The organism is Synergistaceae bacterium (assembly GCA_031272035.1).
Classification (GTDB): Bacteria; Synergistota; Synergistia; order Synergistales; family Aminobacteriaceae; genus JAISSA01.
The window spans coordinates 1-52,103 of sequence record JAISUO010000077.1 but is presented as its reverse complement, the minus strand read 5'-3'; the positions used below and the strand labels follow the sequence as shown (position 1 = coordinate 52,103).

At 55.0% G+C, this 52,103-nt stretch carries 44 protein-coding genes; 28 read left to right on the top strand and 16 right to left on the bottom strand.

Going from position 1 to position 52,103, the window contains the following annotated elements; genetic code table 11:
- A partial coding sequence (locus LBR61_09435; GenBank protein ID MDR1732297.1) for a hypothetical protein occupies positions 1–1,010 on the bottom strand: 1,010 nt, incomplete at its 3' end.
- 381 nt (positions 1,011–1,391) lie between these two features.
- Between LBR61_09435 and rpsO the strand changes: the two genes are divergently transcribed.
- The 6 genes from rpsO (at position 1,392) to prmC (ending at position 5,796) form a co-directional block, all read left to right on the top strand.
- Positions 1,392–1,658, top strand: coding sequence for a 30S ribosomal protein S15 (gene rpsO / locus LBR61_09430; protein MDR1732296.1), 267 nt, complete (start codon positions 1,392–1,394; stop codon positions 1,656–1,658).
- Positions 1,659–1,741: 83 nt separating this feature from the next.
- Entirely contained in the window at positions 1,742–1,981 is a 240-nt protein-coding gene (gene rpmE, locus LBR61_09425; protein ID MDR1732295.1) for a 50S ribosomal protein L31, read from the top strand.
- A 32-nt stretch (positions 1,982–2,013) separates the two neighbouring features.
- A complete protein-coding gene (gene thyX, locus LBR61_09420; GenBank protein MDR1732294.1) occupies positions 2,014–2,730 on the top strand; it encodes an FAD-dependent thymidylate synthase in 717 nt (238 codons plus the stop codon).
- Positions 2,717–3,742, top strand: coding sequence for a DUF1385 domain-containing protein (locus LBR61_09415; GenBank protein MDR1732293.1), 1,026 nt, complete (start codon positions 2,717–2,719; stop codon positions 3,740–3,742). Before thyX ends, LBR61_09415 begins: the two co-directional genes overlap by 14 nt.
- A gap of 4 nt (positions 3,743–3,746) precedes the next feature.
- The gene (gene prfA, locus LBR61_09410) at positions 3,747–4,820 is read left to right on the top strand and encodes a peptide chain release factor 1 (GenBank protein ID MDR1732292.1); all 1,074 of its coding nucleotides are present in this window, start codon (positions 3,747–3,749) and stop codon (positions 4,818–4,820) included.
- Positions 4,821–4,830: 10 nt separating this feature from the next.
- Complete coding sequence (prmC, locus tag LBR61_09405; protein MDR1732291.1) at positions 4,831–5,796, top strand: peptide chain release factor N(5)-glutamine methyltransferase; 966 nt, start codon at positions 4,831–4,833, stop codon at positions 5,794–5,796.
- Here prmC and LBR61_09400 read toward each other — a convergent pair whose 3' ends face one another.
- From LBR61_09400 to LBR61_09370, 7 genes are all read right to left on the bottom strand, one after another.
- Positions 5,797–6,651, bottom strand: a complete 855-nt coding sequence (locus tag LBR61_09400; protein ID MDR1732290.1) for a methylenetetrahydrofolate reductase — start codon at positions 6,649–6,651, stop codon at positions 5,797–5,799.
- Between the two features lie 171 nt (positions 6,652–6,822).
- A complete protein-coding gene (locus LBR61_09395; GenBank protein ID MDR1732289.1) occupies positions 6,823–8,091 on the bottom strand; it encodes a lactate racemase domain-containing protein in 1,269 nt (422 codons plus the stop codon).
- 35 nt (positions 8,092–8,126) lie between these two features.
- On the bottom strand, positions 8,127–9,623 hold the full coding sequence (locus LBR61_09390; protein ID MDR1732288.1) for a tripartite tricarboxylate transporter permease: 1,497 nt from the start codon (positions 9,621–9,623) through the stop codon (positions 8,127–8,129).
- A 76-nt stretch (positions 9,624–9,699) separates the two neighbouring features.
- Positions 9,700–10,146 carry a tripartite tricarboxylate transporter TctB family protein gene (locus LBR61_09385; protein ID MDR1732287.1) on the bottom strand — a complete coding sequence of 149 codons (447 nt, stop codon included), beginning with the start codon at positions 10,144–10,146 and terminating at the stop codon, positions 9,700–9,702.
- A 210-nt stretch (positions 10,147–10,356) separates the two neighbouring features.
- Positions 10,357–11,334: a tripartite tricarboxylate transporter substrate binding protein gene (locus tag LBR61_09380; GenBank protein MDR1732286.1), complete on the bottom strand. Its 978-nt coding sequence runs from the start codon at positions 11,332–11,334 to the stop codon at positions 10,357–10,359.
- A 61-nt stretch (positions 11,335–11,395) separates the two neighbouring features.
- Positions 11,396–12,625 carry a UxaA family hydrolase gene (locus tag LBR61_09375; protein MDR1732285.1) on the bottom strand — a complete coding sequence of 410 codons (1,230 nt, stop codon included), beginning with the start codon at positions 12,623–12,625 and terminating at the stop codon, positions 11,396–11,398.
- 17 nt (positions 12,626–12,642) lie between these two features.
- The gene (locus LBR61_09370; protein MDR1732284.1) at positions 12,643–12,912 is read right to left on the bottom strand and encodes a UxaA family hydrolase; all 270 of its coding nucleotides are present in this window, start codon (positions 12,910–12,912) and stop codon (positions 12,643–12,645) included.
- Between the two features lie 290 nt (positions 12,913–13,202).
- Here LBR61_09370 and LBR61_09365 point away from each other — a divergent pair, with 290 nt between their 5' ends.
- Positions 13,203–15,044, top strand: coding sequence for a PrpR N-terminal domain-containing protein (locus LBR61_09365; protein ID MDR1732283.1), 1,842 nt, complete (start codon positions 13,203–13,205; stop codon positions 15,042–15,044).
- On the opposite strand, the gene LBR61_09360 is transcribed toward LBR61_09365, so the two are convergent.
- Positions 14,997–15,938 carry a 4Fe-4S binding protein gene (locus LBR61_09360; GenBank protein MDR1732282.1) on the bottom strand — a complete coding sequence of 314 codons (942 nt, stop codon included), beginning with the start codon at positions 15,936–15,938 and terminating at the stop codon, positions 14,997–14,999. The two genes, LBR61_09365 and LBR61_09360, sit on opposite strands and share 48 nt — an antisense overlap.
- 489 nt (positions 15,939–16,427) lie before the next feature.
- On the opposite strand from LBR61_09360, the gene LBR61_09355 reads away from it, so the two are divergent.
- Positions 16,428–17,339 (top strand): hypothetical protein, encoded by a 912-nt coding sequence (locus LBR61_09355; GenBank protein MDR1732281.1) that lies wholly within the window; start codon positions 16,428–16,430, stop codon positions 17,337–17,339.
- 97 nt (positions 17,340–17,436) lie between these two features.
- Here the strand turns inward: LBR61_09355 and larE are convergent, their stop codons facing one another.
- The 4 genes from larE to LBR61_09335 all read right to left on the bottom strand — a co-directional run bounded on the left by larE (position 17,437) and on the right by LBR61_09335 (position 21,175).
- A complete protein-coding gene (gene larE / locus LBR61_09350) occupies positions 17,437–18,258 on the bottom strand; it encodes an ATP-dependent sacrificial sulfur transferase LarE (protein MDR1732280.1) in 822 nt (273 codons plus the stop codon).
- Complete coding sequence (gene mnmA / locus LBR61_09345) at positions 18,258–19,367, bottom strand: tRNA 2-thiouridine(34) synthase MnmA (GenBank protein MDR1732279.1); 1,110 nt, start codon at positions 19,365–19,367, stop codon at positions 18,258–18,260. Before mnmA ends, larE begins: the two co-directional genes overlap by 1 nt.
- 123 nt (positions 19,368–19,490) lie before the next feature.
- The gene (gene cysK, locus LBR61_09340) at positions 19,491–20,420 is read right to left on the bottom strand and encodes a cysteine synthase A (GenBank protein MDR1732278.1); all 930 of its coding nucleotides are present in this window, start codon (positions 20,418–20,420) and stop codon (positions 19,491–19,493) included.
- Between the two features lie 314 nt (positions 20,421–20,734).
- Positions 20,735–21,175: an Rrf2 family transcriptional regulator gene (locus LBR61_09335; GenBank protein ID MDR1732277.1), complete on the bottom strand. Its 441-nt coding sequence runs from the start codon at positions 21,173–21,175 to the stop codon at positions 20,735–20,737.
- A gap of 326 nt (positions 21,176–21,501) precedes the next feature.
- Here LBR61_09335 and LBR61_09330 point away from each other — a divergent pair, with 326 nt between their 5' ends.
- The 19 genes from LBR61_09330 (at position 21,502) to LBR61_09240 (ending at position 41,320) form a co-directional block, all read left to right on the top strand.
- Positions 21,502–22,653, top strand: coding sequence for a hypothetical protein (locus LBR61_09330; GenBank protein MDR1732276.1), 1,152 nt, complete (start codon positions 21,502–21,504; stop codon positions 22,651–22,653).
- Positions 22,654–22,726: 73 nt separating this feature from the next.
- Positions 22,727–24,337: a D-aminoacylase gene (locus tag LBR61_09325; protein MDR1732275.1), complete on the top strand. Its 1,611-nt coding sequence runs from the start codon at positions 22,727–22,729 to the stop codon at positions 24,335–24,337.
- 67 nt (positions 24,338–24,404) lie between these two features.
- Entirely contained in the window at positions 24,405–25,955 is a 1,551-nt protein-coding gene (locus tag LBR61_09320) for an ABC transporter substrate-binding protein (GenBank protein ID MDR1732274.1), read from the top strand.
- A 105-nt stretch (positions 25,956–26,060) separates the two neighbouring features.
- Positions 26,061–27,005 (top strand): ABC transporter permease, encoded by a 945-nt coding sequence (locus LBR61_09315; GenBank protein MDR1732273.1) that lies wholly within the window; start codon positions 26,061–26,063, stop codon positions 27,003–27,005.
- Between the two features lie 30 nt (positions 27,006–27,035).
- Positions 27,036–27,875 (top strand): ABC transporter permease, encoded by an 840-nt coding sequence (locus LBR61_09310; GenBank protein MDR1732272.1) that lies wholly within the window; start codon positions 27,036–27,038, stop codon positions 27,873–27,875.
- A 4-nt stretch (positions 27,876–27,879) separates the two neighbouring features.
- On the top strand, positions 27,880–28,875 hold the full coding sequence (locus LBR61_09305; GenBank protein MDR1732271.1) for an ABC transporter ATP-binding protein: 996 nt from the start codon (positions 27,880–27,882) through the stop codon (positions 28,873–28,875).
- The gene (locus tag LBR61_09300; protein MDR1732270.1) at positions 28,872–29,843 is read left to right on the top strand and encodes an ATP-binding cassette domain-containing protein; all 972 of its coding nucleotides are present in this window, start codon (positions 28,872–28,874) and stop codon (positions 29,841–29,843) included. Before LBR61_09305 ends, LBR61_09300 begins: the two co-directional genes overlap by 4 nt.
- 223 nt (positions 29,844–30,066) lie before the next feature.
- Positions 30,067–30,951: a branched-chain amino acid ABC transporter permease gene (locus LBR61_09295; protein MDR1732269.1), complete on the top strand. Its 885-nt coding sequence runs from the start codon at positions 30,067–30,069 to the stop codon at positions 30,949–30,951.
- Positions 30,948–31,934, top strand: coding sequence for a branched-chain amino acid ABC transporter permease (locus LBR61_09290; protein ID MDR1732268.1), 987 nt, complete (start codon positions 30,948–30,950; stop codon positions 31,932–31,934). Before LBR61_09295 ends, LBR61_09290 begins: the two co-directional genes overlap by 4 nt.
- A 45-nt stretch (positions 31,935–31,979) precedes the next feature.
- A complete protein-coding gene (locus tag LBR61_09285) occupies positions 31,980–32,711 on the top strand; it encodes an ABC transporter ATP-binding protein (protein ID MDR1732267.1) in 732 nt (243 codons plus the stop codon).
- The gene (locus LBR61_09280) at positions 32,698–33,402 is read left to right on the top strand and encodes an ABC transporter ATP-binding protein (protein MDR1732266.1); all 705 of its coding nucleotides are present in this window, start codon (positions 32,698–32,700) and stop codon (positions 33,400–33,402) included. The genes LBR61_09285 and LBR61_09280 overlap by 14 nt, the downstream gene beginning before the upstream one ends.
- 134 nt (positions 33,403–33,536) lie before the next feature.
- Complete coding sequence (locus LBR61_09275; protein MDR1732265.1) at positions 33,537–34,562, top strand: TRAP transporter substrate-binding protein; 1,026 nt, start codon at positions 33,537–33,539, stop codon at positions 34,560–34,562.
- 137 nt (positions 34,563–34,699) lie between these two features.
- Entirely contained in the window at positions 34,700–35,104 is a 405-nt protein-coding gene (locus LBR61_09270) for a TRAP transporter small permease (protein ID MDR1732264.1), read from the top strand.
- Entirely contained in the window at positions 35,105–36,403 is a 1,299-nt protein-coding gene (locus LBR61_09265) for a TRAP transporter large permease (protein ID MDR1732263.1), read from the top strand.
- Between the two features lie 21 nt (positions 36,404–36,424).
- The gene (locus LBR61_09260; protein ID MDR1732262.1) at positions 36,425–37,201 is read left to right on the top strand and encodes an N-acyl homoserine lactonase family protein; all 777 of its coding nucleotides are present in this window, start codon (positions 36,425–36,427) and stop codon (positions 37,199–37,201) included.
- Between the two features lie 75 nt (positions 37,202–37,276).
- Entirely contained in the window at positions 37,277–38,524 is a 1,248-nt protein-coding gene (locus LBR61_09255; GenBank protein ID MDR1732261.1) for an ABC transporter substrate-binding protein, read from the top strand.
- Positions 38,525–38,687: 163 nt separating this feature from the next.
- Complete coding sequence (locus LBR61_09250; protein ID MDR1732260.1) at positions 38,688–39,464, top strand: hypothetical protein; 777 nt, start codon at positions 38,688–38,690, stop codon at positions 39,462–39,464.
- A gap of 72 nt (positions 39,465–39,536) precedes the next feature.
- On the top strand, positions 39,537–40,217 hold the full coding sequence (locus tag LBR61_09245) for an N-acyl homoserine lactonase family protein (protein MDR1732259.1): 681 nt from the start codon (positions 39,537–39,539) through the stop codon (positions 40,215–40,217).
- A gap of 83 nt (positions 40,218–40,300) precedes the next feature.
- A complete protein-coding gene (locus LBR61_09240) occupies positions 40,301–41,320 on the top strand; it encodes a hypothetical protein (protein MDR1732258.1) in 1,020 nt (339 codons plus the stop codon).
- Between the two features lie 222 nt (positions 41,321–41,542).
- On the opposite strand, the gene LBR61_09235 is transcribed toward LBR61_09240, so the two are convergent.
- From LBR61_09235 to LBR61_09225, 3 genes are all read right to left on the bottom strand, one after another.
- Positions 41,543–43,201 carry a dihydroxy-acid dehydratase gene (locus tag LBR61_09235; protein MDR1732257.1) on the bottom strand — a complete coding sequence of 553 codons (1,659 nt, stop codon included), beginning with the start codon at positions 43,199–43,201 and terminating at the stop codon, positions 41,543–41,545.
- On the bottom strand, positions 43,198–44,109 hold the full coding sequence (locus tag LBR61_09230; GenBank protein ID MDR1732256.1) for an NAD(P)-dependent oxidoreductase: 912 nt from the start codon (positions 44,107–44,109) through the stop codon (positions 43,198–43,200). Before LBR61_09230 ends, LBR61_09235 begins: the two co-directional genes overlap by 4 nt.
- 144 nt (positions 44,110–44,253) lie before the next feature.
- Positions 44,254–45,921, bottom strand: coding sequence for a hypothetical protein (locus LBR61_09225; GenBank protein MDR1732255.1), 1,668 nt, complete (start codon positions 45,919–45,921; stop codon positions 44,254–44,256).
- 312 nt (positions 45,922–46,233) lie between these two features.
- On the opposite strand from LBR61_09225, the gene LBR61_09220 reads away from it, so the two are divergent.
- The coding region (locus tag LBR61_09220) for a hypothetical protein (protein MDR1732254.1) at positions 46,234–52,103 on the top strand (5,870 nt) is incomplete at its 3' end.

Here is a 52,103-nt window from a genome sequence, read left to right as displayed (position 1 = left end):
TGGGTGTAGTCCCCGGGGTTCAGCGCTATCGACTGAACGGGGGCGGAAAAGTCCTTGTCCGTGTAGACCGTCACGGTCGCGCCCGCCGAGCAGATCACCTCGGACGCCGACAGGGAGCTTTTTCCCTTGTCCACGACGACGGCGGCGGTCTGGGGGCTGGAGATGGACGCGCCGGACCCGGCGGTGGACACGCCCATGCCCGCCACGGAGGTCAGGCCCGCGTCGGTTCCGGGCCGGGCCGCCGTCACGTCGTAATAAGATTCCGTGAGCCCGTCCTGGGCCAGGACCTTCACGTAGACGTGACTGGACTCGCCCGACGGCAGGATCACGGCCGAGTCCCGGTTCTGGGAGAACCCCGCGTCGCTGTAGATGTGGAACGAGGCGTCGGGCGCGGGGACGATGTCCGACGTGGTGATGGAAGGCTTCGAACTGGGAACCGAAATGGAGACGAGTTCCGGAGCGTTAAGGGTTCCCGTCGCCGCCGTCGTCACGGCGACGCCCGCCGCGGAGGTCAGCCGGGCGTCCGTGCTGGCGCGAATGACATGGATTCTGAAGTAGAGTACACTGTGGGCTTCTACACCGCCGGTTTCAAAAAGCATCAAAGAAGCGTTATCGCCAGTGGCCCCGGTTGTGGGCCAAAAAACTGCCGGCGAAGGGAGGTTATAATACCCGTGCAGACCCACGCGCGTCTTGGCGACGCCGTCGACCGAGACCTGGATGTCGGTCGGAACAATGCGCGCCGCCAGGCTCGGCGCAAGGACGACGCTGCCGAGAAGGGGATCCTTTATCGTTCCGCTGCTGTCGCCGGCTGTGTCGGAAAAGACTATCGGGACGCCGTGCACCGTGCCCTCCAGGGTGTAAGCGGCGCGCGCGGCGCGCGGCGTCAGGAGCGACGCGGACAGAAACAGGAGCAGGAAAGTGAAGCGGGTTAAAAGGAAATAATTAAGCCCGTGTGGCGTGTGGCCGGTGTAACCGGCCTCGTCTTTGGTCGTCAGGCGCGGAAAAAACATTATTGTACATACCCCCCTGTGATCGAGTGTGGAAAAGCCGAGCTGCAGGTTGTCGCTCAAACTTCGCGACGCAAAATCTCCGGTCCGGTTCCCCTCGCGTCAACATCCATGCAATATTGTAACTATTATATATTATTGCACAACGCAAAACGACAAAAAAGCCCCCGCGACTATACGAGGGCCTGAATTTTGCGTTTATGTTTATCGTTATTTTGAAGACATTATAACCCGGACCTCTATTTTTCGCCGCGACAGTTTGCCGGTCCGCTTGCGAATAACAATCGAGAGTGATAATATACCTGTCGGCCCGACACCGGGATCTGCGTCTCCGAGATCGACGCAAATCGCAGTTCGCGGCAATTTTTTTGAGAGGTGATCTCTGTGATCCGGAAAGAAAAAAAGCAGGAAATCATTGGGGAGTACAGGGTGCACGAGTCCGACACCGGTTCCCCGGAGGTGCAGGTTGCGGTTCTGACCGAAAGGGTGCGCGAATTGACGGAACACCTGAAGATCCACGCGAAAGACTTTCACTCGCGAAGAGGACTTCTGAAGATGGTCGGTCAGCGAAGGAAGCTGTTGCGATATCTGAGAGAGAAGGATTTCAACCGTTACCGCGGCCTTATCGAACGGTTGGGTCTGCGTCACTAGGCGCAGAGAGGCAATGAGGATGCAATGCTCGTTTCAGATCATTCGATTTTGAGGAAGACGTTTTACGTCGGAGGTGTTCATATATGAAAAAAGAGATTCATCCCGCCTATCAGGAGTGCAAGGTGAGCTGCGCCTGCGGGAATACCTTTGTAACGCAGTCCACGCAAAAAGAGATCCGGGTGGGGGTTTGTTCACAGTGCCATCCCTTCTACTCCGGAAAACGGGGAAGCCGGATCATGACGGACGGGCGGCTGGAGAAGTTCCAGAAGAAATACGCCGGAATCAACTACGGCCAGAAAGAAATCACCGAAAAGCAGGGTTAAGGGGCTTCGAGCCCCTTTTTAATTACATTCACATGTCTTTAAATTCTTTATGCAAAGTTTATCTTCTGAGGCACACTCCGGAACCGGATGAACTCGTGGCGGCGGCGGCCCGCATCTGTTACTGCGACACAACCGCGGCCAGTCTTCTGGAGCGCGAAACGCAGGAACTTTCAGAGCGTCTTCTGGACGAGCTCTGGCGCAGCGGACATCACTCCCCCTTCGAACACGCATCCTTCACCTTCGGGGTGGACGGAATCAGCCGTGTGGCCACGCATCAGCTCGTACGTCACCGGATGGCCAGCTTCAGTCAGCAGAGTCAGCGTTACGTCAAAATGAAAGCGGGAAGCCCCGTTATCCTGCCGCCCGCAGTGGCGAAAAATCCGGAGGCCCGAAGCCTCTTCGAAAAACAGTTTGCCGCGGCCCATGAAACCTACAGGACCCTGGTGGAAATGGGAATTCCGGCGGAAGATGCGCGGTTCATCCTTCCCCACGGCTGGGAAACCCGTATTGTCCTCACGATGAACGCCCGTGAACTTCACCATTTTTTCTCCCTGCGGCTTTGCCGGAGGGCCCAGTGGGAAATTCGGGAAATGGCGCGTCTGATGCTGGAAGAATGCCGCAAAGTGGCCCCTGTCATTTTTAAAAAGGCGGGACCTTCCTGCGTTCGGGAGGGAATCTGCCGGGAAGCCCGTCCCTGCGGCAAACCTTATAAAAACACGGAGGACCTTCTCCAAAGTGAAATGGAATAAAATGCAACCGCCCTTCGAATCCGGTAAAGGCGCTCGTTTCAGCTCTTTCGCTCTTTTGAACCTTTCCGCGGGGCTGTGGTTTTCGGAAGCGCGAAGGATTCCCGTCGGAGGGCAGGCCGTTATCGAAGGCGTGCTCATGAAGGGGATAAACTACTGGGGTCTTGCCGTACGGCAGCCGAACGGCGAAATTTTCCGCGAAAAGTGGGGCAACTCCTCCCGAACGAAGCGTTACCCCTGGAAGCTGCCCGTTCTGCGCGGTTTTATAACGATGATCGAGATGATGACGACGGGATTCAAAGCCCTCAGCCACTCAGCGGAAATCGCCCTCAGCGACAGCGGAGAAAAAATGACGACCCGCGACCTGATTCTGGCGGTGGCCGTTGGAATTTTCGCCGTTGTGGGCCTTTTTATCGCTTTTCCTCTGTGGGCCTCGGAGAAACTGGGGACCTTTTTCCCGCTCTCTCCCCTTGCCCTCAACGTTCTGGAGGGCGTGCTGCGAGCGGCGGTCTTCATCGTTTACGTGGCGGCCATCGGCATGATGAAGGATATTCAGGAGGTGTTTCGTTATCACGGGGCGGAGCACAAAACCATCAACGCCTTCGAGCGCGAGCTGGAGCTGACGCCGGAATCGGTGGCGACCCAGTCCCGGATTCATCCCCGCTGCGGAACGTCCTTTCTGCTGATCGCGATTCTCATCAGCATCGCGGTATTTTCCGCCATCGGCAAGGGCGGGGTCGTATGGCGCGTGGGCTCCAGGGTGGTCCTTCTGCCCCTGGTGATCGGAATATCCTACGAAATTATCCGGCTCACCTCCCGGTCGGGAATCCTGGGGAAAATTTTCATGTATCCCGTTCTTTCCCTCCAATATCTGACGACGCGGGAGCCCGGCTCCGGACAGATCGAGGTCGCGCTGGCGTCGCTGGACGAAGCCCTGGACCTAGAATTAAATCAAAGTTCAAAATTGAGTTCGAATTCACAGGACGTCCCCGTACAGGGACGAACAGCGGAGTGACGACATGGATCTGGTAAGCAAACTGAAAGCACTGGAACAGGACTATATCGACATCGAGAAAAAACTGGCCGATCCGGTCAACGCGTCGGATCCCAAAGAGCTTCAGTCTCTTGGCAAAAAACACGCCCAGCTGGAGCCGGTAGTAGAAAAATTTCGCAATTATTGCGCCATTCAGCAGAGTATCGCGGAGGCCAGAGAACTGCTCAAAAGCGGAGAACCGGACATGGAGGCTCTGGCCGCCGAGGAAATCGAGCGTCTGTCCCCTCAAATCGACGGCTTCGAAAACGAGCTGAAGCTGCTGCTCCTGCCGAAGGATCCCAACGACGAAAAACGCGTCATCGTTGAAATTCGGGCCGGCACCGGAGGAGAAGAGGCGGCGCTTTTCGCCTCGGACCTCTATCGCATGTACAACCGGTTCTGCGAGCGTCAGCGCTGGCGCATCGAAGTTCTGGATTCCAACGAAACGGGAATCGGCGGCTACAGGGAGATCATCTTTCGGGTGGACAGCGAGGGGGCCTACAGCCGGCTCAAATTTGAAAGCGGCGTGCACCGCGTTCAGAGGGTTCCCGTGACGGAGGCCGGCGGCCGTATTCATACCTCCGCGGCCACGGTGGCCGTGCTGCCGGAGGTGGAAGACGTGGAGGTGGACATCCGTCAGGAGGACCTGAAGATCGACACCTACCGATCCAGCGGGGCCGGAGGACAGCACGTGAACATGACGGACTCCGCCGTGCGCATCACCCACATTCCCACGGGGATCGTCGTCACCTGCCAGGATGAACGCTCACAGATCAAGAACCGCGCCAGGGCCATGACGTACCTCAAAACGAAGCTCTACGACATGGAGCTGCAGAAGCAGACGTCGAATCTGGCGTCCGAGCGCCGCGGACAGATCGGATCGGGAGATCGCTCCGAGCGCATTCGCACTTACAACTACCCTCAGAACCGCATCACGGACCACCGGATCAACCTCACCCTCTACAAGCTGGACTATTATCTGGACGGCGACCTCTACGAAATGATGGACGCCATGATGCTGGCGGAGCAGACGGAGCGGCTGCACCACCTGGAAATATGAGCGCGTCGCCATGAGCGTCCCCATGAGCGTCCCCCTGGCCGAGGCGCGACGTTACCTGATCTCGGAACTGAGGAACGCGCAAATCGAAAATCCTTTTCAGGAGGCGGATCTGATTCTGGCCCGTCTCCTGAATTTTTCCCGAGCCGCGATTTTGGGCCATCCGGAGACGATTTTGACCTGTCCTCAAATGCTTTCCATCAAAAAAGCGGTCAAACGACGCGTGAAAAGAGAACCTCTTCAGTACATTCTGGGAGAAACCTGCTTTTACGGCAGATCCTTCGAAACGCGAAAAGGCGCTTTGATTCCCCGTCCGGAGACGGAGCTCCTGGTGGAGCTGGCTCTGGAATTTTTTCCCGCCGACGCCGCCTTCGATTTTCTCGACTGGGGGACGGGCAGCGGCTGCATCGGGATCACTCTGCTTCTGGAACGGTTTCGCGCAAAAGGGATCCTGGCCGAAAAAAATCCGGAGTCTCTGATTTTGGCGTGGAACAATCTGTCGCGGCATCGCCTTTTCGAACGGAGTCTTTTATGGCATTCCCGAAATCCCGATGACATTCCCGTCCCCAGGGGCGCTCTGGATCTGGTCCTCAGCAATCCTCCCTACATCCCCAGGCCGGTCATTCCAGGGCTCATGCGCGACGTCCGCGATTACGAACCCCGCATGGCTCTCGACGGAGGCCCGGACGGTCTGGATTATTACCGTCTGCTTTTTCATTACGCGCCTCTCCGGCTGAAGCCGGGGGGATATTTGCTCTTCGAAATCGGAAACGCGGAACAGTCCGACAGCCTCAAAAAAATGACCCCTCCCTCACTGGAATTTGTGAAAGAGGTGAGAGACTACGCCCATATCCCCCGCTGTCTGGCCTGGAAAAGAAATTTTCAGGACTCTCAATACTCAGGGGGTCGGAGCTCGTTCGGCCGCTTTGCGGTCCTCACTGGCCCCCCCGAGGCCCCCTGCAGATTACCGGGCAGGTAATCACTTCCTCAAACGGTTTATGGCAAGGGCGGCAACGTGGGGCTTGTTCATGGTGTAGATGTGAACGCCCTCCGCGCCGCCGCGAACCAGATCTTCCATCTGGGCGATGGCGTACTCCACTCCCGCCTTTTCCAAGTCCGCCGGGCTGTGTTCGTAGCGGTGCAGCAGACGAATGATTTTCGACGGCAGCGACGCCCCGCAGAGGAAGATCATGCGTTCAATCTGGCTGCGGCTCATGATCGGCATCACCCCGGCGGAAATGGGCAGCGTGATTCCCTTCAGCCTGGCTTTTTCCAGAAAATTCCAGAACAGATCGTTCTCAAAAAAAAGCTGGCTGATCAGAAAATTGGCCCCCGCATCCTGCTTGAGGCGAAGATGATCCAGGCTGACGGAAAAATCGTCGCAGTCGATATGACCTTCCGGATAACATGCCGCTCCAATGCAGAAATCGCCACGCCCCGCAATGTCTTCGATCAAATCGGAGGCATAACGGTAATCCTTCGACAGGGGCAGGGACGACCCGGCGGGTAAATCTCCTCGCATGGCAAGAATATCGTCTATATTTTTTTCTTTCAGATTGTCCAGAATGGTATTTATCTGATTTCGATCGGTGGAAACGCAGGTGAGGTGAGCCAGTGCCTCGACTCCCCTTTTTCGCACGGCGGAAGCGATTTCGGCCGTGCGATGCGCGTTTCCGCTTCCCGCCGCGCCGTAGGTGACGCTGATAAAATCGGGGGAAAGCCCCGTCAGATGGTCCAGCGTGGCGTAGATCGTCTCTATCTGCGAGTCCTGTTTGGGGGGGAAAACTTCGAAAGACAGAACGGGGCGTTTTTGAGCATAAAGCTGACAAATCATCCTGTAACCTCCGGAGCAAGAATTGATGCCAATTTATTTTAATCGGGTGCCCATTTGGCATGAAATGAAAGTTATTATATCCTGAATTGGTCATTTTTCGAATTGTATTTCAGATAACGCCGCAGGCACCCAGGCCAAAGTAAAGGCCAAAATAAAACCGTCTCAATAAATTCAGAACAAATTGCCCGACTGATCGAATTCGAACTCGCGCGCTCCGCCCTCCGCCTCAAGCTTCGGATGTTCCCGGATATAATCCAGCAGACTTTCCGAGGCTTCTATTTCGCCCAGAGCGGTGGTGTTTTTGATGCGCGCCAGGGTTATCTTCGTCCGGTCAAGGACGTTGCTGGTTTTTATGGCCGCCTGGATGGCCTGCCGGTCGTTTTTGAGGACCATCGGAATCTTGACGCTGAGCGGCACGGTGGACGTCAGAGAGTTCGGGTAGGTCTGTTCGAAGTCGAACTTCCTGTAAGCCCTTTGAGTGGTGAAGTCCACGATGCCCAGACCGTTGGCGTTGCCTCCGGACCGGTCCGTGATGTCCAGCACCACGGCGCGGGTGATTTCAGGCCCGCCTGACGCGAAAGGCGTATGGTAGCGTCCCACCACGTTGGTGTCGAACCCGGTGCCGCTGATGTCCTTTCCGATCTCGTCGATGACCAGGACGTCCAGTTTGTCGAAATACAGCTTCGGGTACAGCGTCCAGGCTTTCTTCAAAAGCAGCGGCTCCCGGGATTCTATTTCGGAAGCTTTCATCACGACGATCTCTGCCGTTTCATGAAAGGCATTTTCCAACAGTCCCACGGCGCAAAGGATATTTTTCTTCGCGATGACGACCTTCGCGATGGAGGGGACGTTTTCGGCCATTTTGCCGAAGCCCAGCATGTGCGCGTAATCCGCGCCCTTCTGCTTGCCCATGCCGATGGTGATCATCTTCATGATTCCGCTCTCGTAAGGACCTCTGAAGGCCACGTGGGGCTTGATCCGGTTCACCACGACGATGGCGTCGGCCTCGTTGGCATATTTGTCCAGGTAGACGGGACGCCCGTTTTCTGAGAGGCCCAGCTCCACCGTCTCCATGGTGGCCCGTATCGGAACGCCCAGGCGGTCCTCCGTAATTCCCAGATTCTCCAGAACATGACGCTGCCCTTCGGCGGAAGCGCCGCCGTGGCTGCCCATGGCAGGAAAAACGAAGGGCTCGCCTCCCGCGTTTTTGACCATTTCCGCCACCGTTCGCAGAACCAGCGGCATGTTGCTGATTCCCCGGCTGCCGCCCGTGATCGCCACCTTCCACCCCGGTTTCACAGCGTTCAGAGCGCCGCTGTCTCTCAGCTTCCGGGCGACTTCCTCCTCCACGTTCTCCACTTTGGGACGCTCGAAAATTTGCCTCACTTTCACGATCTTCGGGACGGGCACAGGGTCCAGAAGCGAATCAACAGCCGACATATCTTTTCCTCCTTTGTCAGGTTCGAAACTCAGGCTCAGGCTCTGGCGCGGCGCTTCCTGCGCCATGCCACGTACATGGGGGTGGACTGGATGAGCGAGATCAGCGCCAGCAGCAGCAGAACGGCGCAAATGGGGTTGGTGAGGAAGATCATCCAGGAACCCTGACTGATGAGCAGCGACTGGTGCAGGCTCACGTCCAGCATCCTCCCCAGAATGAGCCCGACAACCAGGGGCGCCACGGGGATTTTTATTTTGTCCATGAAGTAGCCCAGGATTCCGAAAGCCAGCATCAGCCCCACCTCGAAAAGGTTGTTATTGATGGCGAAGGCGCCGATCACGCAAAGGACCACCACCGCCACGGAGAGCACCTTGTTCCCGATCCGCGTGACAAAAATACAGGCTTTCGTGAAGAACAGGCCTTCGACGAACATGACGACGGTAGAGAGCAGCACGGCCCAGATCAGGGTGTAGGTCACTCCGGCGTACTCCGTCATCAGCGACGGGCCGGGCATGATCCCGTGAATCATCAGACCTCCCATGAGGACGGCGGTGGAGGAGCTGCCGGGAATGCCCAAAGTGATGGTGGGAACCAGAGCTCCGCCTACTACGGCGTTGTTGGCGGCCTCCGGCGCGGCTATGCCGTAAGGAGAACCCTTCCCGAAGGAATCCGGCTCGTCGGACCGCCGCTTCGCCTCGTTGTAGGCGAACCAACAGGCCGTGTCCCCGCCGGTCCCGGGGATGATCCCCGTGAAGACGCCGATAATCGAAGAGCGAAGAAACGTGGGCAGAAGCATTTTGACCTCGCTCCAGGGGCGAAGAATTTTGTCCGTGATGCGATTCGTCTGAACGGCGCCGTCCGAGTCCTTCTCGATCAGGCGAAGGGCCTGGGGAATGGAGAACAGTCCGATAAGCGCCACGGTAAAGGGAATTCCGCCAAACAGGTTGATGTTTCCCAGGGTGAAGCGGGGAATACCCGTGATGGAGTCCATGCCCACGGTAGAAAAGAGAAGTCCGATGGTCCCTGCCAGCAGCCCCTTGATGACGGAACCCTGAGACAGGGACGCCAGGATGGTCATGCCCAGAACGGCGATGCCGAAAAGCTCCACGGGGCCAAACATAACGGCGACCCAGCCCAGGATGGGGGCAAGGGTGAGGAGGACGCAGGAACTGACCACCCCTCCCACGAAGGAGGCCGTCAGAGAAATGCCCAGAGCGCGGCCCGCTTCGCCTCTCTGCGCCATGGGATACCCGTCTACGGTGGTGGCCGCCGCCGCCGGAGTTCCGGGCGTCCGGATCAGCACCGCGGCGATGGAGCCGCCGTACATGGCGCCCATGTAGATGGAGGCCAGCATACTGATGCCGGTGTCGGGGGGCATGGCGAAGGTCACCGGCACGAGAAGGGCAATGGCCATCGTGGCGGAGAGGCCCGGCATGGCGCCTACCACCAGCCCCAGAAAAGTCCCAAAGGCGATAGCCAGAAAATTGTGCAACGAAAAGACGTTGGTGAGTCCCAGAATTACATTCGCAAACATATCTCGCTCTCCTTCTTCCGGCAAAAAACCCGAACGGAGTTCACTCCATCAGTCATTTCATCAGTCATTCCATCATTCACTCCATCAGTCCCAGGGGAATGGGGAGTTTGAGGAAAAGGACGAACAACAGGTAGATGAAGACGGGAAAACCCAGGCAGATCAGTACCGTCCTGACCGGGCCGGTGGCGCGGAAATACCCGTAGGAAACCAGCATGAAAAGCGGTGTGGCGATGAAATAGCCCAGGCGCGGGATGAGGAAAATATAAAGAACCATAGCCGCCACGTAAACCGCCACCCGAACGTGATGGATCGGCGCAGACGGCTCTTTCTCCTCCCCGCCGAATCCCGGAGCGCGTTTCCAGGTCTGGAACGCCATGGCAAGGGCCAGAATCAGCACCAGTCCCGCGATAAGCTGGGGAAAACGAGCCGCCGTTCTGGACATTGAAAGGGATTTTTGCAAAAAGAAGAGGCTCAGCGCCATGCTGAAAGCCGAAAACAAATAATGCTGCGTTGTCGATTTCACATCGACGACCTCCTTGCTGACCGTGCCCGCGGATTGATACCAATTTGAAGTAAAAGGCCTGATGAAGAAACCAAGCGACCCGCAAAAGACGCAAAAAAGCCGGAAAACGACGTCACGCGTGAGAAAGAAACTCTGCCGCGCAACGTCGTTTTTTCGTCACGACACAAAATTTCTCCGGCGGCGGTAAACAGTTCTCCGCCCGTCACCGGCCTATTTACCCTGATACTGTTCCCGAACTTCCTCCCAGATAAGTTTGAAGGCGGCTTCCTGGTCGTGGAGCATCTTCGAGTAGTCGTCGCCGTACTTCATGTCGATGATGGACGCGCGGTCCTCGCAGGCTTTTATAAATTCCGGCATCGTGGCCATCTTTTTGAACGCTTCGATCATCACCTTTTTGACTTCCTCGGGAACGCCTTTGGGTGCGCAGTAGCCCCGTGAGGAACCGGACACCACGTTAAATCCCTTTTCCTTCAGCGTGGGAACGTCGGGAAGGCTCGCGTAGCGCTCCTCGGTCATGATTGCCAAAGCCTTCAGGTTGCCGGCTTTGACCTGCGGATAAACGATCCCCACGTTGTTGAAGCTGGCGTCGATCTTGCCGCCCATGGCCGCCTGCCAGGACGGGCCGTCTCCCTCGAAAGGCACCATCTGGACCTTCATGCCGCTGGCCTTCTCGAAGATGAGGGTGGTGAAGAAGTCGTCTCCGCCCACGCCGGAGTTGCCCACCGTGATCTTGCCGGGGTTCTCCTTCACGGCCCTGAAAAAATCGTCGACGGTGTTGTAGGGGCTGTCCTTACCGACAACGATGATACCGGGGTCCGTGATGACGTTGGCGAGGGGCTCCAGCTCGTCGATGGTGTAGGTGATCTCGGGGTTCATGATGTAGTTCGTCTGGAGCATCGGGGTGTTGGTGATGCTGATGGTGTAGCCGTCCTTCTTCGCCGTCTTCGCCAGCTGGGTCCAGGCGATGGCCCCCGTCGCTCCCGGAATGTACTGATTGACGAAGGACTGTCCCACGACCTTCTCCAGATAGGGCTGCGTCAACTGCGCCAGGGTGTCGCTTCCACCGCCGGCCTTGAATCCCTGCGTGACCGTGATCGGCTTGTCCGGATACGCGGCGAACGCCGCTCCGCTTACGGCCACCAGCGCGCAAACCATTACAGCCAGCAGAAAATACCGTGATTTTCCCATACCCTTTACCTCCTCATGATTTATGTGTTTTTGTTACATTTCCCGTCTGCTTTTCGGTTCGTCAGCTCGGACAGGAATGTCCCGCCCACAGTTCTTCCCTGCTTTTTCTGTGGTAGCCGTGACGACGCCCCACACAGAACAGCTCGGTTCCCCCAATTTTTTCGGCGGTGGTTTCCTCCCCGCCGGCGATGCGAAGGATCAACTCCAAAAGCTCTTCGCCCGTCTCCTCCACGGAGCGCCCCTGAGAGATGATTCCACTGGCGTTGAAGTCGAAATTTTCCTCCATGCTGCGCCAGGTTTTTTCGTTGCCCGTGATTTTGATCACCGGGGCGACAGGATGCCCCGTGGGGTTCCCTCTGCCGGTGGTGAACGCCACGAGCTGCGCGCCGCAGCCGATCATGCCGGTCACCACTTCTCCATCGTGGCTTTCGTAGTTCATCAGGAACAGACCCTTCAGAGAGGGGTCAGGGGGGACGGCGTACTCGATGACGTCGACGATGGGAGATGTGCCGGATTTGTGAACTCCGCCCAGCGCTTTCTCTACGATGCTGCTGACGCCGCCGTCGAAATTTCCCCGGGAGATGAGGTGGTTGCGGTTTTCCGGAAGCGTGGGGTCCAGCCCGCTGCGGAGTACGTCCTCGATTTCATAAATGGCGGAGTAGATTTTATCGGCGACCTGCGGACTGACGGCCCGTCGCGCGAGGAAATCCTCCGTTCCCAAGAGCTCGTTGAGCTCGGAAAGAATCGCGCTGCCCCCCGCCGCCACGATGCGGTCCGCCGCGTTTCCAACGGCAGGGTTGGCCGCCAGCCCGCTGGTGGCGTCGGTCCCTCCGCATTTCGTCCCCATCATCAGAGAGGAGAGAGGGCAGGGAGTCCGCCGGTCCTGATCGAGGATGGCCTTGAACTCCCGAGCCTTGTCCACGGCTTTCCGGATGGTGGCGGTGGTGCCGCCTTCGTCCTGAATAACGAACAGGGCCACGGGTTTACCGTTTTCCTTCACCGCGTCGTACAGTTCCTGCGGGTTGAAGCGTTCGCAGCCGAGGCCGACGACGATGACGGCCCCCACGTTTGGGTGGCACGCCATGGACTTGAGCGTGCGCGCGGTCAGCTCCAGGTCAAATCCCACCTGCGCGCAGCCCACCGCATGGGGCAGCGCGACGGCTCCCTCCACCTGAGCGGCGATTTTACCCACCGTGGTATTGGCGCAGAACACCGACGGGATCACGGCAAGGTAGTTGCGAATGCCCACAGAACCGTTCGGACGCTTATATCCCATAAATTCCTGTTTCATCTGACCTGAGTCTCCCTTTATATTTTGCCGCGGTCGCAGCCCATGTTATGAACGTGAATCCAGCTTCCGGCGGAAACATCCTTCAGCAGATAACCAATCTCCTCTCCGTATTTAATGACAGGCTGACCCTTTTTCATATCGGAAATGCTGGCCTTGTGGGCGAACTCCACGTCCTCCACCAGCGTGACGGTTCCCTTCGGCGTCACGACGGAGTCCCCTTTTTTGGCGTCCTCCAGTACCATAACGACGGAGTCCATCGGGTTGATCATCAGACTTTTACGCAACATGACTTTCACCTCGCAGAATAAGTCACCCGGAAGCCAAACCCGATTTTCGGCAAACTTACAGGTAAAGATTTGTCGGGTTTTTCTCCCTTTTCATACCAGGATTGGAATCAAAATCAGAAAAAAGTATAGATATTGCTTTATATCATAAAGAATCTTATGTGCGTTTACAAGCCGTTTTAAATCCATAAATGTCTGAAAATCAAACAGATTATAAAGCCAAACACGCTTTTTCAGGGTGATGTGATATTATCAGAAAAATTGTTTGAAAATTAAACACTTGGAGGAATCCTATGAGTCTGGTAAAGATTCTGGCTGTTGTCCCTTACCAGGGGATGGCTGAAGTGATGAACCGTCTGGCGGGCGCTCGGAAGGATTTTCAGCTTACGGTGAGGGTGGGAAACATACAGACCTGCAGGCAGGTTCTGCGACAGGAAAGCGAGTGGGATTATGACGTCATCGTTTCCCGCGGGGGAACTGCCATGATGTTGCGCGAACTGGTCTCCGTCCCAGTAATAGAAATCGAAGTTTCGGTTTATGACGCGCTTCGATGTTTGAAGTCCGTGCAGGGATACAACGGCAGGATGGCGGTCGTCGGATTTTCCAATATAACCGAATGCGTCAGAAAATTGTCCGAGATGATGCAGTATCGCCTGGACATCTGCAACATCACGGAACAGAGCGACGTGGAAGCGGAGCTGATCCGCCTGAGGCAGCAGGGAATCGAACTGGTGCTGTGCGATCAGATCAGCCGGACCCACGCCGAGGCGCTGGGAATGAACTCCATCCTGCTGACGTCCGACGAAACGGAAATTGTCTCGGCTTTCGACGAAGCGGTGCGCGTCTGCCGGCTGTACGGCGGATTTCGCCGGCAGAACGAAATGATGAGAACGCTGTTGTTCTCGCAGGAACATCACATGGTTTGTTACGATGAAAAAGGAGGGCTTCTTTTTTCCACGCTGGAACAGGATTCCTTCTATGAAGGATTTTCTGAAGAGCTTGACAAAATGGTGTTCGAGTTTTGGGATTACGAAACGCTGGAGCGGGATTGCAGGTGGAAAAGCGTCGTCCTGACGCTCTCCTCGAAGCGGATATTTCACCACGGCATCAGATGTCTGCTGATCCGCATCGGGACGTCGAAAAATCCTCTGCTCACCGCGAACAGGGGCGTCTCGATTTCCACGCGGACGGATCAGATACTGGCGGACATCTCGCAGATAGGAAGCTCGGTGCTGATGGGGGATTTGGGGAGCCTGATCGCCGGTTGCTATGGATGTACGCTGCCGGTGTTGATTATCGGAGAGCCGGGGACCGGCAAAGACACGATCGCGTCACTGATTTATCGCCATGGCCCTTTTGGGGAGAGAATGATGGTGACGGTGGACTGTCAAACGGTTTCCCCACGCCGGTGGAGAAACCTGCTCGATCGGGAAAATTCCCCGCTCATGCGCTCCGGCATTACCCTTCATCTGCGTCTGGTGAACTGCCTCAGCGAGGCGCAGGCGGATATGCTGCTGCGATTCATCGAACAGACGGGGCTTTGCCGGCGCAGCCGGATGATTTTTTCCTGCGAGCTGACGCGGGGAGAAACAGAAGAAGGGTATATCTGCGGTTACCTCAAAAATCATTTTTCCACCATCACCCTGCGGCTGCCGCCTCTGAGGCAGCGGCAAAAGGATATTCCCGGTCTGGCCGCCCTGTACATCAATCAGGTCAACCTGGAGCTGGGCCGGCAGTACATTGGTTTTGAGCCGGAGGCTCTGGCTCTTTTGCAGAGTTTCGGGTGGGACGAAAACCTGACGCAGTTGAGCCGAGTGGTCCGGACACTTGCTCTGACGGGAGAAGAACCCCATATCGGCAAAGAGGAAGTTCGCCGGGTTTTGAAGGCGGAGCTCCCCCGATACGCTCAAAGCGTCGCAGCGGGCTGCGCAGTTGTCAACCTGCGGCAGCCCCTCGATGAAATTATCTACGACGTGGTGCGTCTGGTACTGGAAGACGAGGACAGAAATCAGAGCCGTACGGCCGCCCGACTGGGAATCAGCCGTTCAACGGTGTGGAGCGTCCTGAAAAAAGGACAGCGAAATCATTTACAGGGAATTTCTTCCGATGGTTTTGGTCAGGGTTTTTCCGTCTGAGGCTTCTAGAAGAGGCCCGTTGTTCGGGCTTTTTTGAGTTTTGCTCTTTTCACTTCTGTCGAAGAATCCCGCGTCAAGAGCGGAAAAGTGACAGGATTTGACGCATTTCCCGCAGAGAATGCAGTCCGGGCTGTGAGGGGTGCGCGACGGGTCCACGGCCATGGGGCAGGCTTTGGAGCAGGCTCCGCAGTTGACGCAGTTGGAGCGGTTCAGCCTCAGACGATAGAGAGAGACTCCGTTGAAAAAGCCGTACAGCGCTCCCAGAGGACAGAGGTATCTGCAAAAAAAACGATGGATGAACAGACAGGCCAGGACGACTCCCACGGAAATGCCCAGCTTCAGCAAAAAAAGCCTCCCTGCGGCCTCTCGAAACGGGGGATTCGCGGCCATGAGAGGAAGTCCCGCCGTCAGCGTCCCCACGGGACAGATGTATTTGCAGAAAGCCGGAGAGGCAATTCCGGCGGCGTTGGTCGCCAGAAGGGGCAGAGCAACGACAAAAACCGCCAGCAGAACATATCGGGTACCAAGAGGCCATCGCCAGGTCTTCTGCGGGTCCGCCCGCAGACGGGAGGCCTTTCCCAGAGGAATTTTATTGATCAGCTCCTGTATGAGGCCGAAGGGACACAGAAAACCACAGATGAAGCGCCCGAACAGAAGTCCCAGAAGCCCAACCAGCCCGATCACATAATAGCTGAAGTTGTACTTCCAGGAGCCGAGAACGGCCTGCAAAGCGCCCAGCGGACAGGAACCGACCGCCCCGGGGCAGGAATAACAGTTCAACCCCGGAACGCAGACGGACTTCAGTTTTCCACTGTAAATGCGTCCCTGCCAAAAACCGGGCAGCCACGCGTTGGAACCCAATAAACTCAACCACTGTATAGCTTTACGAAACATATAAAAACTCCTGATTCTCAGATCAAACGGAACGGGTGTCAGCCAATGCCGATGCATTCAAGGCAAACACGGGCTGCTTTGGTAAAAACAGTCTCTGCCTCTCCCCTGCTCCAGCCATACAGAGTGAAGGCCAGGGCAAGAAAGAACAGGATGATCCTCACTGTCCGACCCCGGTTTTTTTTCACAGCGTCCATATTTTTCCCTCCAAAAGTTCAAATTTCCAAGGCTCTGCTGACATTTTACTGATTATCTCGCAGAAACAGCTCCGAACCCGCGACCGTTCAGACATTCTACCCGAAAATACGTCCTTTTCCCTCTGAAAATCTCCCGAATCTGCGAATCAAAGACGACTTGCGCCTTCAAACGTCTCGACAGCCGGCCGAAAAAATGTCAATGTAACGTTCCACACCGGACAAAATGAAGCTGTTGCCGGAAGAATTCTTTTCCGGTACACTGCTGCAGGAAAATCGATTCTTCGGAGGATCCTGGATGACGCCAAACAAGGCGAACAGAGAATACAAAAGCAGCGTCTTCGTCACTCTCTGCGAAGACAAAAACCGTCTCGTCGAGGTTTACAACGCGGTCGCGAACAAAAACTATCCGCCGGACGCGGCGGTAAAAATCGTCACACTGGAAAACGCGCTGTTTATGGGGCGGCGCAACGACGTTTCCTTCCTCATGGAAGACAGGCTTGTGGTAATGATGGAACACCAAAGTACGCTATGCGAAAACATGCCCCTGCGCCTGTTGATCTACGTGGACGGCGTTTACGAAAAACTGCTCAACGCCGACGAAAAACTCAGGCAGGCGCTTTACGGGACGAAACTTCTGAAAATCCCAAAGCCCGAATTTTACGTTTTCTACAACGGCAAAGCGGCATTCCCCGAGCGAAAAATCTTAAAGCTGTCGGACGCCTTTTTGGAAAGCCCGGAAGCCGATAAAACCGATAAAGAAAGCATCCCGAAACGGTTTGAAGGACTTCTGGAACTGAGCGTTCCGGTTTATAATATCAACAGCGGCTTCAACGAGGAAATGCTCAGGAAAAGCGAAACCCTGTCCGGTTACGCCGCCTTTGTCGATGCGGCGCGTCACAATACGGAGATCGGTTATGAGCTGGAAGAAGCCATTCGCCGGGCTGTGAACGATTGCATCGAGCGGGGAATCCTGGCCGAATTTTTACGGAGTCATTCGTCGGAGGTGATCAATATGCTGACAGCGGAATTCAACCTTGAAGACGCGCTGAAAGTCTGGAAAGAAGAAGGCATCGAGGAAGGCATCGAAAAAAACAGAATTGAGGTCGCGCAAAACATGCTGAACGATGGTCTCCCGATTGACGCCGTAGCGAAGTACACGTCGCTGCCTCGTGAAAAGGTGATATTCCTTCAGGGTCAGCGGTCATAAATATGGGACGGCGGAATTCAATCTCTCGATCGCTCCTCCGTCCCACTGAGGCTCCAGCTCATTCAGCCAGCGTTTTTTCAGGATTCTTCCAAAGGGATTACGCCACCGAAGTTTTTTCCAGCGTTTCGTTCATGCTGCCCGTGCGATACCCCAAAAGATCCAGAGAGACGTAGGCGTAACCGATTTCCCTGAACTGCGCGTAGAGCGTTTCCCTCACCTTCCGGTCCATGAGGAGAGTGAAGCCTTCCTCGTCGGTTTCGATCCGGGCGGAATTTCCGTGGTGGCGCACCCGCACCTGCCTGATCCCCAGGTCCAGGAGAAGCTGTTCCGCCCGATCCACCATGCGAAGCCGTTCCGGCGTGATCTCCTCTCCGTAGGGAAAACGGGAGGAGAGGCAGGCAAAAGCCTGTTTATTCCAGGTGGGAAGCCCCATTTCCCAGGAGAGGGAACGGATTTCCGCCTTGTACAGCTCCGCGTGACGCAGAGGGCTGGCGACGCCCTGTTCCGCCACGGCGGTCAGACCCGGTCGGTAATCCCCGTTGTCATCCATGTTGGAACCCTCGGCCACGTTGGCGATTCCGCGTTCCCGGGCCACTTCCCATATTTTGGTGAACAGCTCGTTCTTGCACAGATAACAGCGGTTGGTCGGGTTCATGGAAAACCCGTCAATATCCAGCTCTTCGGAGTCACAGATAACGTGGGTGATGTTTTCCTTCTCGCAAAACGCCTTCGCCTCCCGAAGTTCCCGCTCGGGAAAGGAGCAGGATCGCGCAGTGACCGCGATGGCTCGGTCTCCCAGTACATCGTGAGCCGTTTTCAGAAGAAAGGTGGAGTCCACCCCTCCGGAAAAGGCCACGGCCACACTTCCCAGCTCCGAGAGATACTGCTTCAGATTTTCGTATTTACAGTGGAAATCCATTATGCCAACCCTTCTCCATAATTAATATCGTCTGTCGTCGAGAGACCTGGTTTCATTTCGGAAATCGTTCCTCCGCCCAGGACCAAATCTCCCTCGTAAAAAACCACCGCCTGACCGGGCGACGTCATCTTCTGCGGTTCCTCAAACTCGACGCGCAGCCGGTCTTCTCCCACCCGTTCAATCGTCCCCCGCCGCTCGGTCCGCCGGTAGCCCGTCTTCACTCCCACTTTCAGGGGCCCCCGGGGGACCTCTCCGGCGGTCCACACAAGGTCCTTCGCATACAGAAGTCTCGCGTACAAATCCTCCTCGCCGCCCAGCGTCACCGTGTTGTCCCGTTCGTTTTTGCCGCAGACGTAAAGGCGCCGCGTGGAGGCGATTCCCAACCCTCTGCGCTGGCCGATGGTGTAGCGGATCAGGCCCTTGTGCCCGCCGAGGACGTTGCCCAAAGAATCCACGAAATTTCCGCTTTCGCCGCGTCTGCCCGTATACTGCTCCACAAAACGGGCATAGTCGCCATCCATGACAAAACAGACGTCCTGGCTCTCCCGTTTCTGAGCGTTGACAAATCCCTTCATCTCCGCTATTTTCCGAACTTCTTTTTTCGTCAGATTTCCCAGCGGAAAAAGAATTCGTGCCAGCTCCTCCTGCGTCAGAGAATACAGGAAATAGCTCTGATCCTTTGCGGCGTCCAGTGCTTTTTTAAGGAAGAAGCGATGTCCTTCGCGCTCGATTCGCGCGTAATGCCCGGTCACCAGATAACTGCAATCCAGCTCCCGGGCTCGTCTGAGAAGTTTTTCAAATTTGATGAAACGATTGCAGTCGATACAGGGATTTGGAGTTCGTCCGTTTTCCCAGGACTCCGTAAAACGCTGAATGACCTCTTTGTTGAAGTCCTCCGAAAAATTGAAAACATAATGAGGAATTCCCATACGATAAGCCACAGCCCGGGCGTCGTCCGTGTCCTTCGCCGAACAGCAGGTGTCATCCCTTTCGAGCCCGACATCTTCGTTCGAAAACAGTTTCATGGTAACGCCCAGGCATTCAAACCCCTGATCTTTCATCAGGCTGGCGGCGACAGAGCTGTCCACTCCCCCGCTCATGGCAATCATGGCTTTTTTATTGATACCTGATGTCCGTATTTTCGATTCGTCCCTTCCGGCCGCGTCCAAGGCGACCGGATACAGTATAACGTTTTTTTACGACAAGCCAAGGCCACCCCAAAAAGAGTTTGGCTACCCCGCAAACATGGGTGTGGAAAGATAACGCTCCCCCGTATCCGGCAGCAGCGCCACGATCAGTTTTCCCGCAAATTCGGGACGTTTCGCGATCTGGACGGCAGCCCACACCGCCGCTCCCGAGGAAATCCCCACCAGAAGCCCTTCCGTCCTGGCGATCAGCCGCCCCGTTTCGAAGGCCTTTTCGTCCTCCACGGGGATGATTTCGTCGTAAACAGCCGTATCCAGCACCTCAGGGACGAACCCCGCTCCGATGCCCTGAATCTTGTGAGTCCCGGGAGTCCCTTTGGACAGCACGGGAGACCCCGCGGGCTCCACGGCCACAACGTGAACGGAGGGCTTTTTCGACTTCAGAAACTGCCCCGCGCCCGTAATCGTTCCGCCTGTGCCGATGCCGGAGATGAACACGTCCACCTTTCCATCCGTGTCCTGCCAGATCTCCGGCCCCGTCGTCTCTCTGTGAATTTTGGGGTTGGCCAGGTTCGTAAACTGACTGGGGATAAAGCTGTGGGGCGTAGATCGGGCCAGTTCTTCGGCCTTCGCGATGGCGCCCTTCATTCCCTTCGCGCCCTCGGTGAGCACCAGCTCCGCGCCGTAGGCCTTCAAAAGGTTGCGGCGCTCGACGCTCATGGTCTCCGGCATGGTCAGGATGATCCGATAGCCCCGGGCCGCGGCGACGGCGGCAAGCCCGATGCCGGTGTTCCCGCTGGTGGGCTCGATGATGACCGAATCCGGTTTCAGGATCCCCTTTACCTCCGCCTCGTCCACCATCGCTTTGGCGATGCGGTCCTTGACGCTTCCCGCCGGGTTGAAATATTCCAGCTTTCCCACAATTTTCACGGGCAGTCCCTGCTTCTCGCTGTAGCGTCCAAGTTCCAGGAGGGGCGTCTTTCCTATTAAATCCGTAATTTTCGAATAGATGGGCATTCAGAACGATCTCCTTTTTGTGTTCTCAAAATTTTTGTACGACGTACCTGGCGTCCCGAATCGGCACAAACAAAACACGACTCTTGCCGCAACAGCAGTTCCGTCCAGTGCAAATTTCAGAAAACAGGAGTTTTCGCATAAAAACGAGCACCTTCTTCCCTCCCCTCGTCTCCCCTGGAGAGCAACCCCGTCAGGCTCAATCCTATAAATCTTATGTTTTTAGTTGGTTATAATATAAAAGCAGAAGCGTGCGCTGTCAAGAGCATACTCAAAATTGCGCGTTTCAAAATATGCCCGAGCCCGCAGCGCTCACTTTATATGCAATACTGATCGGCAACGTCGAGGTTGTGATGTTTGTCCAGAATACTCTGGAGGGTGATCCCGTTCAAATAATCTTCTATGACTTTCCCCAACTCTCGCCAGATACCGACGGTCATACAGAAGGAACTGCGCTCGCATTCATTGACATCGTCCACCAGACAGGCTACAGGGGCGAGGTTTCCCTCCGTGATGCGAAGGATTTCCCCCACCGTGTACTGCGAAGGGGGCTTCGCCAGTTTGTACCCGCCCTGAGAACCGCGGGTGGTCCGCAGCATATCGGTATTTTTCAGCAGGGTGATGATCTGCTCCAGATAGTTTTTTGAAATGTTCTGTCTTTCGGCCACGTCCTTCAGTGAAATATATCCCTCATCCTGATGTTCCGCCAGATCCAGCAACATTCGCAGAGCGTATCTCCCTTTCGTCGATATTTTCATAGCTTTTCCTCCCTCACGCGGCAAATATTTTTCTTCTTTATCTTTCTTCTCCATCTGTTATCTAATTATCCCACTATTCATATATGGATTCTACCAAAAACAACCCGAACGGCAAGACGAAATTTTCTCGCACTCTTCTTCTCACACTCTCCTTCTCGCACTTTCCTTCTTGCACTCTCAATGACATAAGTTCGATAACCCGACTGTGGTAGAATGATTCCAGTGTTCATTTTAGTGTTCATTATTTTAAATAATTTTATAGAGACGGCCCGGCGCGTTCCTGATGGCATTGACCGGATGGCATTGAATTAAAAGGGGGCTTTCTTTTGTCTGAAGACGTTTACGCGAAGCTTGGCGTCAGAAAAGTCATCAACGCGGCGGGAACCTACACGATGGCCGGAGGAAGCCGCATGAGCGAAAAAACCATCGCAGCCATGGCGGAAGCGGCCCGAAGTCACGTGATTATCCGGGAACTTCAGGCGAAGGTTCACGAGCGCCTCGCCGCTCTGACCCATAACGAAGCGGCCTTCGTGACGAACGGAGCCGCATGTTCTCTCCACATCACGGGAGCCGCCGCCATCGCCAGATATTTCGGACGCCCTCACGCCTCCCTGTCCAAAGAGCAGATCGCCAATTGCGAAATCGTCATCCACAGAGCCCACCGCAACCCCTACGACTGGGCGGTGCAGCTGCTGAGAACAAAGCTGGTGGAACCCGGTTTTCCCAATCTCATTCTGCCCACATCGGAATCCGATCTGGAGCTCTCTCTTACGGAAAATACCGTGGCCATCTACTATTTTTTCATGCCTCCCGGCGGATGGATCGCCCCGGGGGCGCTGTCGCTGGAGGCAACTCTGGCCATCGCGCAAAAGCACGACATTCCCGTCATTGTGGACGCGGCGGCACAGGTCCCGCCGGTGGAAAACCTCTGGAAAATCACGGAAAAAGGGGCTTCGGCCTGCATTTTCAGCGGAGGCAAGGACCTGAAGGGCCCTCAGGCCAGCGGCCTTGTGGTGGGAAAGCGGGAATTCATGAACTGGGTCGCGAAAACGGCCTTCCCGACCTACGGCGTGGGACGGATGTTCAAGGTGGGCCGGGAGGAGATCGTCGGGCTCTGGTCGGCTGTGGAGGAGTACGTGGCGGACAATCATCAGGAAAGAGACGCCTGGGCCGAAGGACGAATCGCGGCGCTCAAAAAACGCTTCGAAAACAGCCGGGTCACCTCCGTGGAAAGAGTGTTCCCCAATGAAGCCGGGCAGCCAATGGCCCAGGCCGTCGTCCGTTTCAGACCGCCGAAGCCTCTTTCCGAATCGATTTCCTCCTGGGTTCTGAAGCGCCTGACGGATGGGAACCCCTCGATTTTCACCGTCGCCGCCGACGAGGACGGCATATTTGTCAATCCCATGACCCTGCGGGACGGGGAATTTGACCTCATCGCCTCGCGTCTCGAAGCCATCGAAAAAGAAATGGCGGGGTAAACGGGAAGATTTCAGGAAGCGCTGATACCAATTTGAAGTAAACTGATTCAACCGGAAGGAGACTGTACTGTTCATGTATGACGTGGTCTTTCGCAACGCGCGGGTGATCGACGGCAGCGGCGCCAGGGGGTACGAAGCGGACGTCGCCCTTTCCGGAGACAGGATTGCCCGCATTGGAAACTATCTTCCCGAACCCGCGACAATCGAAATCGACGCCGGGGGAAAAATCCTTTGCCCTGGCTTTGTGGACGCCCACTCTCACGCGGACAGAGCGGCGCTGTTCGTGGCGAATCCGGACGCTAAGGTTCTGCAGGGCGTGACGACGGAGGTCGCTGGAAACTGCGGACAAAGCCCTGCCCCCATCAGCAAAGCCCACTACGACGATCTCCTGCCCTACCTGGCGGCATCGATTCCCTCCAGCATTCCGATGGAGCCCTCCTGGCAGACCGTGGGAGAGATGCTGGACCTGCTGGACCGGCGCGGTCACATCACGGACCTGGTTCAGCTGGTGGGGCACGGAACGCTGCGGGTGGCCGCCATGGGCACTGACGACCGGGCGCCCACGGCATCGGAGATGGTCCTTATGAAGGATTACGTGGAAGAAGCCATGACCAGCGGAGCCGCAGGGCTCTCCACGGGGCTCATCTTTCCACCGGGCTGTTACGCCTCTACCGATGAAATCACGGAACTGTGCCGCGTCGTCGCAAAATACGACGGAATCTACACCAGCCACATCCGCGGGGAGGCGGGGTCCCTGCTGGACGCCGTAAGGGAGGCCATCGAAATCGCGCGAAAGAGCGGCTGTCGGCTGCACATCTCGCATCACAAAGTCATGCGTCGTTACAGGGGCTGGTCCGAGAAAACCCTGAAGATGATGGAAGACGCCATCAAAGAGGGCATCGACGTGACCTGCGACGTTTACCCCTATGCGGCGGGCTCCAACGCCATCACCTCTCTTCTGCCGCCCTGGGCAAACGCCGGAGGCGTCCCCAAAGTTCTGGAACGGCTTTCCGACGCCTCCGAGCGCAAACGCATTCTGGAGGATTTCAAACGGGACCTTCCCGGATGGGACAACCACGCGAAAGACACCGGATGGGACAGAATTCTGATCGGATCCTGCCGCAGCGACAAATCCATTGTGGGGCTCAGTCTGCAGGAAATAGCGGACTCCCGCGGAGTCGCTCCGGAGATCGGATATCTCGACCTGGTGGCCTCCGAAAAGGCTCAGGCGACGATCGTCATTCTCTCCCACTCGGAGGAGGACATGGAGCGCATCATGAAGCACCATCTGTCGATGATCGGCTCCGACGCTCTGCCCTCCTCGCTGACCGGACCGCTTGCCAGCGGAAATCCCCATCCGAGGTCTTTCGGGACCTATCCGAGGGTTCTTGGCCGGTACGTCCGGGAAAAGGGTTTCTTCACCTGGGAGGAGGCCATCCGAAAAATGACGGGATACCCGGCGATCCGCTTCCGGCTGAAGGACAGGGGCCGGATTGAAGAGGGGCTGCTTGCGGACCTGGTGCTTTTCGATCCCAATACCGTCATTGATCGCGCCGAATACAGAAATTCCCGCGTCCCCTCGGAGGGCGTGGAACGCGTCGTGAAAAACGGACAGTTCGTCGTCGTGGATGGAAAAACGACCGGCAAAATTCTCGGGAGGAGCATCCGGATTCACCCGGCGTAAACAACGGGAACCCCTTTTCGGAATTTGCATTCCGAATTGGACATACAAAAAGAGAGGGTGTTGCAAAATGAGGAAACAAAGGTGGATATTGGCCCTGACGCTGGTGTTCGCTCTCGCCGCGGCTGCCTGCGCGGCTCCGGTGAAAGGCGGCCTGCTGCGTTTCGCCATGATCGACGAACCGCCGTCGCTGGATCAGCAGCTGGTCACCTCCGACCTGGGAACGATGATTGCGCAGCATATTTTCGAAGGTCTGTATTGCTTCAACGCCAAATATGAGCCCGTACCGCTTCTCGTCAAAACCGAAGACATTCAGGACGGCGGAAAAACCGTGGTGCTTACGCTGCGGGAAGGGGTGAAATTCCACAACGGGAAAATCCTGGACGCGGGAGACGTCATCGCCTCTCTGACCCGCTGGAGCAAATTCGGCACCAGGGGTCCGGTGCTCTTTTCCAACATCGACAAGATGGAACAGATCGGTCAGGACCAGATTAAATTAACGTTCAAACAGCCCTTCGCCCCCTGGAAGAACCTTTTGGCCTTCACCAACGGCGGCCCTGTGGTTTATCCCAAAGCGGTGGCGGAAAAAGCCGACAAGGGTTTCATCCCGCCGGAGGAGTACATCGGGACTGGCCCCTATAAGTTCGCCGAGCACAACCCCGGGCGATACATCAGCCTGAAACGCTTCGACGAGTACGTCTTCCGCACCGAGCCTGAGGACGGTTACGCGGGAAAACGCGAGGCGCTCTTCGACGAGCTGCGCTTCATTCCGGTTCCCGACCCGGGCACCCGGGTCAACGGGGTGAAGGCCGGAGACTATGATTTCGCGGAACAGCTTCCGGGAGACCTGTACGAATCTCTGAAGGCGGATTCTTCCGTCAGAACGACCCTCAGCCAGGGCGCGACCCAGGTGTTCCTCTTCGCAAACAGCTCCGCCGGAGTTTTGAAGGACAACTACAAACTGCGTCAGGCCCTTCTCGCCGCTCTCAACATCGAAGCCGGTCAGGCCGCGGCGTTTGGGCCGAGGGGCCTGTGGATTCTGTCCGGATCCCTTATGCCCGACACAACGCCCTGGTACTCCGAGGCGGGGATCAAAAATTACAACGTCCACGACGTCGCGCTGGCCAAAAAACTGGCTCAGGAAGCCGGTTACAAGGGAGAAAAAATCCGGTACATGACCACGACTTCCTATCAGTACAACTACGACTACAGCACCGTCATGGCCCAGAACCTTCGGGACGCGGGATTCAATATCGACCTTCAGGTCTACGACTGGGCCACTCTGGTTTCGAAACGGGCCGACCCGGAACAGTGGGACCTCTTCCTCACCGCCCACGGGTTCATTCCGGAACCGGCGCTCTTTACGTTCATCAGCGAGGCTTATCCCGGCTGGTGGAAGACAGAGCAAAAACGTTCTCTCACCAAAGAATTTTCCGAAACTATAGACCCGGTGAAGCGCAAGGAAATTTGGGAAAAGATTCAGACTCTGGTCTACGAGGAAATCCCCGTCATGAAATCGGGCTTCCATTACGTGTATTATCTCTACTCGCCCAAAATCGAGGGAGTCGGGGACAGCGCTCTGATCTGGCCGAAGTTCTGGGGTATCGGATTCGGCAAATAACGGTCTGAAAGGCGGCAAACAGGGAGGGCATGTCTGCGGATGTGCCCCCCTGAACGCTTCCGAACGCCGGAGGGGCGTATATTCTGACGAAGGGAGGACTCCAAAGTGCTGGCATACATCGCGAAAAGGACAATCAGCATGATCCCTTCGCTCATTTTGACGTCCCTGCTCGTTTTTTCCTTTATACACATGATCCCGGGAGATCCGGCGGCGGTCATGCTGGGAGACAACTCCACTCCGGAGCAGGTGGAAGCCCTCAGGGAGACGCTTGGGCTGAACCGGCCGCTTTACGTGCAGTACGGCATCTGGGTCAGAGGGCTCTTCAGGGGCGACATGGGGCAGTCCATCTTTTTTCACCAGCCGGTTCTGAAGGTGATCGGAGATCGAGCCGAGACCAGCGTATTCATCGCCCTCATTTCCATCGTCATGATCATCCTGGTGGGCGTGCCCATAGGGATTGTCTCCGCGGCGCGCTGCAACACGGGCATGGATCAGTTTCTGTCCGGAGCGTCGATGTTTTTCGCCTCGGTTCCAACGTTCTGGCTGGGGCTGAATCTGATGTACCTCTTCGCGGTTCACCTGAAATGGCTTCCCACCTCCGGATTTCCCTCCATACTGGAATCGGGGGACTGGAGCAATCTGCGCTACCTGGTCCTGCCCTGCCTCACTCTGGTCGCCCCCAACTCGGCGCTCATCGTGAGAATGACGCGTTCCAGCATGTTGGACGTGGCTCGCGCCGATTACGTTAAAACAGCTTACGCAAAAGGGTTATGTGAATCCGCGGTCACGCTGAAGCATATTTTCAGAAATTCTCTGATCAGTGTGGTCTCCGTACTGGGATTCACGTTTGTAGGGCTCATGGCCTCCACGGCGGTGACCGAGACCGTTTTCTCCCTGCCGGGAGTCGGACGCCTGATCGTCGAATCCGTGCTCAGGCGGGATTACCCCATTATTCAGGGGATTATTCTGATTGTGGCCCTGATGTATATGATCGTCAATCTCGTGGTAGACCTGATTTTCGCGTTTCTCGATCCCAGAATCCGCATTTAGAGACGCGGATTCCGCCAAAGGAGCAGCATTATGTCGTTTTGGTCCGTACTGGTGAGGCGCAGGGTAGCATTGGCGGGTTTTATCGTCATTTCGATCATTCTGATTTTCGCGATTTTCGCTCCGCTTCTGGCTCCCGACAGCCCCACGCACCTCGACCCCGCCCAGCGGCTGAAGCGACCGAACCTCACCCATTTTTTCGGGACAGATAACTTTGGGAGGGACATTTTCAGCCGGATCGTTTACGGCGCGAGGACAAGCCTTCTGGGGTCCGCCGGGGTGGTGGCCGTGGCCATCGCGGGAGGCATCGCCTTCGGAATGTCCGCCGGGTACTTCCGCCGTATCGAACCTTTCGTCATGCGGCTGATCGACGTTCTTATGGCGTTCCCGTCCCTGCTGACGGCGCTGGTTCTGGTGTCCATCCTCGGGCGGGGCATGTTCAACGTCGTTCTGGCCGTGGGAATCACGTACATGACGCGCACCACGCGCATCGTTTACGCCCTGACGCTGAGGGTGAAGGAAGAACCCTACGTGGAGGCCGCCTGTTCCCTGGGAGCCAGGGAGGCCCGCATCGTTCTGCGGCATCTCCTGCCCAACATGACCTCCCCCATTATTGTGCAGGCCACGTTCACTTTCGCGTTTTCACTTCTGGACATGGCGGCCCTCGACTTTCTGGGGCTGGGCATTCCACCTGAAATCCCCAGCTGGGGCAACATGCTGAGCGAAGGACGGACGTATCTGACCATGGCGCCCTGGCTTTTGTTTTTCCCCGGGTCCTTTATCGTGCTGTCGGTGCTGTCGTTCAACATGCTCGGAGACGTTCTTCGAGACAGACTGGATCCTCATTTTCGCAAAAGTGTGGAAGGAATTTGAGACCATGCCGAACAATCTGGTGGACATTCAGGGCCTGACCCTCGCCTTTCCCTCCCCCGGCGGGCCGGTGCGGGTTTTGAGGGGCGTTGATCTGCATATCGAAAAAGGGGAAATTCTCGGCCTCGTGGGTGAATCCGGCAGCGGCAAGTCACTGACTTCCCTGGCGGTAATGGGGCTTGTTCCGCGGCCTCACAGCGGATTGGAAGGACATATTTTCTACCGGGGGCGGGATATTTTAAACGTGCCTGAAAAAGAGATACGCACCCTGCGAGGAAAGAATATTTCGATGATTTTTCAGGAACCGATGACCTCCCTGAATCCGGTTTATACCGTCGGCGACCAGATCGCAGAGGCCATCCGCACCCATGAGAGACTGTCCCGTCCGGAGGCCCTCGAACGGGCGGTGGACCTTCTGCGCAAGGTCGGGGTTCCCGCGCCGGAAAAAAGAATCAAAAGTTATCCGCATCAGCTTTCCGGCGGGATGAGACAGCGAGTGATGATCGCCATGGCCCTTTCCTGCTCACCGGACCTGCTGATTGCCGATGAGCCGACAACGGCTTTGGACGTGACGATACAGGCCCAGATTCTGGATCTGATTCTGCATTTGCAAAAAGCGACGGGCATGGCGGTGCTGCTGATCACCCACGCGCTGGGAGTGGTGGCCGAAACCGCGGACAGAGTGGCGGTCATGTACGCGGGCAATATCGTGGAAAGCGCCTCCACCAAAGCTCTGTTTTCCTCCCCCGGACACCCTTACACTCTGGGGCTGCTGCAGTCCATTCCCCGCATTGACCGGCAGGTGGAGTCTCTCTGCGCGATTCCGGGAATGGTCCCCTCGCCCAAAGACCTGGGAGAAGGCTGTAAATTCGCCAGCCGCTGCGCTTTCGCGGCCGATTTTTGTTTCGAGGAGGAACCGGCTCTGACGGAGATCGCGCCGAAACATTTCTCCCGCTGCTGGAAACCGGATTTCGTCAAAACCGAATCACGAGAAGAGGTGTGAATTTGTCTGACCCCCTGCTGGATGTGAAAAATCTGAAAAAATATTTCCCCCTGCGCAGCTCTTTCCTGCGCCGCGTAACGGGTCAGATTCAGGCCGTGGATGGAATCAGTTTCTCTCTCAGGCGAGGGGAAACCCTGGGGCTGGTGGGAGAATCCGGCTGCGGCAAGTCCACCGCGGGCAGAACGGTGCTGAGGCTGATTCCTCCCACCGGAGGAACCGTCTTTTTCAGAGGTCAGGATCTTCTGGCGCTGAAGGGAGACGCGCTGCGGAGCGCCCGGAAATCCTTCCAGATGATTTTTCAGGACCCCTATGCCTCGCTGAACCCCAGAATGACCGTGGGACAAATTATCTCGGAACCCTCCATTATCCACGGTTCAATCCGGGGCCGGGCGCTGGAGGAAAAAACCGCGGCGCTTCTGGAGGACGTGGGACTCCAGGCGGACGCGGCAAAAAAATATCCCTTCGAGTTTTCCGGAGGACAGCGGCAGCGCGTGAGCATCGCAAGGGCCCTTGCGCTCTCGCCGGAACTGATCGTGGCCGACGAACCCGTGTCCGCCCTCGACGTATCCGTGCAGGCGCAGGTCCTGAACCTGATGAAAGAGCTGCGCTTCCGCCATAATCTGACCTATCTCTTCATATCTCACGACCTGAGCGTCGTCCACCACATCAGTGACCGGGTCGCCGTCATGTACCTGGGGCGAATTGTAGAGCTCGCGGAAAAGCAGGATCTTTTCAGCCGGCCCCTGCACCCCTACACGGAGGCCCTTCTCTCTGCGGCCCCCATCCCGGACGTTGGAAAAAGAGGCAGGCGTATTCTCCTTTCAGGGGACGTGCCCAGTCCGCTGGACCCCCCGTCGGGGTGTTCATTCCACCCGCGCTGCCCGAAGGTCATGAACATCTGTCCGAAGCAGGTCCCGGAACTGAGCGACACCGGCAACGGTCACATGGCGGCCTGCCATCTGTGCTGAAATTAAAACAGAAGATAATATTTATGCTAAAATATATAATACAATGACAGAAGAAAATGTATTTTCTCTTTATTTTATTTGTTAAACGAAAAATGAATTTATTACAGAGGACAGGTCATTTCTTTGTGAAATGAGTTTGTTGTGTTGTGATTTTTTGGTAAAGAATTTTCCTTACGTATACCTCAGGCCAATCTGAAACTTTTACGATAAAAGGAGAATCATCGTGGACTCGTTTTTGTGGACTTTTCTGCAGTCCGTAGTGAATGGTATCGCCATAGGGGGGATATACTGCCTCGTATCAGTGGGGCTTACGATGATTGTCGGAATTATGAAAGTGGTCAATTTCGCCCAGGGAGACTGTCTTACCGTAGGCATGTACCTGACCTTTCTCCTTCAGGTACTGACAGGCTGGGATCCTCTTCTGCTCCTGCTGCCGGTGTCCATTTTTATGTTTGCCTTCGGTCTTGTTTTATTCGAAATCGTGATTCGCCCCATCGCCAACAGAGAAAATACCGTTTTCACCGTCGTCACGATGGGACTCGCTTATGTGATCAGTACAGGATTACTTTTAATTTTCGGAGGAATGCCCCGATCAGTCTCTTCAGTCATAAGCGCAAGTACGCTTACGATTGGAACTTTTTCCATAGCAATGCCCAGAGTTGTGGCTTTTCTCGTGATGCTCATCTGTATTGTCCTGCTGCATTTCTTCTTAAAAAAGACGGATATGGGGCGCGCCATGCGCGCTACAGCCGAAAACAGGGAAATCGCTGAAATATTGGGGATCAATACGGCCGTGATCATGCGTTTGTCATTTGCGCTGGGAATCATGTTTGCCGGGGTTGCGGGTCTTCTGTTGACACCGACTTACTACCTCTATCCCTCGACGGGCGGGACTTTCATGATTGTAACGATGGTCTGCGTAGTGATCGGTGGATTGGGCAACATTGCCGGCGCGGTGCTGGGCGGTATTTTAATAGGTATTATGGAATCCTTTATCGCCACATTTATTTCTGTCGATCTGTCCCAGGGAGGCGCTTTCATCCTGTTGCTTCTGGTGCTGATTTTCATGCCCAACGGATTGTTCGGAAAGGGGGAAAGAATCGCATGAAGAAGTTATCTGTTTCCCCCAAATTACTGACCATTTTTTTGTTGGGGCTGTTTTTTGCGATAATCCCTTTCGTCACGCAATCCCGATATATCGTGGCTGTGTGTATCAATATCTGTGTTTTCGCCGCATTCGCCACGGCATGGAACATTATCGGCGGTTATGCGGGACAGCTTGGCCTTGCCCACGCCGCTTTTTTTGCCATTGGGGCCTATTCGGGTTATCTTCTCTACCTGAACTTCAAAATCAGTCCATGGATTGGCATGGCGGTGGGCCTTGCCATTTCTCTTACCGCTTCACTGATCATTGGCCTGGTAACGTTCAGGTTTAAAGGACCTTATTTCATGTTGTCCACCATCGCGTTCGGTAAACTCGTCGAAGTGCTTCTGCGGTACAAAAAAGACATCACGAGTGGGGCGAACGGTTTGATCATACCGGTTAAAGGAAATAATTTTTCCACGTTAATTTTCAAAAACATAATTTATTACCACTACATCCTTTTGTGTCTTTTAATGATTTCTCTTCTTATTGCCTGGCTTGTGGAACGTTCCAAAATAGGATATTACCTGCGTGTCATCAAAATCGATCAGGATGCCGCCGAATCTCTGGGTATCGAGATCAAAAATTACAAACTCGTCGCTTTTTTGATCAGCGCAGGAGTCGTCACTGTTATTGGCACCGTCTACGCTTTCTATTTGGGATACATTGACCCCTCCGCCGTTGGAGGTTTGGACATCTCCACAAAAATTCTCAGTATTGCCGTGATTGGAGGATTGGGGCATCTGTTTGGACCGATGGTGGGGGCCATGATTCTCATTCCACTTATAGAGCTGGCCAACGCACAGATCAAGGGCGGAGTGGGGATGCTGGTTTATGGTCTCGCTCTCATTTTGATCATGATCTTCAGACCTAAAGGAATAATCAGTTATTTACTGGATTCGGATGGGAAACTGAAAATATGGAGTTTTTTTAAACAAAAAGCCTGACAATATTATTTTACTTAATAAAAATGAAGGTAAGTGATCTCAAAAATGACAACACTGCTCGAGGTCATAAAATTACATAAAAGTTTTGGTGGTGTTCACGCCGTCAACGACGTCAGTTTTACAATTGAACAGGGGGAAATCCTCGGTCTCATCGGTCCCAACGGGTCCGGAAAATCCACCATAGTCAATCTTATTGCCGGAACTTACACCCCGGAGTCAGGCAATATTCTTTTCGAAGGGTCTTCAATCCGGCCATTGAGTATCGCCAGACGCGCAAAACTCGGAATTGGACGTACCTTTCAAACACCAAAGACCTTTGTGGGGCTTACAGTATTTCAAAGCGTCAACACCATCGCGTTGCAAAAACATTCTTTTGAAAACGCCGCGAAACGAGCCGATGAAATATTGGATTTAACCGGGCTTTTGAGCCTGCGTAATCTGTCCAGCGAAAAATTGCCCATAGAAAAACGCAAATGGCTCGACCTGGCTCGTATTTTGGCCATCGACCCCAAAATTATTATGATGGATGAAGTCATGGCGGGCCTGAATCCTGCTGAAATGACCGAGAGCATGGAACTTGTAAAGCGTATAAACAGAGGAGGAATCTCTATTCTATTTATCGAACATGTGATGAAGGCCGTTGTTGGACTATGCCACAGGGTCATCGTACTCAACGAGGGAAAACTGCTTTGTGAAGGAATCCCAAAGGACGTGATGGATAATGGGGATGTGATCAAAGCTTACCTGGGAAAGGGCTATCGTCGTGCTAAAGATTGATCACCTTTGCGTATCGTATGGCGATTTACAGGTCCTGTTCGATGTTTCTCTTTGCGTACAGGAAAAAGAATGCGTTGCGCTGGCGGGTTCCAATGGATCGGGAAAAACAACGCTGCTGAGGGTTTTATCCGGCCTGATACCGATTAAATCCGGCGAAATCACCTGGTATGGAGAAAATTTATCCGAAATTTCTCCTTATAAACGGGCTTCTCTGGGTATTGCTCATATCCCCCAGGGACGTGGAATACTTAGAAGTTTGAATGTCCTGGATAATTTACTTTTGGGAGGATATGACAAAAGAGTAAAAAAACACCGTGAAGAAAACATTGAACGCGTGTTCGAACTGTTTCCCAAACTCAAAGAGCGCCAAAAGCAGATAGCAGGATCCCTGTCGGGAGGAGAACAGCAGATGCTGGCCATCGCTCGCGCCCTGGTCATGGAACCCCGTCTCCTGATGCTGGACGAGCCTTCTCTGGGCCTGGCGCCAATTATTGTGGATGAGGTGTTCGAAACCATTTCTCAGGTATGCAAAAGTGGAATGTCCATTTTGATTATCGAACAAAATTTGGTCGCGGCAATGAATATCGCCCATCGGGGTTATGTCCTCGAAACCGGACAGATCGTCATGGAAGGAACGGCAGAAGCATTGATGAATGACGACAGGGTGAAGGAAGTCTATTTGGGAATGTGATTTTACATTTTCACGATAAATAAAAAATATCCTTTGCAAACCAGGTTTTAAGCTAAGGGAAAAAGAGAAAAAACACGTTGGCGCTCACTCGAATGGAGTCTGCCCGCCAACGAATTTCACAGGGAGGCTTTATCATGTTCGAGAAAAAATGGGGAAAAATAGTGGCCGTTCTGGTACTCCTGTGCATATCACCGGGCCTTTTTGCGGGAACTGCTCAGGCAGCGGGTGAAGTTGATCATACCAAAGGAGAAAAACATTCTTTCACCGTGGCTACAGGTGTGGTGATGAACAATCCGATCCAGTTGGCCATCTCCGAAATGTGCCGGCGTATTCAGGAAATAACGGGGGGCAGAATCTCCTTTTCCGAGCACCACAACTCCGCTCTGGGAAGCGAGCGAGAGCTGCTCGAACAGGAAAGCACGGGAATGATCGACATGGTCGGAGGCGGAAGTCAGGTGGCCTACAATTTCGTCCAGACCTGCGGAGTGTTCGATCTGCCGTACCTGTTCATGAGTAACGAGCACGCCGAAGCCGTTCTGGGAAGTGAAATTGGCAAAAATATCCTGAAGCAGTTCGAGGGAACCGGTATAAAACCCCTGACGTGGATTGCCTGCGGCTGGCGCAGTCTCACGGCCAACGAACCGATACGAACTCCGAAAGAAATTGCAGGCAAAAAAATTCGCGCTATGGAAAATGCCGTTTACATCGATATGTACAACGCGGTTGGCGCAAATCCCACGCCCATGGCGTTCACGGAACTTTACACCGCGCTTCAGCAGGGGACCGTCGATGGCATGGACAACCCGCCCATCGTCATCAACAGCGGTTCTTTCGACGATGTTCAAAAATATTTGATGCTTACAGAACACACATTTGCGGCAGGCCTCATTTCCATGAGCCAGGAACTCTATGATTCTCTGTCTTCCGAAGACCAGGAACTCTTCCAGTCCGTGGCAGCCGACATGCTCGCTTTTTCTTTCAGAGCGAATGACCGGGTGGAAGGAGAATCCATCAAAGCCATTGAGGCACGCGGACATATGCAGGTCCTGAAGGTGGACAAAAAGATATGGGCCGATGCCATGCGTACCATTTACCCCAAATACGAGGCCATCTATGGACCTGACTTCGTCAGGAGCATTGTCGATTTCAAGTTCAGGTAAGAAAATTCAGGTGAAAATTCAGGTAAGAAGAGTTGTTTTATTCGTTTCCCCTCCGGCTCAATGAAGAAAAGAGATGAAGCATGTTTAGAATCTTTGACCGAACTATAAAATTCTTTATGTTTTTTATGGCGGCAGCGATGCTCGTCCTGGGATTTTTTCAAATTTTCTTTCGCTACATTCTGAGAATGCCGCTTTCATGGTCGGAGGAGTTAATCCGTTATTTGTTCGTGTGGAGTACCTTTTTGGGGATGCCGATAGGGTTCGACCGCGGAAGTCATGCCTCGTTCGACCTGTTCTCCAAACGCATTCCTTCCAGGTATATTCCTTATTATCAAACGTTCCTGCTTTTGCTCGCCCTGACGGTTTTCCTTTTTTTAATCGTTTATGGATTTCCGTTTATGGCGCGTAATTTCAGGCAATACACTCCGGCTTTGCGCCTTCCTTACGCCGTTGTCATCGCGGCCGTACCGGTGGGCAGCCTGGTCGGTGTCGTATACGTGCTTCACGCCATTTTCAGACTGTATGGAAAGGAGGCGAACTGAGTGATAGGAACCGGAGCGATTTTACTGATCGTGGCGCTCATTGTTTTCATGGCTATTGGCGCGCCCGTTTACCTGTCTATTCTTTTAGCCTCCTTTGCAACGATTTTGAACACTGGCGGAAAGATGCACACGGTCGTACAAAGACTCTATACCGCAAACGACAATTTTCCCCTGTTGGCCATTCCTTTTTTCTTTATGGCCGGTGAATTGATGCTGCAGGGAGGCATTTCCAGGAGAATTGTCAATTTTGCCAGAAGTCTCCTGAGTTGGGTAAGAGGCAGTATGGCCGTCATCACAATGGTTTCCTGTGCCTTTTTCGGCGCGATTTCCGGTTCTTCCTACGCAACAACGGTGGCGATAGGCAAAATCATGTATCCTGAAATGCTGCAGGAAGGATATGAAGCAGGCTACGCAGCGGTTTTACAGGCAGTGGGAGGAACGCTGGGCGTTTTAATTCCACCCAGTATTCTCTGCGTCCTGTACGGCGTCGCCACCGGTTCCTCAGTGGGCGATATGCTTCTGTACATCGCTCCGGCAGGAATATTGACCATGCTCGCTTATATCGGTATGGCGCTCTGGCTCATTCGAAAGAAGAGCGTGCAGAATTTTTATGTCCCCGTCGTTTTAAAGCCGGATTCGACTTCTCAAAAGGTCGCTCTGAAAAAACTGGGAGCAGACTGTCTGGAGGCATTCTGGGCACTGTTGTCTCCTGTCATTATCCTGGGCGGCATCTACATGGGAATATTCACACCGACCGAGTGCGCCATTGTAGCGACGATTTACTCCTGGCTCGTGGGAACGTTCGTGTACAGAGAGCTGAATCCCAAAACCACCTGTCGGGCTCTGACTGATTCCGTCGTCGGCAGTGCCTGCGTCATCATCATCGTGGACGCGGCGAACGTGTTCAGCTGGCTTTTAACCGTCAACAACGTAGCCAGAGCAGTAGCTGCAGGCGTAAGCAATACGGTTTCCACACCCGTTTCCTTCCTTTTGCTCATCAATATCGTTTACTTTATCGCCGGCATGTTTGTGGAAGGCAGCGTTACCATTACCATCATTACACCGCTCCTTTTCCCCGTTGCCAAATCCTTTGGCATCAACCCCATCCATTTCGGGGTAGTCACGATTCTCAACTGCATCATCGGCACTCTTACACCGCCTTTTGGAGGAGCGTTATTTGTCACCACCGGATTCACGAAAGTGCCTGTGATTACGCTGGTAAAACGGGTTTGGCCGTTTGTAATGATTGGAATGGCAACCTGCCTCATGGTAACTTATATTCCTCTTCTCTGGCTGTAAAAATAAGGAGCGTGTGAAATAATGAAGACGTACGAAATCATTCCTCTCAAAACAGGCGAACAGGAACCCCGGGATAAATCAGGCGCCACCTACCTTCAAAATATGGGAACCCTGAAAGTCAGTCCCATCATCGCGTTTCTGGTTGTGGGCAACGGGCGCACGATTTTAGTGGATACAGGCTGCGGCGGAGAGCAATGGAGCATCGAAAAACATCATTTCAAACTCCATCTCCCGCCGGAAATGGAAATTCTCAACACTATCCGGACTGCCGGTGTGGACCCACAGAAAATCGATTTTCTTATAAATACGCATTTGCACCACGACCATTGTTTCAACAATCGATTGTTTCCGGGAAAGAAAATTTACGTGCAAAAAGAAGAGATAGCCTACGCTATCAACCCTCATCCCTTTCAGTACTATTATTATGAGACCGCGCATGTGGGAATGACTCCGCCATGGATTGAGGTCATGGGACAGTTCGAGATCGTGGACGGAGACGTCGATTTGCTCGAAGGCATCCGGTTGATTAAATTCAAGGGCCATACGCCAGGCTCTCAGGGAGTTCTTGTTAATACGACAGAGGGTCCTTATCTGATCGCGGGGGATGTCATTTCCGACTTTGAAAACTGGGAAGGCAAAGGCGTGTGGAAGCACATCCCCGTCAGTATTCACGTCAATGTAGATGACTGCTACCGCGATTTCGAGATTATCGAAAAATTGAACTGCAAAATTTTACCTGGACACGATCAAAGAGTTTTCGAACATAAAGTTTATCCTCCCCAAAAAATACAGGCGTAAAAAGGAGCAGCGAAAGTTATTAAAACCAGGTCAGAAGTTCATAAAATAAAATTATCTATAGAGGAGGCTGCAAAAATGCGAAAAAGTACGCGTCTTTTAACAGTTATCGTGGTCATGGGAATTTTGTGTCTGATTGGAAATGGAATTTCACTCCGCCCGGGAGATGGCCTCGCATGGGCCGCTGAACCGGAACCTGTCAGGCTGGCTCTGATCACCTCCCTTTCCGGTGATTCCACAGAAAATGGGACACTGGAACGGGCGGGCATTGAACTGGCGGTCAAACGCATCAATGAAGCGGGCGGCATCAAGGCTCTGGGCGGAGCCAAAATCGAGCTGATTATCGAAGATTATACCAGCAATACAGAGAACACCAAAAGTGTTGTGGAGCGTGTCCTTTCCAGAGGCGACATTATCGCCGGCGTGGGCGGCGGCACCAGTGGACTGGTTCTTCCCACTCTGCCCGTATGGGAAAGTCATGAAGTTCCTCTGGTCACGCACAACAACGCAGATAATTTGAGCAGCCAGGGCTACGAGTACGTCTTTTCCATCCATTGCCGCGCATCCTCGGTTGGCCAGGTTTCGGTCGAATTTATCGACTGGCTGAAGAATAAAATCGGGATAAAGGTGAACAACGCCGCCCTGATTTTCGAAAACAGCGCCAAGGGGATGAACAGCGCAAACGGAGCTCGCGCCACGATTAAGCGCATGGGAATGAACCTCGTTTTCGATGACTCTCATCCCAATACGTTAACTGATGCCACGGCGCTGGTGACTTCCATCAAAGCCAGCGGAGCGGACGTTTGTTTTATTTACACCATTTACCAGGTATGCAAGCTTCTCTTTACCGCCATGCAAAATTTAAACTACAACCCGGTGACTATTACGGGCAATTCACTTCCTTCTTTCTACAGCGCATTGGGCGAAAGTATGAATGGAGTTCTCGTCAGCGCAAACTGGTTTGCCACCAACAAAAATCTTGTGGACAATCCAGCGAAAAAAGCTATAACCGATGAATTCGAGAAAACGTATGGATATTTTATGGAACAATGTGCCGGTGGCGCTTATTCGGCTGTCATGGTAATCGCCCAGGCATTGGAACAGACGGGTTCACGCGATAAAAAAGCTTTGCGCGACGCGATCGCCGCGGGAACTTTCGATACCCTCCTGGCGGGCGACAAAATAACGCTGAACGCGACGGGAGCAAACGACAGGTCAACGGCGGTGATCGGGCAGTGGCAGAACGGGAAATTGATCACAATTTATCCTGAATTTATGGCCAGCGGAGAATATATCGATCCCGCCGTCCTCAGGAAAACAAAATAGCGTTGAATTTCTAAAAAATACGTGATGTGTATCCCTGGTTCGTGTATATGGTGATTGATTGAAAATACCTGCGAGTCTCAGCTGAACGGCACAATTCCGAACCCTCGTGTCTTTGGCTGAGACCCGCCGCCAGATTTTGCAGAAAGGCAAAAGAAGGAGTTAAATGATGACAACGCTTTTTAAAGATCTTCTCAAAAAAAATGGACCTGTATTGGGTCTTTATCTGCAAAATGCCGACCCTTTTATTATCGAAGCGGCAAAAGCGGGAGGATTTGACTTTATTCGTATAGACAATGAGCACATCTTATATGATTACAGTCAAATCAAAGAACTGATTCGAGTGGCTGTTTTACTGGATATACCCTGCCAGGTGCGGGTCTCGGACCTGACCGACATTACAAAAATGCTCGATGCCGGAGCAACGGGGATCGTTGTCCCGGATGTCAATACCGTGGAACGCGCTCGAAATGCTGTAGAATTGACAAAATATTCCCCTGTGGGAGCGCGTGGAATGTATAATCTGCCCCTCCCCACGGGGCGCTTCCTGCGTGCCGCCGGAGTTGACAGTTTCGCGGAGTACGTGAAAGTGGCGAACGAAATTGTCACATTAACAGTTCAAATCGAGAGTATCGCAGCCACACCTTATCTCGACGAAATTATCTCCATGGAAGGGGTTGACATGATTTCTTCCGGCAAAGGCGATATATCCCAAAGCGTTGGAAAACCGGGCCAAACAGCATCTCCGGAAGTACTGGAGTTCGAAACGCTTTTGATCCGCAAAGCCCTGGAACACGGAAAAACTCCGGTTGTACTGGTGCCCGGCGTCGATGCGATCAAAGAAAGAATGAAACTGGGAGAAAAAGTTTTCACATGCGGTCCGGATGAGACCATTATCGCCAACGCTTTTAAAGCTTACGTCGACAATATAAAATCTCAGTAGAGGTTCTTTCCCATGAGTTATAGAATATTGCCCGTTTTTCTTGGCTCCTGTCTGGTTGACCTGTCTTCGAATATGTATTTATATCCTGAGGGCGTAAAGAATAAAATCTGTTACAGTTGTTTTGTTTTGCAAAATAACAGAGAAACGATTTTGGTCGACAGCGGTCTGCCCTCTCAGGATACGATTCTAAAAGACAAAAAGCCCTTCCGAATCATGGAGGATGCTCCTCCTCTGAAAGATGCTCTGGAAAAGCTGGGCATCGAACCTTCAGCGATAAAAAAAATCATTCTCACTCATTTACATTATGACCACTGTTGCAACCTGGATCTGTTTCCGGAAGCAGAAATTTATGTGCAGGAACGGGAGATTCGTCATGCCTTATGCCCTTTTCCACATGAATACAGATATTACTCCCTGTTAAAAGAAACCGGCCTCCCCGAGTGGATTCCTCACATACTGCGTTTCCATCGACTCGAAGGAGAACAGGAACTTTTCGAAGATGTGAGCGTCATTCTGACACCCGGACACAGCCCGGGCAGTCAAACGGTTCTGGCAGAAACGACAGAAGGCCGATACGCCCTGGTGGGAGATTTCGCCCCTCTTTATCAAAACTACGAACAGGCTGTCCCCAATACCATTCATACAGACCTGAACGACTGGTACGACAGTTACAAAAAACTGAGGGCTCAAAATGTAAAAATATTGCCAGGTCACGATATGCGTATCTTTGATCGCGCTATTTACGGAAAATAAATTATAAAGAAGAATACCTTTTCGATAACCTGATTCGTATTTTCGGACAGGTATTTTCATTATGAAAACAGGGAGGGGTAAGAATGCTTCAGATATCCGCGCGGGCTGACCGGGATTTGCACTGCAACATATTTCTCAAAGACGGAAATTTTGAATATAAGGTGGAACATGCATGGGCCCAGTGGCCTGCCGAGGTCAAGGGAAGCGACGTACCGGGAATCGCCTGCGACGAGGAGGACAATCTCTATGTGACAACTTCCCACAGAGATTATCCTATATGTATTTTCGCTCCGGATGGCAAATTTCTGCGCACGATCGGAAAAGGGCTTTTCGTCCGTCCCCACAGCGTTTTTGTAACATCCCGTAAAACCTTATTATGCGCCGATTCGAGCGCTGTACTGCACGCGGTACGTGAACTGGACATGGATGGAAATCTGGTCCGTAATTACGGGAACCCCTTTCATCCAAGCGATTCCGGTTACGATGTCGATGCCTTCTTCAACGCGAAAATAAAGGGAATAATCCCACCTGACACTCCTTACGACAATATGACCGAATTCTTTCTGCAAATGGATACTATCACACATATTGCACCGCCCTTCAACAGACCCTGTCACATGATCATAGCTCCCAACGGGGAGATGTTCGCGGCAGACGGTTACGGGAACGCCGCCGTTCACAAATTTACGCCGGATGGCACACTGGTGAAATCATGGGGAGGGCCAGGTACGGAAACAGGAAAATTTAGGCTGGTTCACTGGGTCTGGGCAGATAAATACAATCGCATCTGGGTCTGTGACCGTGAAAATTCCCGTGCTTATGCTTACAATACCGCAGGTGACATTATTTGTGTACTCCAGGGAGGTTTCAGGCGACTTGCATCCTGTTGGTCAGACGACAAAAACGTATACTTCGGCGGACTTGGCGGCGACCTTTCCATCATTGATATCGATTCGCTTGAGCTGGTTGGACAGTTCGGATTCCCGGGAACCATTATTTTACGGTGTCACGGCCTGTGCGGGGATTCTCACGGTAATCTGTACATCTCATCAATCAGCGGCAGTCGCCCCACGGGTAATTTATTCAAGTTTGTACGGCAGTAATACCAATTTGCTTTCAATCGAGTGTTAATGGAGAAGCTAATAATATCATCGCTTTTAGCTATTCTAACTTTATAAGCAGCGAACCGGTGAAGTATGAGCCGCGTGAGTCGCTTAGTTTCTTCATCAGGCCTTTTACTTCAAATTGATATAGCAGTGACAACCCGCAAAAAAGTTGAGCGTCAAAAGACAGAATCCTGACGCTCAACTTTTATTTATCAGCTCTTACAGCCACAGAGCGCCGTCTTCCGCTCCCTGAACCCCTTCCCGGTAGGTTTTCAAAATTCCGTTCACTTTGCGCTCCGGCGGAATGATTCCCGCTTTTCGGCGCTGTTCCAGCACCTCCTCCGGCGCCAGAAGCGACAGGGTGTTGCGATTCAGGTCGATTTCCACAATATCTCCGTCTTCCACAAGCGATATGGGGCCTCCCACCCAGGCTTCGGGACTCACGTGCCCGACGCAGGGACCTCTCGTAGCGCCCGAAAAACGTCCATCGGTGACCATCGCAACGGATGTATGCAGCCCCATCCCCACCAGCATGGCCGCGGGGATGGACAGTTCTCTCATTCCCGGACCGCCTTTCGGGCCCTCATATCGCACCACCAGCACAGAACCGGGTTCCACCTTCTTTTTTAATAAATGTTCACGCACTTCTTCCTCGGAGTTGAAAACCACCGCCGGCCCTTTGTGATACATCATCTGAGGCTCTACCCCGCTGCGTTTCACCACCGCGCCATTCGGGGCCAGATTGCCGTGCAGGATGGAAAAACAGCCCGATTCATGCAGAGGAGAATCGGCCTCATGAATCACGTTTCTGTCCGCTCCGATCGTCGCATTATTCAAAAATTCGCGCAGAGATCCACCCATTACAAGCTCCGTGTCGAGGCAGAAGTTGTTTTGAAGCGTGGAAAGAACGGCAGGAACCCCGCCCGCATTGTGGTAATCCGTGATGTTGAATTTCGAAGAGGGCTTGAATTTACAGATAACCGGAACCGACGCCTGAATTTCATCGAACCGCGCAAGCGTCATCGGAAGACCAAGCGCCCGGTACAGAGCCATGATGTGCAGCACCGCGTTCGTGGATCCTCCCGTCGCCGACACATATTTAATGCCGTTTTCCAGAGAACGTTCATTGAAATAATCACTGAACTTTTTTCCGGCATTGACCAGCGCAACAATCCGCTCACCCGCGTCCCGTGCCTGGCAGAACTTTCTGGCGTCATTGCAGAGCATCGTCGCCGAACCCCAGGGGGCGATTCCCGTCGCTTCCAAAAATGTTCCCATTGTATTGGCAGTTCCCATCATGGAACACGTGCCCTGAGAAAAGCAGATCGTCGTTTTCCTCTTCTGAAAGATTTCCTCCGTTATAATCCCTTTATTGCGCTGTCCGATGGATTCTTTCAGGTCAGGCGTCACATAAACGTTGCCGCCCTCTACATAAGGCGTCATCGCGCCGGCCGAGAGGAATATCACCGGCAGGTCAAGCCGGCAGGCGGCCAGCAGCATACCGGGGATAATTTTGTCACAGGAGGCGAGCATCACCATGCCGTCAAAACTGTGGGCTTTGACCATGCTCTCAACGGACCCGGCTATGAGATCTCTTTGAGGAAGGATGTAGTGCATACCCGTCCCCTGCGCCATTCCGTCACAGGGAGCCGGAACGTTGAACTCCGCGGGAGTTCCTCCGGCAGCCCATATCCCCTCCCGCACGGCTTTGGCCAGCTCCGCGAGAGGTTTATGCCCCGGATTCACGTCCGTCCAGGAATTCACGATCGCGATCTGCGGCTTGTTCAAATCCGACTGTCTGTACCCCGCTGAGTGCATGAGGCCGCAGAAATAAGCTTCTGTCATGTCCTCAGGATGTCTGTGTCTGTTGTCGTTCATTGTACTCTCTCCTTTGAGCGAAAGGCCACGCCGAACAATTCTTCGAAAACATGAATCATCGACCCCTTGTTCTGGCTTCCATATCCCTTCAGAAGCGCCATCTGGTACGTCATGGCCGCCGCGTTCAGCACCGGAAGCGGCAGCCCCAGAGAAGAAGAAATTTCACAGGCGCTGACCAGATCTTTATACGCGCTCTGCAGGGCATATCCCTCCGTGAAGTTGTCCTTTAAGATACCCGGGGCGAAAAATTCTGAAGCAAAGCTGCGGCCCGTTCCGGAATTGACGATACTGACCGTTTTTTCCGGATCGAGCCCAATTTTCACTGCCAGAGGGAATATTTCAGCGATGGCCGCCGCGTTGATGTCGAAAAGAAGCTGGTTGATGAGTTTTGCGGCCTGTCCGGAGCCGATTTGTCCCATGTATACGATGTTGGAGCCAATGCGGCGGAGATAAGGACATATTTTTTCAAAAATCGCCTCTTCTCCGCCGCACATGACAGCGAGAGTCCCGTCGATTGCCCGGGCGGCCATTCCCGAAACGGGGGCGTCCAGAAAATGCGCCTTCTTTTCCCTGATTTTTCTTTCAATTTCCAGAGTCACAGAGTATTTGACCGTGCTCAAATCGACAAAGATCTGACCTTCCCGCAGCGTCTCACAGAGCCCTCCCGACGCGAAAAAAACGCTCTCCAGAACTTCGCCGTCGGGCAAAGACGTAAAAATGACGTCTCCCCGACTGACATCCGCGTAAGACGCCGCAGGGGTCATTCCCTTTTCCGCGTATTCTCCGACCCGCTTCGGTGAAATATCGTAGACGATAACCTCCTCGGACCCTTTGGACGCCATGTTGGATGCCATCGCTCCCCCCATAACTCCAAGGCCGATAAAGCCTATTTTCGTGATGTCGCTCATGGTAAAACCTCCGACGATAGTATATTCTGCAGCTTTTCCGGTCCCGTCCCCCGTTATAAACGCAGGAAGCCTCCTCAGACTGTTCCGCCCGGGAAGGCTTCTCGCAAAATCACGACAACACCTGAAATTTAAATTAAAAAGTCTTCAGTACACAAATTCCTTCACGTTGTCGAGGGCGGTTCCCATGGAGCAGTCCACGCTGGGATCGCAGACGATATCGATGACGGCGGGTTTTCCGCTCTTTACCGCACGGTCCAGCGCGGCCGGAATGTCCGAGGCGCTGAACACGCGCTCGCCGTAACAGGCGAACCCCTCCGCGACCTTCACGTAGTCGATCAGGCCCTGGTTCTCCGGCATCGCCACGTCGCACTCGTACTGATACGCGTATTTCTGATTCTGACGAATGAGCCCCAGATAGGCGTTGTTGACGACGACCACGATCACGGGGACTTTATTCGCGGCGCAGACGGCCAGCTCCTGAACGTGGAAGGTGAACCCGAAGTCCCCCATAACCGCCACGCTGCGTTTCCCCGTGGCGACGGTGGCGCCGAAGGCCGCCGGAATGTCGTAGCCCAGACAGCCCGCTCCCCCGGAGGCCAGATACCGGCGCGGCTTGTCGATGTCCTGAAGCTGGCCGGACCAGATCTGCGTGATGCCGCAGCCCGTCGTAAAGAGCGTTTCGCTGTCGAAAAATTTGTTCAGTTCAGCAAAAACTCTGTGGGGATTGATGGGTTTCACGTCGTAGTCGACCTTTCGGGCAAGTTCCTTCCGCAGCGCCGGCAGTTTCGCGACGTCCACATGAGAGCTTTTCTTTCCGCTCTTTTTCGCCTCGGCCAACAGGGCGTCAATGGCTTTTTTGGCGTCCGCGACAATACCCAGGTCCGGCTGGAAAATCTTGCCGATTTCGGAGGGTTCGATGTTGACGTGGATGAACTTCCGATTGCCGCGGTAGACGCCGATCGCTCCGGTATGCCGGTCGGTGAAGCGACAGCCGATGCCCAGCACCAGGTCGGAATCCAGGAAAACTTTGTTGCCGATGGGCTGTCCCACCTGGATGCCGCAGTGTCCCGCGTTCAGGGGATGACTGACGGGGATGCCCCCCTTGGCCATATACGTGGTGATGACCGGAAGATTCAGGGTTTCAGCCAGCTCCACGCACTCCTTTTCCGCCCCGGCCAGCAGCACGCCGCCGCCCATGAGCAGAAGGGGATTTTTCGCCTCGTTGATCATGGCAATGGCTTTGACGATGTCCTCCGCTTTCGGCGCGGGAACGGTGAAACTCTGAGGAACGTAGCCGGAGGGGTCGAACTCGATGTCCGCGTTCTGAACGTCGAGAGGCAGGTCGATGACCACCGGCCCAGGCTTGCCCTCCCGGGCAACTCTGAAAGCCTCCGCAAAAGTCTCCACGACCTTTTTGGGATCGGTGATACACCAGGTTTTTTTGGCGATGGGCGCGCATATTTTGGCGATGTCCACACACTGAAAGGCGTCCTTGCCCAGCTGCGCCGTCACGGCCTGACCCGTCACGGCAATGACCGGAATGCTGTCAATATTGCAACTGTAAAGCCCCGTGACGAAATTCGTCGCTCCGGGCCCCGAGGTACACATGGCGACGGCCAGTCTTCCGCTGGCCCGATAGTGGCCGCCCGCGGCGTGGACGCAGGCCTCTTCGTGACGATGGCAGAAATGTTTCAGAGCCGAGGACTGAGCCAGATACTTATAGACTCCGTTAATTCCCGCTCCCGGAATGCCGTAGACCGTATCGATGCCTTCCTTTTCCCAAATTTTGACGATCGCTTCCGCTGCCTTCACAGAAATCACCCCGTTTCAATTAATTTTAATTATTAAAATCATTGTTTTATAAGAATAAAAAAAGAATACACCTTTCCCCTTTCATACGCAAGTTTTACGCGCAAGATTGTTTTTAAAAAATCGCACTTTTCGTTTCTTCCTTGCGTCCTTTCATTATTTTTTGGGGTCTCATGGGGTTCAGGAAGACTGGCTTCAAATTAGGTAATTTATTCTAACTAATTTTACTTTACATAAGATACAATATTCTTAAAAAATAAAAAACTCGCCGCCGACGTTTTCCACACCGCGTGCAGGTATAAGGAGGATTCAACCATGCTGTTTCTATATTCAACGACGGACGAAAGGTCCTGCAGGCCCCTGCGGTCACATGACCTTTTCACAAATTTTATTTTCCTTTTTTCCATCCTGTCCATCCTGAGCCTTTTCACGTCTTTTGTCACGCCCGCCGGCGCGGAGACGGCGGGAAACCCTTACGCCCCCAGGGTTATCACTCTGGGACTGCCGACTGAAACCGACTCCGGCTACACGGTGTCCAACATCATCAACATCACGGAGAGCGGGTATTACAAAATCAGGGGCAGCGGGCAGGGAGACCGCGTTGTAGTCAACTCCGGCGTCAGCGCGGACATCATCCTGGAGAACGCGACCCTCGACGTCCGGCACCTGTCCCACGTCTGCGCCTTCGAGATGATGACGGGGACGACGGTGAAACTGTCTTTGGCGGGAACGAACTTCGTGATGTCCCACGGCGCGGCGGCGGGCATACAGGTTCCCCCCGGCGCGGCGCTGACCATCACCAGCGCAGGCGGAGACGGCTCATTATACGGTTACCTGAAAGCCATCGGCATGAGCGGGGCCGGCATCGGCGGCGACTACGGCCAGGCGGCCGGCAGCATCACCATCAACGGCGGCACCATTGAGGCGAGAGGCAGCGACGGCGAAATGTACGGCAGCGGAGCCCAAATCGGCGGCGGAGCCGGCATCGGCGGCGGGCATCAGGGCGACGGAGGGACCATCACCATCAACGGCGGCAAGGTATACGTGGACCTGGGAAGCGAGGACTGGGGCGCGGCCGGCATCGGCGGCGGCGGCGGCGACACGCTTTCCAACATAAGCGGAAGATCCCAGGACGCCGGCGGGGCGGGAACCATCACCATCAACGGCGGTTTCGTCCGGGTGGTGGCCCCCAGGTGGAGCGCCGCCATCGGCAGCGGATACACGCCGAAGAACAACGACGGGATCATCACCATCACGGGCGGAGTGGTCCAAGCCAGCGCCGGCGTCGACAGCGCGGCCATCGGGGCGGGCTACGACGGCGACGGAGGCGTCATCACCATCAGCGGCGGTCACGTGGAGGCGACATCTCTGGGCGGCGTCTCCGCACCCGCCGCCATCGGCGCCGCCGGCGGAATCAACGCCCTGGGCGGAAACGCCGGCAACATCACCATCTCCGGCGGTCTGGTCGTCGCCCTTGGAGAAGGCAGCGGGTCTCCCATCGGCCCCGCTTCGGGCAGCCTCGCTTACGGCGGCAACAACGGCGGTCAAATCACCCTCTCCGGGGGGACGATCTTCGCCCTGTCCAACCAGACCCTCCCCGCTGGTTCCATCGGATACAACCCTCTCAACGGTCCCAGCAAAACGCCCGTGAGCATCACAGGCACAGGCGGAAACAGGCCCATCCTCCTGGCGACCGGCGTCTGGGACTCGGTCTCCTCGTCCATCTATTCCCCTAACGGATCCCTGGGATTCCTCACCTCTCCCGACCTGACGTATCCCACCCCCAGGACCGTTATCCTGAGCAATGACCTGACCATCCCGGCGGGGGCGACACTCACGGTTCCGGAGACCTACACCCTGACGGTGACCAGCGGACACAGCATCCACAATCTGGGCCTCATCGTGAACAAGGGAGCCGTCGGAGCGACGATTTCGGGCGGCGGCGCGGTGATCACATTCAACAACAAGGTCGGCAGCGTCGCCGGAAACGCGGTGCTGTCCGGCGGCTTCTACCTGGCGCCGGACGAAATTCTGGAAATCCCCTCCGGCGCGAAAGTGACGGTTCCGGCGGGCGTCCGGGCGACCAACGACGGAAAGATCGTCGTCCGAGCGGGCGGCGAGCTGAACGTGACCGGAACTCTCATCGACAACGGCCTGATACAGAACTGGGGGACCATCAACGGGGCCTCCAACATTTCCGGGATCGGCGGAACCCTCACATGGAACGGAACCGACACCTGGACCGCCTCCGCCAGCGCCCCTCTTCCCGAGGGTTTCACCATCGGAAAGGGCGAAAAACTGGTCGTCCCGACGGGAGCCACCGCCATCGTTTCCATCCGGACGACGATCATCAACGACGGAACCATCGACGTCCAGTCCGGCGGCAAACTGCTGGTGTACGGAACCCTGATCAGCAACGGGACCGTGACCAACAACGGGATCGTGGACAACAAGGGAACCATCAACAACTACGGAACCGTCCTCGACAACGGGCTCCTCATCAACGAGCAGGACGCGGTCATCAACAACAGATATACGGGTTTGAAGCAGTACAACGGGGCCGCCATTCCCTTCGCCCTCATCCACATCACCGGCCCCGGCGGCGTTCTGGACAACTACGGAACCATCAACAACGACGGAACCATCCTCATCGACGGACTTTTCACCAATCAGCCCGGCGGAACCGTCAACAACAACCAGGGCGCTCTCATCCATATCACCGATGACGGAACCCTGGACAACTACGGGACCATCAACAACCACGGGACCATCGAGGTTGACGGCCACCTCCACAACCAGCCTGGCGGGACCATCAACAACTACACCGACGGGACCATTGAGGTGAACGACGGAGGAATTTTCGACAACGACGGAACCCTGATCAACGACGGCAAAATCAACATCAACGACGGCGGCGTTTTCAACAACAACCCGGGCGGGATCTTCGACAACTCCGGCGGCACTGTCAATATATCCAGCGGCGGCACTTTCAACGACAACGGCGGAACCTTCATCGACAACGACCCTGCGAACGACGCATCCGGATCCGGCAGCTCCTCCACGGACTTCACCTGGGGGCCGGTGAGGCTCAACGACGAGTATGGAATGGTGTTCGCCGAGAGTTACATGATTCGTCAGAGCGACGGAACCTGGCTCATCAACGTCCCCTACGGGGTCGGAGGGGACCTTTCCAGAGTGGGTCTGACCTTCACCCTGCCCGACGCGAGGGCTCAGGTCGACCCGAAGGGCGGAGAGCTCCGGAACTTCTCCGGAGGACAGGCCGTGCCCTACACGGTGATTTCCGGAGATGGAAATCACACGGTCACGTATCAGGTGAGGCTCAAGGTTCAGGTTCCACCCGTCCAGGACGGAACCCTTGTGGACCCTGACCCGGCCCACTGGACCCTCGATCAGTCACAAAACGCCGACGGGACGTATTCGTTCACGGTGGAAGCGCCCCTGGCAGAGGGCATTTTCCCCAACGGCACGGCTCACATCTACGCATCTCTGGGAGGGAACTATTCCTACGTGACCCTGGTGACGACCACGGGCGCCGACGGAGTTCCGGTGCTTCGGATAACGGGGACGGCGCAGACCCTGACGGACCTTCAAAACCTCAGCATATCCCGGATCGAGTGGAGCCTGACGGACGGCAGCGAGTACGCGCAAAACCTGAACCCGCCCGCGACATATTTCACCATCGGCGTCGGGGGCTCCGTGGACGACGGCGCCGACGACAAAACCAAAAAGAAAGGCGGAGGCGGTTGCGCAGCCACAGGCTCAGGAACCGCGGCGGCGCTCCTCTTCGCCCTGACGGTTATGAAGAACAGGAAACGAGCCCTTGGGGCCTTATTCCTGTCTCTTTCGATTTCATTATTCGCGTTCTCGACCGCTGACGCTGCGACGGCAGGGAGCCCCTGCGCCCCGAAAATCATCGTCCTCGGGTCAGGGCACGTCATCACCATCACCCAGGACGGATATTACAGGATCACGGGCACGAACCAGGGGGACCGCGTGGTGGTCGCCACCGGCGTCAGCGCGGACGTCCTTCTGGATAACGCCACTATCGACGTCAGCGCCTTCGACGACGCCTGCGCCTTCGACCTGACGGGGGCGACGGTGAAGCTGCGCCTGGCCGGAACCAACGTTCTGAAGTCCAACGGGGTCTCGGCGGGGCTTCAGGCCCCGGCGGGCTCCACTCTGACGATCACCAGCGCATACGGGGACGGCTCTCTGGCCGGATCCCTCACCGCCGTGGGCACATACGGGGCCGGCATCGGCGGCGACATCGGACGGGCGGCCGGGCACATCACCATCAACGGCGGGACCATCCAGGCCACAGGCAGCGACTTCAGCAGCAGGACGGACAACCGAACGAACATCGGCGGAGGCGCGGGACTGGGCGGCGGCTACCAGGGCGACGGAGGAACCCTCGTCATCAACGGCGGCGCTTTGAGCGCGGATCTGAAAGGTACAGACTGGGGCGCGGCCTGCATCGGCGGCGGGGGCGGCGACGCGATCTCCGTCGCGGGCAACTACTCCTTCGACGCCGGCGAGGCGGGGGACATCACCATCACAGGCGGCTTCGTCAAAGCGACCGCGCCAAGCTGGAGCGCGGGCATCGGCAGCGGGTACACCCCCAAAAACGGCAACACTCACGGAAAAATCACCATCGCGGGGGGCGTGGTCACGGCCAGCAGCGCCGCCGCCGCCGCGGGCATCGGAGGAGGACAAAGCGCCGACGGTGGCATCATCACCATCTCCGGCGGGTTCGTGGACGCCCGTTCGCCCGGCGGCATCGGCGACAGCGCCGCCATCGGCGGCACGTGGGGAGGGGCCGGATATGGAAATGCCGGCGTCATCACCATCACCGGAGGATCGGTGATCGCCGTCGGAGGCACCGGCCCGGCCATCGGCCCCGGATCGGGCAAGGGAGGCTCGGTCAGCCTCACCGGCGGCTCGATCCTGGCGCTGTCCGGCTTGCCCATTGGAGAAAATAACGGAGGATTCGCTTCGGTGGATATTACCTCCGGCGACCTGGTTCTTCTGTCCACCGGCGCGGTGGAATCCGTCAGCACAGCCTCTGTTCCGGTTCCATCCTATTATCCTTCCGACGGATCCCACGGAATCCTCCTGAACCAGAAGATCTACGGCGTTGGCGGCGTTGGGCTCGTCCTGCTTTTAAACCACCTCAAACTGAACTTTGACAACAGCAATAAAACCATCACACTGGAGGACGAGGACCACCTGACCGTTCCGGCAGGGGCGACCCTGGCCGTCCCCGCCGGCTGGACCCTGAACCTGAACGCGCGCAGCCTCACCAACAACGGTCTGGTCCTGAACAAAGGAAACATCACCGGCGGATCGGCTGCGGGGGCGCGCATGACCTTCGACGGAAACGGAAGAGCGACCCTCTCCGGAAACGCGGTTCTCTCCGAAGGTTTCTACCTCGCCCCGGGCGAAATCCTGACGATTCCCGCAGGCCAGTCGGTCACGATTCCCGCAGGCGTCAAGGCCACAAACGATGGCATTATCATCGTCGAGGCGGGGGGCGCTCTGAACGTGAACTCCGCAGGAACCCTGATCAATCGCGGTCTGGTCTGGAACAAAGGCGGAACCGTCACGGGCAATACGAACAACAGCGCCGGCTTCGACACGGGAGGAACCCTCACATGGAACGGCTCCGACACATGGACCGTCTCGGGCGTCGCTCCCCTCCCCGTTCAGGAGGGTTTCACCGTCGCCGCGGGACAGATTCTGAACATCCCGGCGGGGGCCACCGCCGTCGTACCCTTCGGCGTCACCCTCGTCAACGACGGCACGATTACCGTTCAATCCGGCGGCAAACTGCTGATTTACGGAACCCTGACCAACAGGGGAACAACAGACAACGGCGGAACTCTGGACAATAAAGGGACCTTCGACAACTACGGAACCATCATGGACAACGGGACGTTCATCAACGAGCAGGGCGCGGTCGTCAACAACAAATTCACGGACACGCGGCAGTACAACGGGGCCTCCATTCCCTTCGCCCTCATCCACGTCACGAGCTCCGGGCGTCTGGACAACTACGGAACCATCAACAACGACGGAACCATCCTCATCGACGGGCTCTTCACCAACCAGCCCGACGGAACCGTCAACAACAACACGGGCGCTCTCATCCACATCACCGACGGCGG

What these genes read in the sequence shown, in the direction of transcription:
- larE (MDR1732280.1), bottom strand. Translation starts at nt 18,258, where the DNA reads ATGGATTTCCACTGTAAATACGAAAATCTGAAGCAGTATCTCTCGGAG.
- LBR61_09255 (MDR1732261.1), top strand. Translation starts at nt 37,277, where the DNA reads ATGCGAAAAAGTACGCGTCTTTTAACAGTTATCGTGGTCATGGGAATT.
- LBR61_09245 (MDR1732259.1), top strand. Translation starts at nt 39,537, where the DNA reads ATGTATTTATATCCTGAGGGCGTAAAGAATAAAATCTGTTACAGTTGT.
- LBR61_09290 (MDR1732268.1), top strand. Translation starts at nt 30,948, where the DNA reads ATGAAGAAGTTATCTGTTTCCCCCAAATTACTGACCATTTTTTTGTTG.
- LBR61_09240 (MDR1732258.1), top strand. Translation starts at nt 40,301, where the DNA reads ATGCTTCAGATATCCGCGCGGGCTGACCGGGATTTGCACTGCAACATA.
- LBR61_09260 (MDR1732262.1), top strand. Translation starts at nt 36,425, where the DNA reads ATGAAGACGTACGAAATCATTCCTCTCAAAACAGGCGAACAGGAACCC.
- mnmA (MDR1732279.1), bottom strand. Translation starts at nt 19,367, where the DNA reads ATGATTGCCATGAGCGGGGGAGTGGACAGCTCTGTCGCCGCCAGCCTG.
- LBR61_09390 (MDR1732288.1), bottom strand. Translation starts at nt 9,623, where the DNA reads ATGTTTGCGAATGTAATTCTGGGACTCACCAACGTCTTTTCGTTGCAC.
- LBR61_09250 (MDR1732260.1), top strand. Translation starts at nt 38,688, where the DNA reads ATGATGACAACGCTTTTTAAAGATCTTCTCAAAAAAAATGGACCTGTA.
- LBR61_09270 (MDR1732264.1), top strand. Translation starts at nt 34,700, where the DNA reads ATGCTCGTCCTGGGATTTTTTCAAATTTTCTTTCGCTACATTCTGAGA.
- LBR61_09335 (MDR1732277.1), bottom strand. Translation starts at nt 21,175, where the DNA reads ATGAAAATATCGACGAAAGGGAGATACGCTCTGCGAATGTTGCTGGAT.
- prfA (MDR1732292.1), top strand. Translation starts at nt 3,747, where the DNA reads ATGGATCTGGTAAGCAAACTGAAAGCACTGGAACAGGACTATATCGAC.
- LBR61_09310 (MDR1732272.1), top strand. Translation starts at nt 27,036, where the DNA reads ATGTCGTTTTGGTCCGTACTGGTGAGGCGCAGGGTAGCATTGGCGGGT.
- LBR61_09325 (MDR1732275.1), top strand. Translation starts at nt 22,727, where the DNA reads ATGTATGACGTGGTCTTTCGCAACGCGCGGGTGATCGACGGCAGCGGC.
- LBR61_09235 (MDR1732257.1), bottom strand. Translation starts at nt 43,201, where the DNA reads ATGAACGACAACAGACACAGACATCCTGAGGACATGACAGAAGCTTAT.
- rpmE (MDR1732295.1), top strand. Translation starts at nt 1,742, where the DNA reads ATGAAAAAAGAGATTCATCCCGCCTATCAGGAGTGCAAGGTGAGCTGC.
- LBR61_09320 (MDR1732274.1), top strand. Translation starts at nt 24,405, where the DNA reads ATGAGGAAACAAAGGTGGATATTGGCCCTGACGCTGGTGTTCGCTCTC.
- LBR61_09400 (MDR1732290.1), bottom strand. Translation starts at nt 6,651, where the DNA reads ATGATTTGTCAGCTTTATGCTCAAAAACGCCCCGTTCTGTCTTTCGAA.
- LBR61_09355 (MDR1732281.1), top strand. Translation starts at nt 16,428, where the DNA reads ATGACGCCAAACAAGGCGAACAGAGAATACAAAAGCAGCGTCTTCGTC.
- LBR61_09285 (MDR1732267.1), top strand. Translation starts at nt 31,980, where the DNA reads ATGACAACACTGCTCGAGGTCATAAAATTACATAAAAGTTTTGGTGGT.
- LBR61_09360 (MDR1732282.1), bottom strand. Translation starts at nt 15,938, where the DNA reads ATGTTTCGTAAAGCTATACAGTGGTTGAGTTTATTGGGTTCCAACGCG.
- LBR61_09275 (MDR1732265.1), top strand. Translation starts at nt 33,537, where the DNA reads ATGTTCGAGAAAAAATGGGGAAAAATAGTGGCCGTTCTGGTACTCCTG.
- LBR61_09230 (MDR1732256.1), bottom strand. Translation starts at nt 44,109, where the DNA reads ATGAGCGACATCACGAAAATAGGCTTTATCGGCCTTGGAGTTATGGGG.
- thyX (MDR1732294.1), top strand. Translation starts at nt 2,014, where the DNA reads ATGTCTTTAAATTCTTTATGCAAAGTTTATCTTCTGAGGCACACTCCG.
- LBR61_09375 (MDR1732285.1), bottom strand. Translation starts at nt 12,625, where the DNA reads ATGAAACAGGAATTTATGGGATATAAGCGTCCGAACGGTTCTGTGGGC.
- LBR61_09395 (MDR1732289.1), bottom strand. Translation starts at nt 8,091, where the DNA reads ATGTCGGCTGTTGATTCGCTTCTGGACCCTGTGCCCGTCCCGAAGATC.
- LBR61_09380 (MDR1732286.1), bottom strand. Translation starts at nt 11,334, where the DNA reads ATGGGAAAATCACGGTATTTTCTGCTGGCTGTAATGGTTTGCGCGCTG.
- prmC (MDR1732291.1), top strand. Translation starts at nt 4,831, where the DNA reads ATGAGCGTCCCCATGAGCGTCCCCCTGGCCGAGGCGCGACGTTACCTG.
- cysK (MDR1732278.1), bottom strand. Translation starts at nt 20,420, where the DNA reads ATGCCCATCTATTCGAAAATTACGGATTTAATAGGAAAGACGCCCCTC.
- LBR61_09370 (MDR1732284.1), bottom strand. Translation starts at nt 12,912, where the DNA reads ATGTTGCGTAAAAGTCTGATGATCAACCCGATGGACTCCGTCGTTATG.
- LBR61_09305 (MDR1732271.1), top strand. Translation starts at nt 27,880, where the DNA reads ATGCCGAACAATCTGGTGGACATTCAGGGCCTGACCCTCGCCTTTCCC.
- LBR61_09365 (MDR1732283.1), top strand. Translation starts at nt 13,203, where the DNA reads ATGAGTCTGGTAAAGATTCTGGCTGTTGTCCCTTACCAGGGGATGGCT.